The 42,320-nt window shown below is 66.0% G+C and carries 41 protein-coding genes, 1 tRNA gene and 2 pseudogenes (1 of these 44 only partly in view); 16 read left to right on the top strand and 28 right to left on the bottom strand.

Annotation, left to right across the window (positions count from 1 at the left end; translation table 11 throughout):
- Positions 1 to 113: 113 nt before the first annotated feature.
- The 11 genes from fusA to truB form a co-directional block, all read right to left on the bottom strand.
- Positions 114 to 2,189: an elongation factor G gene (gene fusA, locus L0C59_RS01975; protein WP_243089505.1), complete on the bottom strand. Its 2,076-nt coding sequence runs from the start codon at positions 2,187 to 2,189 to the stop codon at positions 114 to 116.
- Between the two features lie 3 nt (positions 2,190 to 2,192).
- Entirely contained in the window at positions 2,193 to 2,663 is a 471-nt protein-coding gene (gene rpsG, locus L0C59_RS01970) for a 30S ribosomal protein S7 (protein ID WP_038058338.1), read from the bottom strand.
- A 7-nt stretch (positions 2,664 to 2,670) separates the two neighbouring features.
- Positions 2,671 to 3,084 carry a 30S ribosomal protein S12 gene (rpsL, locus tag L0C59_RS01965; RefSeq protein ID WP_019551715.1) on the bottom strand — a complete coding sequence of 138 codons (414 nt, stop codon included), beginning with the start codon at positions 3,082 to 3,084 and terminating at the stop codon, positions 2,671 to 2,673.
- A gap of 213 nt (positions 3,085 to 3,297) precedes the next feature.
- A tRNA-Thr gene (locus L0C59_RS01960) sits at positions 3,298 to 3,372 on the bottom strand.
- A gap of 40 nt (positions 3,373 to 3,412) precedes the next feature.
- The gene (locus L0C59_RS01955) at positions 3,413 to 4,534 is read right to left on the bottom strand and encodes an ABC transporter permease (protein WP_243089504.1); all 1,122 of its coding nucleotides are present in this window, start codon (positions 4,532 to 4,534) and stop codon (positions 3,413 to 3,415) included.
- An 18-nt stretch (positions 4,535 to 4,552) separates the two neighbouring features.
- A complete protein-coding gene (locus L0C59_RS01950; protein ID WP_243089503.1) occupies positions 4,553 to 4,981 on the bottom strand; it encodes a 3D domain-containing protein in 429 nt (142 codons plus the stop codon).
- A gap of 197 nt (positions 4,982 to 5,178) precedes the next feature.
- Entirely contained in the window at positions 5,179 to 5,985 is an 807-nt protein-coding gene (locus L0C59_RS01945) for a hypothetical protein (RefSeq protein ID WP_243089501.1), read from the bottom strand.
- Between the two features lie 63 nt (positions 5,986 to 6,048).
- Positions 6,049 to 7,614, bottom strand: a complete 1,566-nt coding sequence (locus L0C59_RS01940; RefSeq protein WP_243089500.1) for a DAK2 domain-containing protein — start codon at positions 7,612 to 7,614, stop codon at positions 6,049 to 6,051.
- Positions 7,607 to 7,948, bottom strand: a complete 342-nt coding sequence (locus tag L0C59_RS01935; RefSeq protein WP_243089498.1) for an Asp23/Gls24 family envelope stress response protein — start codon at positions 7,946 to 7,948, stop codon at positions 7,607 to 7,609. Before L0C59_RS01935 ends, L0C59_RS01940 begins: the two co-directional genes overlap by 8 nt.
- 1 nt (position 7,949) lies before the next feature.
- Positions 7,950 to 9,059, bottom strand: coding sequence for an alanine dehydrogenase (gene ald / locus L0C59_RS01930; protein WP_243089497.1), 1,110 nt, complete (start codon positions 9,057 to 9,059; stop codon positions 7,950 to 7,952).
- Position 9,060: 1 nt separating this feature from the next.
- The gene (gene truB, locus L0C59_RS01925; RefSeq protein ID WP_243089495.1) at positions 9,061 to 9,999 is read right to left on the bottom strand and encodes a tRNA pseudouridine(55) synthase TruB; all 939 of its coding nucleotides are present in this window, start codon (positions 9,997 to 9,999) and stop codon (positions 9,061 to 9,063) included.
- A 45-nt stretch (positions 10,000 to 10,044) separates the two neighbouring features.
- On the opposite strand from truB, the gene L0C59_RS01920 reads away from it, so the two are divergent.
- From L0C59_RS01920 to L0C59_RS01900, 5 genes and pseudogenes are all read left to right on the top strand, one after another.
- Positions 10,045 to 10,830: an enoyl-CoA hydratase/isomerase family protein gene (locus tag L0C59_RS01920; protein ID WP_243089493.1), complete on the top strand. Its 786-nt coding sequence runs from the start codon at positions 10,045 to 10,047 to the stop codon at positions 10,828 to 10,830.
- A 2-nt stretch (positions 10,831 to 10,832) separates the two neighbouring features.
- Entirely contained in the window at positions 10,833 to 11,543 is a 711-nt protein-coding gene (locus tag L0C59_RS01915) for a pseudouridine synthase (RefSeq protein ID WP_243089491.1), read from the top strand.
- Between the two features lie 5 nt (positions 11,544 to 11,548).
- Positions 11,549 to 12,081 (top strand): annotated as a pseudogene (gene hpt / locus L0C59_RS01910) (hypoxanthine phosphoribosyltransferase).
- On the top strand, positions 12,078 to 12,746 hold the full coding sequence (locus tag L0C59_RS01905; protein WP_243089490.1) for a queuosine precursor transporter: 669 nt from the start codon (positions 12,078 to 12,080) through the stop codon (positions 12,744 to 12,746). Before hpt ends, L0C59_RS01905 begins: the two are co-directional and overlap by 4 nt.
- Positions 12,747 to 12,757: 11 nt before the next feature.
- Positions 12,758 to 13,984: an adenylosuccinate synthase gene (locus L0C59_RS01900; protein ID WP_243089489.1), complete on the top strand. Its 1,227-nt coding sequence runs from the start codon at positions 12,758 to 12,760 to the stop codon at positions 13,982 to 13,984.
- Between the two features lie 73 nt (positions 13,985 to 14,057).
- On the opposite strand, the gene trpD is transcribed toward L0C59_RS01900, so the two are convergent.
- From trpD to L0C59_RS01865, 7 genes are all read right to left on the bottom strand, one after another.
- Positions 14,058 to 15,047: an anthranilate phosphoribosyltransferase gene (gene trpD / locus L0C59_RS01895; protein WP_243089487.1), complete on the bottom strand. Its 990-nt coding sequence runs from the start codon at positions 15,045 to 15,047 to the stop codon at positions 14,058 to 14,060.
- Positions 15,035 to 15,688: an anthranilate synthase component II gene (locus L0C59_RS01890; protein ID WP_243089484.1), complete on the bottom strand. Its 654-nt coding sequence runs from the start codon at positions 15,686 to 15,688 to the stop codon at positions 15,035 to 15,037. The genes trpD and L0C59_RS01890 overlap by 13 nt, the downstream gene beginning before the upstream one ends.
- Positions 15,685 to 17,073 carry an anthranilate synthase component I gene (gene trpE, locus L0C59_RS01885; RefSeq protein ID WP_243089483.1) on the bottom strand — a complete coding sequence of 463 codons (1,389 nt, stop codon included), beginning with the start codon at positions 17,071 to 17,073 and terminating at the stop codon, positions 15,685 to 15,687. The genes L0C59_RS01890 and trpE overlap by 4 nt, the downstream gene beginning before the upstream one ends.
- Positions 17,074 to 17,233: 160 nt before the next feature.
- The gene (gene pruA, locus L0C59_RS01880) at positions 17,234 to 18,784 is read right to left on the bottom strand and encodes an L-glutamate gamma-semialdehyde dehydrogenase (protein WP_243089482.1); all 1,551 of its coding nucleotides are present in this window, start codon (positions 18,782 to 18,784) and stop codon (positions 17,234 to 17,236) included.
- A gap of 12 nt (positions 18,785 to 18,796) precedes the next feature.
- On the bottom strand, positions 18,797 to 19,720 hold the full coding sequence (locus L0C59_RS01875; protein WP_243089481.1) for a proline dehydrogenase: 924 nt from the start codon (positions 19,718 to 19,720) through the stop codon (positions 18,797 to 18,799).
- Positions 19,717 to 20,379 carry a GntR family transcriptional regulator gene (locus L0C59_RS01870; RefSeq protein WP_243089480.1) on the bottom strand — a complete coding sequence of 221 codons (663 nt, stop codon included), beginning with the start codon at positions 20,377 to 20,379 and terminating at the stop codon, positions 19,717 to 19,719. The genes L0C59_RS01875 and L0C59_RS01870 overlap by 4 nt, the downstream gene beginning before the upstream one ends.
- 73 nt (positions 20,380 to 20,452) lie before the next feature.
- Positions 20,453 to 21,394 carry a transcriptional regulator gene (locus L0C59_RS01865; RefSeq protein WP_243089479.1) on the bottom strand — a complete coding sequence of 314 codons (942 nt, stop codon included), beginning with the start codon at positions 21,392 to 21,394 and terminating at the stop codon, positions 20,453 to 20,455.
- Between the two features lie 116 nt (positions 21,395 to 21,510).
- On the opposite strand from L0C59_RS01865, the gene L0C59_RS01860 reads away from it, so the two are divergent.
- Both L0C59_RS01860 and L0C59_RS01855 read left to right on the top strand, forming a co-directional pair.
- Entirely contained in the window at positions 21,511 to 22,698 is a 1,188-nt protein-coding gene (locus L0C59_RS01860; RefSeq protein WP_243089478.1) for a glycine C-acetyltransferase, read from the top strand.
- A 5-nt stretch (positions 22,699 to 22,703) separates the two neighbouring features.
- Positions 22,704 to 23,936 (top strand): TaqI-like C-terminal specificity domain-containing protein, encoded by a 1,233-nt coding sequence (locus L0C59_RS01855; RefSeq protein ID WP_243089477.1) that lies wholly within the window; start codon positions 22,704 to 22,706, stop codon positions 23,934 to 23,936.
- Here L0C59_RS01855 and L0C59_RS01850 read toward each other — a convergent pair.
- Positions 23,933 to 24,319, bottom strand: coding sequence for a hypothetical protein (locus L0C59_RS01850; RefSeq protein WP_243089476.1), 387 nt, complete (start codon positions 24,317 to 24,319; stop codon positions 23,933 to 23,935). The two genes, L0C59_RS01855 and L0C59_RS01850, sit on opposite strands and share 4 nt — an antisense overlap.
- A 139-nt stretch (positions 24,320 to 24,458) precedes the next feature.
- Here L0C59_RS01850 and L0C59_RS01845 point away from each other — a divergent pair, with 139 nt between their 5' ends.
- The 7 genes from L0C59_RS01845 (at position 24,459) to L0C59_RS01815 (ending at position 33,512) form a co-directional block, all read left to right on the top strand.
- Positions 24,459 to 26,366 carry a DNA topoisomerase subunit B gene (locus L0C59_RS01845; protein WP_243089474.1) on the top strand — a complete coding sequence of 636 codons (1,908 nt, stop codon included), beginning with the start codon at positions 24,459 to 24,461 and terminating at the stop codon, positions 26,364 to 26,366.
- 453 nt (positions 26,367 to 26,819) lie between these two features.
- Entirely contained in the window at positions 26,820 to 27,230 is a 411-nt protein-coding gene (locus L0C59_RS01840; protein ID WP_243089471.1) for a hypothetical protein, read from the top strand.
- Positions 27,231 to 27,281: 51 nt separating this feature from the next.
- A complete protein-coding gene (locus L0C59_RS01835) occupies positions 27,282 to 28,292 on the top strand; it encodes an LptF/LptG family permease (protein WP_243089469.1) in 1,011 nt (336 codons plus the stop codon).
- A complete protein-coding gene (locus L0C59_RS01830) occupies positions 28,289 to 29,332 on the top strand; it encodes an LptF/LptG family permease (RefSeq protein ID WP_243089468.1) in 1,044 nt (347 codons plus the stop codon). The genes L0C59_RS01835 and L0C59_RS01830 overlap by 4 nt, the downstream gene beginning before the upstream one ends.
- Positions 29,329 to 31,821 carry an LPS-assembly protein LptD gene (locus L0C59_RS01825; RefSeq protein ID WP_243089467.1) on the top strand — a complete coding sequence of 831 codons (2,493 nt, stop codon included), beginning with the start codon at positions 29,329 to 29,331 and terminating at the stop codon, positions 31,819 to 31,821. Before L0C59_RS01830 ends, L0C59_RS01825 begins: the two co-directional genes overlap by 4 nt.
- Positions 31,818 to 32,825 carry a hypothetical protein gene (locus L0C59_RS01820; RefSeq protein WP_243089466.1) on the top strand — a complete coding sequence of 336 codons (1,008 nt, stop codon included), beginning with the start codon at positions 31,818 to 31,820 and terminating at the stop codon, positions 32,823 to 32,825. The genes L0C59_RS01825 and L0C59_RS01820 overlap by 4 nt, the downstream gene beginning before the upstream one ends.
- A gap of 3 nt (positions 32,826 to 32,828) precedes the next feature.
- Complete coding sequence (locus tag L0C59_RS01815) at positions 32,829 to 33,512, top strand: SDR family oxidoreductase (RefSeq protein ID WP_243089465.1); 684 nt, start codon at positions 32,829 to 32,831, stop codon at positions 33,510 to 33,512.
- Here the strand turns inward: L0C59_RS01815 and L0C59_RS01810 are convergent.
- The 8 genes and pseudogenes from L0C59_RS01810 to trmB form a co-directional block, all read right to left on the bottom strand.
- Positions 33,466 to 33,768: a VanZ family protein gene (locus L0C59_RS01810; protein ID WP_243089464.1), complete on the bottom strand. Its 303-nt coding sequence runs from the start codon at positions 33,766 to 33,768 to the stop codon at positions 33,466 to 33,468. The genes L0C59_RS01815 and L0C59_RS01810 overlap by 47 nt on opposite strands.
- Positions 33,769 to 33,811: 43 nt before the next feature.
- A complete protein-coding gene (mce, locus tag L0C59_RS01805) occupies positions 33,812 to 34,213 on the bottom strand; it encodes a methylmalonyl-CoA epimerase (RefSeq protein WP_243089462.1) in 402 nt (133 codons plus the stop codon).
- Between the two features lie 9 nt (positions 34,214 to 34,222).
- On the bottom strand, positions 34,223 to 35,164 hold the full coding sequence (locus tag L0C59_RS01800; protein WP_243089461.1) for a 4Fe-4S binding protein: 942 nt from the start codon (positions 35,162 to 35,164) through the stop codon (positions 34,223 to 34,225).
- Positions 35,165 to 36,229 carry a bifunctional 3-deoxy-7-phosphoheptulonate synthase/chorismate mutase gene (locus tag L0C59_RS01795; protein ID WP_243089459.1) on the bottom strand — a complete coding sequence of 355 codons (1,065 nt, stop codon included), beginning with the start codon at positions 36,227 to 36,229 and terminating at the stop codon, positions 35,165 to 35,167.
- 33 nt (positions 36,230 to 36,262) lie between these two features.
- The gene (gene tatC / locus L0C59_RS01790) at positions 36,263 to 37,006 is read right to left on the bottom strand and encodes a twin-arginine translocase subunit TatC (protein ID WP_243089457.1); all 744 of its coding nucleotides are present in this window, start codon (positions 37,004 to 37,006) and stop codon (positions 36,263 to 36,265) included.
- Between the two features lie 110 nt (positions 37,007 to 37,116).
- A pseudogene (locus tag L0C59_RS01785) lies at positions 37,117 to 37,326 on the bottom strand (TatA/E family twin arginine-targeting protein translocase); the annotation flags it as partial.
- Between the two features lie 94 nt (positions 37,327 to 37,420).
- A complete protein-coding gene (gene glmU / locus L0C59_RS01780) occupies positions 37,421 to 38,782 on the bottom strand; it encodes a bifunctional UDP-N-acetylglucosamine diphosphorylase/glucosamine-1-phosphate N-acetyltransferase GlmU (protein ID WP_243089455.1) in 1,362 nt (453 codons plus the stop codon).
- Positions 38,783 to 38,799: 17 nt separating this feature from the next.
- Entirely contained in the window at positions 38,800 to 39,735 is a 936-nt protein-coding gene (gene trmB / locus L0C59_RS01775) for a tRNA (guanosine(46)-N7)-methyltransferase TrmB (protein ID WP_243089453.1), read from the bottom strand.
- A gap of 72 nt (positions 39,736 to 39,807) precedes the next feature.
- Between trmB and L0C59_RS01770 the strand changes: the two genes are divergently transcribed.
- Both L0C59_RS01770 and L0C59_RS01765 read left to right on the top strand, forming a co-directional pair.
- Positions 39,808 to 40,413 (top strand): DUF4388 domain-containing protein, encoded by a 606-nt coding sequence (locus L0C59_RS01770; RefSeq protein ID WP_243089452.1) that lies wholly within the window; start codon positions 39,808 to 39,810, stop codon positions 40,411 to 40,413.
- Positions 40,410 to 41,384 carry an HD-GYP domain-containing protein gene (locus tag L0C59_RS01765; protein WP_243089449.1) on the top strand — a complete coding sequence of 325 codons (975 nt, stop codon included), beginning with the start codon at positions 40,410 to 40,412 and terminating at the stop codon, positions 41,382 to 41,384. Before L0C59_RS01770 ends, L0C59_RS01765 begins: the two co-directional genes overlap by 4 nt.
- Here L0C59_RS01765 and L0C59_RS01760 read toward each other — a convergent pair.
- Positions 41,381 to 42,320, bottom strand: partial view of a menaquinone biosynthesis decarboxylase gene (locus tag L0C59_RS01760; protein ID WP_243089523.1) — the 3' portion only. Its footprint extends 848 nt past the window's final position; 940 of the gene's 1,788 nt are visible here — the last part of the coding sequence; the start codon falls outside the window, past its right edge — the gene reads right to left on this strand; its stop codon occupies positions 41,381 to 41,383. The two genes, L0C59_RS01765 and L0C59_RS01760, sit on opposite strands and share 4 nt — an antisense overlap.

Raw genomic sequence — 42,320 nt, 5'->3', positions numbered from 1 at the left:
TGCCCAATCGTCCCCACGTTCACGTGAGGCTTCGTACGGATAAACTCGCCCTTGGCCATCCTCGCTCTCCTTTCCGTATGCGGGGCAGGCCCGCAGGCCCACCCCCTGCATTCCTACTGACCCTTGATGAGCTTTTCCTGCACCTGCTTGGGGACTTCCTGGTAGTGGTCGAAGAACATGACGAAGGAGCCCCGGCCCTGCGTCTTGGAGCGCAGATCAGTGGCGTAGCCGAACATCTCCGCCAGGGGCACATAGGCCCGGATCACCTGGGCGTTACCCCTGGGCTCCATGCCCAGGATCTGGCCCCGGCGGGAGTTCAGGTCGCCGATCACGTCGCCCATGTACTCCTCAGGGGTGGTGACCTCCACCCGCATGATGGGCTCGAGGATCACGGGATCCCCCTTCTGCACCGCCTCCTTGATGGCCATGGAACCCGCGATCTTGAAGGCCATCTCGCTGGAGTCCACCTCGTGGTAGGAGCCGTCGTAGAGGGTAACCTTCACGTCCACCACGGGGAAGCCGATCAGGGGACCCGACTGCATGGCCTCCTCGATGCCCTTCTGCACGGCAGGGATGTACTCCTTGGGGATCACCCCGCCCACGATGGCGTTGACGAACTCAAAGCCCGAGCCTCGAGGCAGGGGCTCGGCCTTGATCTTCACGTGGCCGTACTGGCCGCGGCCACCGGTCTGGCGGATGAACTTGCCCTCCACGTCCACCGGGCGGGTGATGGTTTCCCGGTAGGCCACCTGGGGCTTGCCCACGTTGGCGTCCACCTTGAACTCCCGCTTCAGGCGGTCCACGATGATCTCCAGGTGGAGCTCCCCCATCCCGCTGATGATGGTCTGCCCGGTCTCGGGGTGGGTGGAAACGCGGAAGGTGGGGTCCTCCTCCGCCAGGCGGGCTAAGGCCTGGGAAAGCTTGTCCTGGTCCGCCTTGGTCTTGGGCTCAATGGCCACGTCAATGACGGGTTCGGGGACTTCAATGGACTCCAGGACGACGCGAGGCGCATCCTCACCCACCAAGGTGTCCCCGGTGATGGTTTCCTTAAGGCCCACCACCGCCCCCAGGTCGCCCGCCTTGAGCTCCTCCACCTCCTCCCGGTGGTTGGCGTGCATCCTTAGGAGCCGGGCCACCCGCTCCTTGCGGCCCTTGGTGGTGTTGTACACGTAGGAGCCGGAGGTGAGGGTGCCGGAGTAAACCCGGATGAAGGTGAGGCGGCCAACGTAGGGGTCGGCCATGATCTTGAAGGCCAAGGCCGCCAGGGGACCCTCGGGGTCGGGGTGGATCTCCACCTCGTTCCCCTCGGGCGTGGTGCCCTTGATGGGGGGGATGTCCAAGGGGGAAGGGAGGTAGTCCACCACCGCATCCAGAAGGAGCTGTACACCCTTGTTTTTAAGGGCAGAACCCAGGAACACGGGGGTGATCTGGATGTCAATGGTGCCCTTGCGGATGGCCGCCACCAGCTCCTCCTCGGTGGGCTCCTCGCCCTCGAGGTACTTGAGCATCACGTTTTCGTCGAAGTCGGCGGCCACCTCGATGAGCTTCTCGTGGTACTCCCGGGCCTGGGGCAGGTATTCCTCGGGGATGGGAACCTCGCGGATGTCGGTGCCCAGATCGTTGCCATAGGTGTAGGCCTTCATCCGGAGCACGTCGATGATCCCCGAGAAGGTGTCCTCCCGGCCGATGGGAAGCTGCATCACCACCGGCCTGGCCCCCAGGCGCTCCTGCATGGTGCGGATCACCAGCCAAAGGTCGGCCCCCGTCTTGTCCATCTTGTTGGCAAAGGCAATGCGGGGAACCTTGTACTTCTCCGCCTGGCGCCAAACCGTCTCCGACTGGGGTTCCACCCCCTGGCTGGAGTCGAAGACCACGATGGCCCCGTCCAAGACCCGCATGGAGCGCTCCACCTCGATGGTGAAGTCCACGTGGCCCGGGGTGTCGATGATGTTGATGCGGTGGTCCTTCCAAAAGCAGGTGGTCACGGCGGCGGTGATGGTGATGCCCCGTTCCCGCTCCTGCTCCATGAAGTCCATGGTGGCCGCACCCTCGTGCACCTCACCGATCTTGTGGATCTTGCCGGTGTAGTAGAGGATGCGCTCGGTGGTGGTGGTCTTACCGGCATCGATATGGGCGGCGATGCCGATGTTGCGGAGCCTCTTTAGGTCGTACTCTACCTTAACCGCCATGGCTTACCACCGGTAGTGGGCGTAGGCGCGGTTGGCCTCGGCCATGCGCTCCACGTCCTCTTTCTTCTTTATCGCTCCGCCCTTGCCCTCGGCTGCGTCCATGAGCTCATGGGCGATGCGCACGGCAGCCCCCCGCTCGGAACGCGCATTGGCCGCCTGGACCAGCCAGCGCAGGGCCAAGGACTGCTGCCTTCTGGGGGAGACCTCCATGGGCACCTGGTAGTTGGCCCCACCCACGCGGCGGGAACGCACCTCCATCCGGGGCTTCACGTTCTCCACCGCCTGCTTAAAGACCTTTAAGGGCTCCTGCCCGGTCTTTTCCTGGATGATGCGGCAGGCATCGTAGAAGATGCGGGCGGCCAGGTTCTTCTTGCCATCCCGCATGATCTTGTTGATGAAGGCCGACACCACCACATCCCCGTAGACCAGGTCGGGTTGGAGTTGGCGTACCTCTGCTCTTCTTCTCCGTGCCATAGTTCACCTACTTCTTCTTGGCCGGAGCCGCGCCCTTGGTCTCCTTGGGCTTCTTGGTCCCGTACTTGGAGCGGCTCTTCTTGCGGTCCTTCACCCCTTGGGTGTCGTAGACCCCACGCACGATGTGGTAGCGCACACCCGGCAGGTCCTTCACACGGCCACCCCGGATGAGGACCACGGAGTGCTCCTGCAGGTTGTGCCCCTCGCCAGGGATGTAGGCGGTTACCTCGTACCCCGAGGTAAGGCGCACCTTGGCCACCTTACGCAAGGCGGAGTTGGGCTTCTTGGGGGTTACGGTGCGCACCACGGTGCACACTCCCCGGCGGAAAGGCGACCCCTTCAAGGCCGGAACCTTGCTCTTCTTCTGGACCTTCTCGCGGCCCTTTCTGACCAGCTGGTTGATCGTCGGCAGTGCCACCACTCCCTTCTTCTTGGACTTGCCCCCGTGTTCTCAAGATCCACCCGGGGGAAGGCCCTTCCCCCGACGTTCGCCCACACAGGGCAGCACCCTCAGGACCAGGGGCTGGCCCTGAGGGCCCTCAACTTGACTAGTGTACAGGGCAAGGGGCATTTTGGCAAGCGCGGCAAAGGAAAACCCCGCCAGCCGGCGGGGCTTAAAGGGATGGGCTTGGCCTGGAGCCGGTGGCCGGATTCGAACCGGCGACCTACCGCTTACGAGGCGGTTGCTCTACCGCTGAGCTACACCGGCCCGCCCTAAAGAGTCTAGGGCAGGAGGCTCCTTTTGGCAACTACCTCAGCACCACCCCGGGCTGGACCCTTAGGGCGCGGAAGAGGGGCAAAAGGGCGGAGAGGAAGGTGGCGAAAAGGCTTGCGCCGCTCACCTGAAGGAAGTCGGAAAGGCGCATCTCCACGGGCAGGTGGGTGAGGAAGTAAAGCTCCCCGGGAAGGTCCACCGGGCGGAGGGATAGGTAGAGGCAAAGGAGATAACCCAAGATATTTCCCAAAAGAACCCCACCAAAGCCCAGGAAGGCCCCTTCCAGGGCGAAGACCATCCCCACGGTGAGCTTCGAGGCCCCCATGGCCCGAAGAAGGGCGATCTCCGGGGTCTTCTCCACCACCTTGAGCACCAGGAGGTTGGCCACCCCAAGGGCGGCCACCGCCACGATCAGAAAGATCAGGATGCCCAAAACCCGCTTCTGCAGGGAAAGCTGCTCCAAAAGGGTGCGCTGGGTATCCTGCCAGGCCTGGGGGAAGAAGCGGGTACCCGCCAGTTCCCCACCCAGCTCCTTGGCCCGCCAGGGGTCCTTGAGGCGCACCTGGTACCCTTGAGCCCTTATCCCGGAAAGCCTTTCCACCGTCCTTAGGTCCACAAAGGCGTAGGCGGAATCCAGGAGATAGTTACCGGTACGAAAAGCCCCCAAAACCTTAAGCTCCACCCGCTCCTGGGTGGCGGACATGGCGTAAAGCCTATCCCCCACAAAGGCCCCCAAAGACTGCTGCAGGGCCGAGCCCAGGTAGATACCCCCGGGCTCCAGCCTTAGGCCCAGCTCCGGGTAAAGGGCCTCCCCGCCCTCGCCCAGGCCCACCAGGGTGGCGAAGTCCACCCCCGGGCCCCTGGCGCCCTCCGCCGGGCGGGTTAAAAGGGCCTTAGTGGCGGCAAAGGGGGCGTAGGCCTCCACCCCGGGATGGTCCCGCCCGGGAAAAGGAGGCAGCTCCTCGCTCTGGCTGAAGAGGACCAGGTGGGGGTAGGCCTTCAGGGTAGCCCGCACCAGGCCGCTGACAAAACCGTTGGTGAGGGAGAGGGCGGTGAGGAGGACCGCCACCCCCACCCCTACCCCCAGCAGGGCCAGCCCCGTCTGCAGGGGCCTTCGCCTGAGGTGAGCCAGAGCCAGGAAAAGGGCAAAGCGCACGCCCTTAGGATACGGGCTCTAACGCCTGGGGTACTCCACCACCTCGAGGCTTACCACCCTGCGGCCAAAGCGCAAGGCCGTGGCCCGGTCGGGAAGCCAAACATCCACCTTTTCCCGCATCCTGGGGTGCATCACGTCGGCCACCACAAAGATGCGGTCCCGGAAAAGGTAGTCAAACTGCCCCCGGCCGCGGCCGTACACGGAACCCAGGTCCTTAAGGCGCACCTTGGTGCCGAAGGGCAGGACCTTGAGAAGGTCCGGGCTCACCGCCAGGACCCCCAGGCGGGTGCGCATGCCCGTGGCGGTGATGAAGGGAGTGGAGTCGGTCTCCCGCACGCTGGAGGTGTAGGCGGTGGCCTCGAGGACCATGGTCTTTCGACCCCCCGTCTGGGCCCAGGCCCCGGCAACGGCCAGGGCGGAAAGGAGCACGATCAGCAAACCCCGCATAGCGCCCCTGAGTATGCGGGTCAAACCTGGAGGTTTCTGAGAACCATGAAGGGGGGGCCTCATCCAGGCCGCCCCCTAGCAGAGATGGAATGGTTACAACAACTCAGGAACCCCGCAGGAAAGGGAGAACTTTAGGGTGCTTTGCATTAGAAATTCCTTAAGCCCCTTTACCCCAAGCTAAGCCCCGTCAAAGAAGCCTAGGGGCAGGGGTTGGAGGAGATCTCCAGCCGATAACGGCCGCTATTTTCCTCGTCAAAACCCGCCCGGGCCTGGCCCCTATCCCGCACCACCAGCAGGGTGGTGGGGGAGATGTCGGCGCAGTTCACCACCGGGTCCAGGACCAAGGGGCTCGGGTCTTGGGGCGAGAAGTAGAGGAGGGCCACCAGGTCCAGGGGGCCGGAATAGGTGAAGCGGAGGTAGCCTGTGGCGGTGGAAACGTCGTACCGGTCAAACTCCCCCACGAACTCAATGGCCCCCTGCCGGCTCCCAGAGGCGAAGGCCTCCCCGTTCCCCGCGGGATTGGGGATAAAGGGCTCGGCGTAAAGGGTTACCTGATCCGGGCTTAAGGCGTAGTTTTCCACCCGAAGGTAAAAGACCTGGCCCCCCTGCCCCTTGAAGTTCAGGCGGTACCCGGGGTCAGAGGTGATCTGGGGTCGGAGGGAAAGGGGGGCAAGCTCCTGCCGGGCGGCGAAATAGTGGCGGGCCACGCTCACCGCCTGCACCACTCCCCTATCGTCCAAAAGCACCAGGCGAAGCCGGGCCCTCCCTTGAAGGTCGGCGGAAACCGCGCTCACCCTCACCGCACCGCCCTGGGCAAGGGGGATGCGATAGACCCTCACCCCAGGGCGAAGCTCTCCCCCGCTCTCCTGGGCTTCTGGCAAGGGAGCGATCACCCAACCCCCCACGGGCAACTCCCCGCTCACGGGCGGGGTAGCCTGGAGATTGCAAGCTCCGAGGGCGAGGACCGCCAAGCCCAGAACCACCCCTCTGGTTATCCACCCCATAAAACCTCCCTTTCCCTCAGTATAGCCTGGGAAAGGGGGGAGGGGGCTTAGGTTTCCTTTAGCCTATTCCAGGACCCCCAGGTAGGCGTAAAGGTCGGGCCCCCCGGGGAGGATCTCCACCACAAGCCCCGGGAACCCCCTGGCCACCTCCTCAGCCTTTTCCTTGGAAGCGTTGGGGCCCAGGAATAGGGTGAGGACATCCTTGCCCTCCCCGGCCAGACGGATAAGGCCCTCCAGCACCTCCTCGGGGGTTTCCCCCATGAGGACCAGCCTGCCATCCAAAAGCCCGATGGGCTTATCCTTTAACACCTTGACCCCATCCACCTCGGCGTCCCGGCTGGCCCAGGTGACCTCGAGGGTCACCGCCCCCTTCATGGCCTCCTCCATCTCGGGCAAAAGCTCCTCCACCTCCCCCTCGGGCAGGTAGCGCACCGCCGCCGCTAGGCCCTGGCCCAGGGTGCGGGTTTGGAGCACGTGCACCTCTTTGCCCAGCCCCTTGGCCAGCTCCGCCGCCTTCTCCGCTGCCAGGAAGACGTTGGGGTTGTTGGGGAGGAGGATCACCCTGGGGCTCGCCACGCTCCTGATGGCGGCCAGCAGGTCCTCCACGCTGGGGTTTTGCGTCTGCCCTCCCGCCACCACCCGGGCCCCCAGGCTGCGGAAGGCCCGGGTGGGGCCGTGCCCCAGGGCCACCGCCACCAGGCCCGTGGGAGGGGGAGCCTCCTCCCCCGCTCCCACCATGGCCAGGATCTCCGTGTGCTGCTCGGTCATGTCCTCCACCTTGGTGCGCACCATGCGGCCAAAGCGGGCCACGGTGGCCAGGAGGCCATCGGGGTCGTCGGTGTGGATGTGCCCCTTCACATACCCCTCGGCCCCCACCACCAAGAGGGAGTCCCCAAAAGGCGCCACTGCCTCCCGGATCCTCTCAATGGGGACCTCCACCCCCTCCATGAGGAACTCCGTGCAGTAGCCAAACTCCTCGGTGGCGAAGGCGGTCTGGGCGTAGCGTTCCACCTTGGGGGGCTCGGGCAGGGGCAGCCCCAGGAGGTATCCCCGGATGCCCTCCAAAAAGCGCACATACCCCGCACCCCCGGCGTCCACCACCCCCGCTTGCTTCAGCACGGGAAGGAGGTCCGGGGTCCTCTCCAGGGCCTTTTGGGCAGCCCTAAGGGCATTTTCCAGGGTCTCCTCGAGGGTCTCCCCCTGGCCTCCCTCCCCAGCCGCCCGGGCCACGGTGAGGATGGTGCCCTCCACCGGCTTCATCACCGCCTTGTACCCGGTTTCCGCCCCCAGGCGCAGGGCCTCGGCCAGGGTGGAGGCATCCAGCCGCTCCCTCTTGCGCAGGGCCTCGCTGAAGCCCTTCAGGATCTGGGAAAGGATCACCCCGCTGTTCCCCCGGGCCCCCAAAAGGCTCCCGTAGGCGATGGCCCAGGCCACCTCCGGCATCCTGGAGGTGTCGGCCAGATCCAGCTCCCGCCGGGCGGACTGGAGGGTGAGGTGCATGTTGGTACCCGTGTCCCCGTCGGGGACGGGGTAGACGTTGAGGGCGTTGATCTCCTCCACAAACACGGAAAACCAGTCGGTGGCGTAGCGGAAGGCCTCGGCCACCTCCCCGGGGCTAAGGCTAGCCACGCCCCACCCCCACCACGTGCACCCGCACCTGGGAAAGCTCCACCCCCGCGAGCTTTTTGGCGGCAAAGGCCACCCGCTCCGCCAGGGACTCCACCACCGTGGGGATGCGGGTTCCCACCGCCACCACCACGTAGAGGTCCACGGCGTACTTGCCGGGGCTGGCCGGGTCCTGGCGCACCACCACGCCCTCGCTGGCCTCCTGCCGCCCCAGAATGCGCACCACCTGGTCCTTCAGCCCTGCCGGGGCCATCCCCACCACCCCCGGCACCTCATGGGCCGCCAGGGCCAACAAGGAGGCCAAGGCCCCCTCGGTCACCGTTACCCGTCCCTGCATCCTACCTCCTTAGGGCCTCCTCTGGGGGAGTATAGGGTAGGCCAAAGGCCTCCGCCACCCCGGGGTGGGTGAGGAGCCCCTTGTGGGTGTTCAAGCCCTTGAGAAGGGCACCATCCTCCAAGAGGGCCTCTAGGCCCTTCTCCGCCAGCTTCAAGACGTAGGGCAGGGTCTGGTTGGTGAGGGCAAAGGTGCTGGTCCTGGGCACCGCTCCCGGCATGTTGGCCACCCCATAGTGCACCACCCCCTCCACCACGTAAGTGGGCTCGGCGTGGGTGGTGGGGCGGATGGTTTCCACGCATCCCCCTTGGTCCACGGCCACATCCACGATCACCGAGCCCTCCTTCATGAGGGGAAGCATATCCCGGGTAACCAGCTTGGGGGCCTTGGCCCCCGGCACCAAAACCGCCCCAATGAGTAGGTCGGCGTGCTGGATACTCTTCTTGATGTTGGCCTCGGTGGCGGTGAGGGTGACCACCCTGCCCGCGAAGATATCATCCAGGTACTGGAGGCGCCTGTGGTTCACATCCAGGATGGTCACCTGGGCTCCCATGCCCAAGGCGATCTTGGCGGCGTTGGTGCCCACGGTGCCACCCCCCAGGATGACCACGCTGGCCGGGGCTACCCCGGGAACCCCGCCCAGAAGAACCCCCCGGCCCCCATGGGGCTTCTCCAGGAACTGAGCCCCCACCTGGGGGGCCATGCGCCCCGCCACCTCGCTCATGGGAACCAGGAGGGGCAAGGAACCATCGGGAAGTTGCACGGTTTCATAGGCGATACCCGTGACCCCGCTTTGCAGCATGGCCTCCGTGAGGGTACGATCCGCAGCCAGGTGCAAGTAGGTGAAGAGGATAAGCCCGGGGCGCAAAAAGGGGTACTCATCGGGAAGGGGTTCCTTTACCTTTACCACTATCTCCGCCCCCCAGGCCTCTTCCCGGCTCACCAGCTCGGCCCCCGCCCGCTCGTACTCGGCGTCGGATAGGCCGGAACCCACACCCGCACCCCGCTCCACCAAAACGGTATGTCCCCTTTTGACCAGGCTCTCCACCCCACCCGGGGTCATGGCCACGCGGTTCTCCAGGGTCTTGATCTCCTTGGGTACGCCGATCACCATACTACGCCTCCTTTACGAAGACACGCCTTATCTTGAGCTTGAAGCCGTCACCCTCAGCGATGGCCAGAAGCCTTCTTCGGGAATCCACCAAGGCCACATACCCCAAGGCGGGGATGGGCAAGGGAACCCCCTCCAGCACGCGCCGGGCCTCGGTGTGGGATAGCTCCACCACGGGAAAGGGCAGGACATCGGTTTCGGGGATGGCCTTTTCCGGGGAGAGTTCGGAAAGCTTCACCGCCCGCTCCAGCCCCACCTTGCCGATGCGGGTGCGCACGAGCCCGGAAAGGAAGGCCTTGGTCTTGAGCCTTTCCCCCAGGTCCCGGGCAAAGGCCCGCACATAGGTGCCCGGGCCCACCACCAGGCGGATCACCGCCGTGGGGTAGGGGCCCAAGGGCCTGGGAAGCTCCACCTTGCGCCCGCCCTTTTCCGCAAGCCGCCAGCCCTTGGCCGAGGGAGCGATGGGATGGGGTATGGGCTCGGGATCCAAGGCGAGGAGCTCCACCTCCAGGTACCTCACCGGCCTTGGGCCAAGCTCCAAGGGCTTCCCCTCCCGAGCGGCCTCGTAGGCCCTTTTCCCCCCCACCTTGATGGCGGAATACAGGGGGGGCACCTGCTCCCTAAGCCTCAAAAAGGAAGGGAGAACGCTTTCCAAGTCCTTGCGGTCAAAGCGCACCGGCGCTTCCTCGCTCACCGGCCCTTCCGCATCCAAGGTGGGGGTGGTGGCCCCGAAGGAAACCCAGGCGATGTACTCCTTGTCCTCCCCCGAGAGGAAGGGGACCAGCTTGGTGCTCTCCTCGGAAACCAAAAGGAGGAGGCCTGTGGCCAAGGGGTCCAGGGTTCCGGTATGCCCCACCCGGCGGGTAGAGAGAAGGCGCCTCGCCTCCTCCACCGCATCGTGGGAGGTGAGGTGGAGGGGCTTGTCCACCGCATAGAGGGCCATGCCTAAGGGATTGTATCACCACCCGGCAGGGGGAAGAATGGAGGCATGGACCTGGAAGCCCGTTACCCCAGCCTCGCCTTCGCCTGGCCCCGGCCCGGGGTGCTGGAGATCGCCTTGGGGGGGGAAAAACTCAACGCCCTGGGCCCCGAGGCCCACCGGGATTTGGCCCGGGTCTTTCGGGAGCTGAGGGAACTCGAGGAGGTCAAGGCCGTGCTTTTAAGGGGCCAGGGCGGGGTCTTCTCCGCGGGGGGTTCCTTTGCCCTGATCGAGGAGATGCGCTCCTCCCACCGGGCCCTGATGCGGGTCTTTTGGGAGGCAAGGGAGCTGGTGCTCGGGCCCATGGACTTCCCCAGGCCGGTGGTGGCCGCGGTGGAGGGGGTGGCGGTGGGAGCGGGGCTGGCCTTGGCCCTGGCCAGCGACGTGGTGGTGGCGGGCAAGCGGGCCAGGCTTCTGGACGGACACCTCAGGCTGGGGGTGGCGGCCGGGGACCATGCCGTCCTCCTGTGGCCCCTCCTGGTGGGCATGGCCAAGGCCAAGTACCACCTTCTCCTGGGCGAACCCCTCACCGGGGAGGAGGCGGAGCGGCTGGGCCTGGTGGCCTTGGCGGTGGAGGACGAGAGGGTGTACGAAAAGGCCCTCGAGGTGGCCACGCGCCTGGCCGAAGGCCCCAAGGAGGCCCTAAGCCTCACCAAGCACGCCCTGAACAGCTGGTTCCGCACCTTCGTGCCCCACTTTGAGGTGTCCTTGGCCCTGGAGTTTTTGGGGTTCCAGGGGGAAGAGCTGGAAGAGGGCTTAAGGGCGCTTAAGGAAAAGCGGAAACCCCAGTTCTAGCCATGGAGAAACCCTTGCGCCTGCAAGCCTTCCTGGCCCGCACGGGCGTGGGAAGCCGCAGGAAGGCAGAGGAGCTGATCCGCCAGGGCCGGGTGCGGGTGAACGGGAGGGTGGCCGTCTTGGGGCAAAGGGTGAACCCCGGGGATGTGGTGGAGGTGGACGGGAAGCCGGTGGAACCCCCCCGGGAAAGGATCGTCCTGGCCCTCCACAAGCCCAGGGGCTACACCACCACCCGCCACGACCCCCACGCCCAAAAGACGGTCTTCCACCTCTTGCCCGATATCCCCGGCCTCCACCCCATAGGCCGGCTGGACCGGGACTCGGAAGGGCTCCTCCTCCTCACCAACGACGGCCACCTGACCCTCCGCCTCACCCACCCCCGTTACGGGGTCAAGAAGGTCTACCGGGTCTACACGGAACGGGGCACCCTCCCCCCGGCCATCTGCCAGCGGCTTGTAGAGGGAGTGGACCTCGAGGACGGCCCGGCCCGGGCCCTGGCTTGCCGTCCCGCCCCGGGCGGCGCCCTCCTCACCCTGGCGGAAGGCCGGAAGCGGGAGGTGCGCAGGATGCTAAAGGCCGTGGGCTACCCGGTAAATAGGCTCATTAGGCTCCAGGTGGGCCCCATCCGCCTGGGCCACCTGCCCCCGGGAAGGTGGCGGCAGCTTTCGCAGGAGGAGGTGGAATCCCTGTTGCGGGAAACCCCTGTAGAATAAGGGCCATGTTCACCGCGGGGAACGGACCCGTGCAGATCCCAGCCGAAGCCCTGGCGAAGCGGGTAAGGGAGCTGGGCGCCCAAATCGCCCAGGACTACCAGGGGAAGACCCCCCACCTCATCTGCGTGCTGAACGGGGCCTTCATCTTCATGGCCGACCTGGTGAGGGCCATCCCCCTGCCCCTCACCCTGGACTTCATCTCCATCAGCTCCTACGGGAACGCCTACCGCTCCTCCGGCGAGGTGGAGCTTTTGAAGGACCTCCGCCTGCCCATCCACGGCCGGGATGTGATCGTGGTAGAGGACATCGTGGACACCGGGCTCACCCTCTCCTACCTCCTGGATTACCTCGAGGCCCGCAAGCCCGCCTCGGTACGGGTGGCCGCCCTCCTCTCCAAGCCCAGCCGGCGCCAGGTGGAGGTGCCCATCCACTACCTGGGATTATCGAGGACGCCTACGTCTACGGCTACGGCCTGGACCGGGCCCAGTTTGACCGCAATCTGCCCTTCATCACCTCTATCCGCCCGGAGGAAGAATGAGGTACCTGGACCTGATCGCTGTTCTCTTCGCCGTCGTTCTCTTGGTCTCCAATGTGGCCTCCACCAAGCTGGTGGTGTTGGGGCCCCTCACCTTTGACGGGGGTACCCTGCTTTTCCCCTTGGCCTACATCTTCGGGGACGTGCTCACCGAGGTCTACGGCTATCGGCGTAGCCGCCGGGTTATTTGGCTTGGCTTTTTCGCCCTCCTCCTGGCCACCCTCACCTTCCAGGGGGTAGCCGCCCTCCCCGCTCCAGGGGATGGGGAAAGCCAACGCTTCGCCCAAGCCTTTGGCCTCCTTCTGGGCCTCACCCCCAGGATCGTTTTGGGAAGCCTCCTGGCCTACCTCGTGGGGGAGTTCGCCAACGCCTATGTCCTGGCCAAGCTTAAGGTGAAGACGGAAGGACGCTTCTTCTGGCTGAGGGCCCTCACCTCCACCCTGGTGGGCCAGGGGCTGGACACGGGCATCTTCCTCCTGGTGGCCTTCTACGGGGTCTTCCCCAAGGAGGTGCTTTGGGCGGTCTTCCTCTCCAACTACGCCTTCAAGGTGGGGGTGGAGGCCCTCATGCTCCCCATCACCTACAAGGCGGTGGGCTTCCTTAAGCGGGCGGAGGGGCTTGACGTCTACGACCGGGACACGGACTTCAATCCCTTCCGCTTGGCGTAAGCTTTAAGGGGATGCCGGGAGTCGCCATCATAGGAGCCCAGTGGGGGGACGAGGGAAAGGGCAAGGTGGTGGATGCCCTTGCCCAGGAGGCCGATTACGTGATCCGCTACCAAGGGGGGGCCAACGCCGGCCACACGGTGGTGGCGGAGGGCCGGGTCTTCAAGCTGAACCTTCTGCCCTCGGGGGTCATCCACCCCCACGCGGTGAACATCCTGGGGGACGGGATGGTCATAGACCCCTTCCGCTTCCAGGAGGAGCTTGTAGCCCTGAGAAAAGAGGGTTTCCATCCCCAGGTGCTGGTTTCAGAACGGGCCCACCTGGTGCTTCCCCACCACAAGCACGTGGAGAGCCGCCACAACTTCGTGGGCACCACCGGCCGGGGCATCGGCCCCGCCTACTCCGACCGGGCCAGGAGGGTGGGGATCCGGGCTGGGGACCTCCTAAAGGAGGAGGTGTTGAGGGAGCGGGTCCGCCGCCTCCTCTTGGAAAAGCCCAACTCCACCCGGGAAGCGGGCTGGGACACGGAGGAGAAGGCCCTGGCCGACCTCTATCGGATGCGGGAGATCCTGGCCCCCTTTGTGGCGGACACGGGAAGCCTATTGCGGGAGGCCCTGAAGCGGGGCAAGCGCCTCCTCTTTGAGGGGGCTCAGGCCACCCTTTTGGACCTCAACTACGGCACCTACCCTTACGTGACCAGCTCCCACCCCACGGTGGGAGGCATCCTGGTGGGCACAGGGCTAAACCACAAGGCCATCACCAAGGTCTACGGGGTGGCCAAGGCCTACGCCACCCGGGTGGGGGAGGGTCCTTTCCCCACGGAGCTGGGCGGGGACCTGGCCCATCACCTAAGGGAAAGGGGCGGGGAGTACGGGACCACCACGGGCAGGCCCCGGCGGGTGGGCTGGCTGGACCTGGTGGCCCTCAAGTATGCCTGCGAGGTAAACGGCTTTGACGGTCTAGCCATCACCAAGCTGGATGTGCTCTCCGGGCTGGACAGGATCAGGGTGGCGGTGGAATACCTGGACGGGGCCCGGCCCGGGGAGGCCAGCCCCGAGGCGGTGCGCTACCTGGACCTCGAGGGCTGGGGGGACCTCTCTGGGGTGCGAAGCCGGGAGGAACTTCCCGCCTCCTTAAGGCGCTACCTGGAGCTCATAGAGGAATACACCGGGGTGCCCGTGGTCCTCTTCTCCACCAGCCCCAGGCGGGAGGACACCTTCGGGGCGGTGAGCTGGGTCTAAGGCCACCCAACCTAGGCTTGGCCGTTTGGGCTATCGCCAAGCCGAGGGGCCACACCCTTCGCGCCTGGGCGCATCAACCCTGCAGGAAGGCCACGTACCGCTCCAAAAGCCCGTAGGCCTCCCCGGAGGCCAGGACCTCCTGGGCCAGGCGCACCCCCTCCCGCAAGCTGGCCACCTTCCCCGCCGCGTAGAAGCCCGCCCCCGCCGCCAGGGCCACCCCTTGGGCATGAGGGCCCCTCTCCTCCCCCTTTAGGATCCTTATGGCCAGATGGGCGTTCTCCTCCGGGGAGCCACCCCTTAGGGCCTCGAGGGGGAAAGGCTCCAGCCCCACCTCCTCAGGGGCGAGGGTATAAGCCCCTTTTCCCACCTCCACCACCTGGTTTTCCCCCAGGATGAGCTCGTCCGCCCCCTGGCCGTGGACCACCAACCCCTTGGCCCCCAGGTGGCCCAGGGCCTCGGCCATGGGGAAAAGCCACCGCGGGCTAAAAACCCCGAGCACGTACCGGTCCGCCCCCGCAGGGTTGGTGAGGGGGCCCAGCAGGTTGAACACGGTGCGGATGCCCAGCTCGGCCCTCACGGGGGCCACGTGGCGCATGGCGGGGTGGAAGAGGCGGGCAAAGAGAAAGCCAAAGCCCAGCTCCTCAATGGCCTCGCCCACCCGCTCCGGGGGGGCCTCCAGGTTGACCCCTAGGGCCTCGAGGAGGTCCGCCGAGCCCGCCTTGGAGCTTGCCGCCCGGTTCCCATGCTTGGCCACCGCCACCCCTCCCGCCGCCGCCACCAGGGCCCCTAGGGTGGAGAGGTTCAATAGCCCCTGGTGGTCCCCCCCGGTGCCCACGATGTCCAGAAGGGGCCTGCGGCTTACGGGGATACGCCGGGCTGCTTCCCGCATGGCCCGGGCCATGGCGGCGATCTCCGAAGGGGTCTCCCCCCTCAGGGCCATGGCGGTGAGCACCCCCGCCACCTTCACCGGGGAAAGCTCCCCGGCCATCATGGCCCCCATGAGGCCATGGGCCTCCTCCTCGGTGAGCACCTCGCCCAAAAGCGCCTTCTTCACGGCCTCCATGGATCCTCCAAAAAGTTCTTAAGGATGATCTTACCCGCTTCCGTGAGATAGCTTTCCGGGTGGAACTGCACCCCGTGGGTGGGATACTGGCGGTGGCGAAAGCCCATCACCGTCCTCTTCCCCACCTCCCCCCTAGCCAACCTAGCCCCTTCGGGGCCCTTATCCCCCCTAGCCAACCTAGCCCCTTCGGGGCCCTTTTCCTCCACCCAGGCGTTCACCAAGAGCTCCTCCGGCACCTCCTCCACCACCAGGGAGTGGTAGCGGGTGGCGGGGAAGGGGTTGGGAAGACCCCGGAAGAGGCCCGTGCCGTCGTGGTGGATCTCGCTCACCTTGCCGTGCATGATCACCGGGGCCGGCACCACCTTGCCCCCGAAGGCCATGCCGATGGCCTGGTGCCCCAGGCAGACCCCCAGGATGGGATAGCGGGGGGCGTAGCGGCTGATCAAGGGCAGGGAAAGACCCGCCTCCAAGGGGGTGCAAGGACCCGGGCTGATGAGGATGCGGTCGGGATCCAGGGCCTCCACGTCCTCGAGGGCAAACTGGTCGTTCCGCCAGACCACGGGGCGTGCCCCAAGCTCTCCCAGGTACTGCACCAGGTTGTAGGTGAAGCTATCGTAGTTGTCCACCACCAAAACCCTCATAGCCCCTCCTCCGCCATCTCCACCGCCTTCAAAAGGGCCTTCGCCTTGTTCCAGCACTCCTCGTACTCCCTTTCCGGCACCGAGTCCGCCACGATGCCCGCCCCCGCCTGCACGTGCATCCACCCGCCCCCGATCACGAAGGTGCGCAGGGTCAAGGCCACGTCCATAGCCCCGTCGTAGGCCAGGTACCCGAAGCTTCCCCCATAGGGCCCCCGGCGGTGCGGCTCCAGCTCCTCGATGATCTCCATGGCCCGGATCTTGGGGGCTCCCGAAACCGTACCCATGGGGAGGACGCTGGCTAAGGCATCCAAGGGGGTCTTCCCCTCCGCCAACAGCCCTTCCACCGTGGACACCAGGTGCATCACGTGGGAGTAGTACTCCACGTGCATGGGCTCCAGGACCCGCACCGTGCCGAAGGCGGAAACCCGGCCGATGTCGTTGCGGGAGAGGTCCAGGAGCATCACGTGCTCGGCCCTTTCCTTCTCGTCCTTTAGCAGCTCCTCTGAAAGCCTTCTATCCTCCTCCTCGTCCTTCCCCCGGGGCCGGGTGCCGGCGATGGGCCTGGTGACCACCCTGCGGCCATCGGAACGGAGAAGGCTTTCGGGGCTCGCCGAGACCAAGACCACCTCCCCCAGGTCCAGGTAGCCCATGTACGGGCTTGGGTTCACGCTCCTAAGGGCCCGGTAAAGGGCAAAGGGGTGCACGGTAAGGGGGGAGGAAAGCCGTAAGGAGAGGACCACCTGGAAGATATCCCCGGCGCGGATGTACTCCAAAGCCCTTTCCACCGCCCTTAGGTACTCCTCCCGGCTCATGTCGGGCTCAAAGCGGGCCCTTCCCCCCGGCCGCTCCCCGGGCACGCCGGGAAGCGGGCCTTTCAGTTTCCTTTCCGCCCATTGGAGGCGGACCTCGGCCTCCTCGAGGTCCCACCCCGGGGCCACCAGGTGCAGGAGGTTTTTCAGGTGGTCAAAGACCGCCACCACCTCGGGCTCCACGAAGAGGAGGTCGGGGAGGCCCAGGTCGTCGGGCTTGAGGGAGGGAAGGCGCTCGTAGTAGCGGACGAGGTCGTAGGCGGCGTACCCCACCACCCCCCCGAAGAAGGGGGGCAGGTCGGGGTGGCGCTCTAAAGGAGCATGAACCGCCTCGTAGAGGGTGCGCAAGGGGTCTTGGGTCTCCACCCGTTCCCCGTCCACCGTGAAGACCCCGTCCTTCAGGCGGAAGGTGCGCCTCGCCCCCACCCCGATGATGGAGAAGCGGCTTTGCCTTCCCCGCTCCACCGACTCCAGAAGAAAGCTCACCGGGGCCTTCTCGGAGAGCTTCAGGTAAGCGGTCACAGGGGTTTCCAGGTCCGCCAAGAGGGTTTTGCGAAAAGGCCTTATGGTCTCCATGCCCCTCCTTGCAAAAACCCCGGGGCCTAGCCCCGGGGAAACACGCCCACCCGCCCCCCGGGACCTAGCCGGGCCACCAAAGGGCGGGAAGCGGGCTCATGTTCCCAGGATAGCCCAAGCCTCCCCTGGCGTCCAGGGGGAGCCGGGCATCAAGGCGGCATCAGAACCTCTCGGCCACCGTCTTCATCTGCAGGAAGTGGAGAAGGTAGTCGGGCCCCCCGGCCTTGGTGTCGGTGCCGGAAAGGTTGAAGCCGCCGAAGGGCTGGACGCCCACCAAGGCCCCGGTGATCTTGCGGTTGAAGTACAGGTTCCCCACGTGGAACTCCCGCCGGGCCCGCTCCAGGTGCTCCCGCTTGCGGGAGTAAACCCCACCCGTGAGGCCATAGACGGTGTTGTTGGCCACCTCGAGGGCCTCCCCGAAGTCCTTCACCCGGATCACGGAAAGCACGGGGCCGAAGATCTCCTCCTGGGCGATCCTGGCCGTGGGGGGTACCTCGGTGAAGATGGTGGGGGCGATGAAGTAGCCCTCCCCTTCCAGGCGCTCCCCCCCGAGGACCAGCTGGCCTTCCCCCTTGCCGATCTCGATGTAGGAAAGGACCTTTTTCTCCTGGGCCCGGCTGGCCACGGGGCCCAGGTCGGGGTTCTCCTCGGCGGGGCCCACCACCAGGCCCTCGGCCCGCCGCAAGACCCTTTCCATCAAGGGTTCAAAGGCCTTCTCCGTGACGATGAGCCGGCTTGCCGCCGAGCACTTCTGCCCCTGGAAGCCGTAGGCGGAGATGAGGATGCCCTCCGTGGCCGCATCAAAGTCCGCGGTCTCATCCACGATGATGGCGTCCTTCCCGCCCAGCTCCAGGAAGACCCGCTTGATCCACCGCTGGCCCGGGGCCAGCCTGGCCGCCCTCTCGTGGATCCCAAGCCCCACCTCGAGGCTCCCAGTGAAGTTGATGAACCGGGTCCTGGGATGCTCCACCAGGTAGGCTCCCACCTCGCTGCCCTTGCCGGGCAGGAAGTTCACCACCCCCGGAGGGAAGCCCGCCTCGTGAAGGATCTCAAAGACCTTGGCGGCGATGACCACCGTGTCCTCCGCGGGCTTGGCCACCACGGTGTTCCCCACCGCCACGGGCCCAGCCAGCATCCCGGTGAAGATGGCGATGGGAAAGTTCCAGGGGGCGATGACCACCCCAGCCCCCAAGGGAATGTAAAAGCTTTCGTTATCCTCCCCGGGGTAGGGCACCACCTCCACGGAGGGGTACTTGTACTTGAGGGCCTGGTGGGCATAGTACTCCAGGAAGTCGATGGCCTCGGCCACCTCGGCGCTGGCCTCGAGCCAGTTCTTGCCGATCTCGTAGACCAAGGTGGCCTCCAGCTCCCGCCGCCTCCTTTTCATGAGGGCGGCCGCCTTCAGGAGGAGGCGGCTGCGGTCCTCTTGGGGCCAGTCCTTCCAGGTCCTAAAGGCCCTCCAGGCGGCCTCCAGGGCGGCTTCCGCCTCGGAAGGCCCCGCCTTGGCGGTGCTCCCCACCACCTCGCTGGGGGCCGAGGGGTTTAGGGACTGGATCTTCTCCTGGGTATCCACCCAGGCCCCATCGATGTAGAGGCCATAGTGGCGGCCGAACTCGGCCCTGACCCGCCTTAAGGCCTCCCGCATCTCCCGCTTGGCCTCCTCCGTCTGGAAGGTCTCTATGGGCTGGTTGCGGAAAGGTTCCACCGTCATGCCGTACCTCCTTTAGCCCCCTAAGAGGCTTCTCAGCACCAAAAACAGGTTTTCTGGCCGTTCCGCGATGCGCCGGCTTAGGTAGGGGTACCAGTGGGTGCCGTAGGGCACGTAGGCCCGCACGGTGTACCCCTCCTGGGCCAGGCGCCTTTGCTCCTCGGGGCGCACCCCAAAGAGGAGCTGGAACTCAAAGCGGTCCTTGGGGATGCCCATGGCCTCCGTGTAGCGCTTCACCTCGGCGATGAGCCGGGGATCGTGGGTGGCAAAGGCCACGTAAAGCCCCTCCTTCAGGGAAAGCTTCCCCAGGTGCAAGAACTCGGCGTCTATAAGGCGCTTATCCTGGAAGGCCACCTCCTTGGGCTCCCGGTAGGCCCCCTTCACCAGACGCAGGTTGGGCCGGTAGGGCAAGAGCTCCCAGAAATCCTTTTCCGTGCGGAACAGGTAGCTTTGCAAAACCACCCCCACCCCGCTGAAGCCCTCCTCCCGCAAGGCCTTGTAGAGGCGCAAGGTGGCCTCCACCCGGGGGGAGTCCTCCATGTCGATGCGGATGAAGACTCCCTTGGGCTCCGCCTCCTCGAGGATTCCCCGAAGAAGCTCCAGGGCCAGGGCCTCGGAAAGGTCCAGCCCAAGCTGGGTAAGCTTTAAGGACACGTACTTGGGCCAGGGGCGCCCGGCCACCGCCCGGATGAGCTCCAGGATCCCCTTCTGGAAAGCGCGGGCCTCCTCCTCGCTCCTCACCATTTCGCCCAGGAGGTCCAAGATGGCGTGGACCCCCTGGGCCTCGAGCCTTTCCGCTGCCAAAAGGGCTTCCTCCAGGGTCTCCCCCGCCACGTAGCGCCGCACCAGGCTTCTGGCCCGGGTCTTGATGAGGGCCTCCACCGCGGGGTTTCCCGCCACGGAGAGCACCGCCTGACGGTAGAACAAATCCAGATTCATACCCCTCCTTTCCTAAGCCTGGCCACCACCAGGTCGCGGAAGCGGTACACGTGGGCCTCCACCGCCCCTTTGGCCCCTTGGGGGTCCCGCCTCTTTAGGGCCTCGAGGATAGCCTGGTGCTCCCTGCGGGTGGCCTCCTCTTGGGACAGGGTGGGCAGGGCGCTCCGGGCCAGGGCTAGGCTGGAAAGGAGGTCCTCGTAGAGGCGGTAAAGGGTCTTGTTCCCGGAAAGCCGCACCAGGGCCCGGTGGAACTCCAGGTCCCGGCGCATCTGCTCGGGGTAGTCCTCAGGAGGGGCTTCGTCGATGGCCCTAAGGTGGGCCTCGAGGTCAGCAAGCTCCCAAGGGGTGGCCCTAAGGGCCGCCTCCCGGGCCGCCTCCCCCTCCAGAAGGGCCCGCACCCCGTAGACCTCCTCCACCTCCTCCGGGCTGAAGATCCGCACCCTGGCCCCCCGGCCCGGCACCAGCTCCACCAGGCCCTCCTCGGCAAGGCGCATGAGGGCTTCCCGCACGGGGGTGCGGGAAACCCCGAGCTCCTGGGCTAAGAGGGGCTCGGAAAGCCTTTCCCCCGGGGCAAACCTTCCGGAGAGGAGCAGGTCTTTGAGGTGCCGGTACACGGCCTCCCGCACCTGGTTGGGCCGGCGGAAGCCTAACGTCTGCATCCTGTATACAGGATGGGCCACCGTCGGCGGAAAGTCAAGCCATCCCCCCGTAGGGACCTTCCAAAGCCGCCTCTCAACCCCTTCCTCCTCCGCCCTGCCCCGTTGCCAGGTAAAAGCCCTTGAGCCACCCCCCAAGCCGCTTCCACCAGGGCCCAAACTGGGCCTCGTAGGAACGGGCCGCCTCCAGAGGAGCAGGTTCTACTCCCAGCTCCAGGGCCAGAAAGTAGCGGTGGTCCATCACCCACAGGTAGAGATCGGCCTCGGTTCGGCCAGAGAAGTCCTTCAACAGACCCAGCTGGCGGATGGCCTCTACCGTGGGTCGGTAAAGGTTCCGGTACCAGTCCTTCACCGCTTCCTCCCAAGGAACCTCTCGCCCCTCCTCCAAACCCTTGAAGTATCGCCGAGTGGCGATGTGGTCTAGAAGAAGGTCGTAGCGGCCCAGAGTGGTAAAGCGGATTTCGAAGAACTCCTCCGGGGGAATGAGCTCCTTTAGGCGTGTTTTTATCAGGAAATCGGCATACTCGGCCTTGAGGATAAGGTCTTTCACAGTATCCCCAGGTTCCACCGGCACCGGTACCCCCAGGGCGATCACGTAAGCATCGATGAACTTCTGGCCCGTGGCCTTGGCCAAGGCCACCCGGTGGTGGCCGTCCTTGACGAAGTAGGCTTCCCCCACCTGGTACACCTCAATAGGGGGAAACTCCACCCCTGAAAGCTGGAGCGCCCTAAGGCGCTTCCAGCGCTCCAGGGTGTGGGGGGTTCGCGGAAGGAAGTGGCGGTGGAAATCCTCGTAGCGGTCCACCGAACCCACCACCCTATCCACCTGGATGGATCGAAGCCCAAGGTGATGCTCCTCCCTGGGCCGCAGGGCCAGGGCCTTGTGGAAGGGGAGGAGGGTGTCGGGTTCCCCTTTAAACCGGTGAACCAGCTCCAGAAGCCTGGCCCGCCGCTCCAGGCGCTCCGCCTCGTATTCCACCTGCCAGGATTCCCTCGGTATGGATCGGTCCACGGTCATGGAAGCGCTCCCACCTCCCTACTTAGGTTAGTCCCTCGGGGTCAGGAGAAGGTAAGAGACACCCGGAAGTCCCGGTGCAGCTTGCCAGGAACCCGCCCCCGGGGTTAGATAGGGTCATGAGCCTGTCCTTGCGTGCCCGCGTGGAAAGCGAGCTGGAAAGGTTAAGGCAGGAGGGGTTGTACATACGCCCCAGGGTCCTCGAGGCTCCCCAGGAACCCGTAACCCGGGTGGAGGGACGGGAGGTGGTGAACCTGGCCTCCAACAACTACCTGGGCTTTGCCAACCACCCCTACCTGAAGGAGAAAGCCCGCCAGTACCTGGAGCGGTGGGGGGCGGGAAGTGGAGCCGTGCGCACCATTGCCGGCACCTTCACCTACCACCTGGAGCTGGAAGAGGCCCTGGCCCGCTTCAAGGGCACGGAAAGCGCCTTGGTCCTGCAGTCGGGTTTCACCGCCAACCAGGGGGTTCTGGGCGCCTTGCTCCAGGAGGGGGACCTGGTCTTCTCCGACGAGCTGAACCACGCCAGCATCATCGACGGCCTCCGCCTCACCAAGGCCACCCGCCTGGTGTTTCGCCACGCCGATGTGGCGCATCTGGAGGAACTCCTGAAGGCCCACGACACCGAAGGCCTTAAGCTCATCGTCACCGACGGGGTCTTCTCCATGGACGGGGACATCGCCCCCTTGGACCGCATCGTGCCCCTGGCCAAGAAGTACGGGGCGGTGGTCTACGTGGACGATGCCCACGGAAGCGGCGTCCTGGGGGAAAAGGGCAAGGGCACGGTGCACCACTTTGGCTTCCACCAGGACCCCGACGTGATCCAGGTGGCCACCCTCTCCAAGGCCTGGGCAGTGGTGGGGGGGTACGCCGCCGGGGCGTCGGCGCTCAAGGACCTCCTCATCAACAAAGCCCGGCCTCTCCTCTTCTCCACCAGCCACCCCCCGGCGGTGGTGGGGGCCCTTTTGGGGGCCTTGGAGCTCATCCAAAAGGAACCGGAACGGGTGGAAAGGCTCTGGGAGAACACCCGCTACTTCAAGGGGGAGCTTGCCCGCCTGGGCTACGACACCTTGGGAAGCCAGACCCCCATCACCCCCGTGCTCTTCGGGGAGGCCCCCTTGGCCTTTGAGGCGAGCCGCCTCCTCCTGAAAGAGGGAGTTTTCGCCGTGGGTATCGGCTTTCCTACGGTACCCAGGGGAAAGGCCCGTATCCGCAACATCGTCACCGCCGCCCACACTAAGGAGATGCTGGACAAGGCCCTCGAGGCCTACGAGAAAGTGGGCCGGAAGCTCGGGGTGATCCCTTGATCGCCATGCCCACAAGCCCCCGCACCCTGGGCCGCGTTTCCACCCCCGGGCCCCTGGTGGACTTCATGGTCTCCCTGGCGGAGGCCCCCAAGGGGGGAAAGGTCCTGGAGCCCGCCTGCGCCCACGCCCCCTTCCTGCGGGCCTTCCGGGAGGCCCACGGCACCGGCTACCGCTTCCACGCCCTCGAGGTGGACCCCCTGGTCTTTGACCCTCCCCCCTGGGCGGAGGCCCACCTGGAGGACTTCCTCCTCTGGGAACCCGGCACCGCCTTCCACCTCATCCTGGGCAACCCACCCTACGGGGCCCTGGGGGCGGGAGCCCGCTTCTCCCCCGAAAGGCGGAGGCTCTACCGCGAGCGCTTCGCCACCTGGCACGGGCGGTACAACCTCTACGGGGCCTTCCTGGAGAAGGGGGTGCGCCTCCTCGAGGCCGGCGGGATGCTGGTCTATGTGGTCCCCGCGGGCTGGATGGTCCTGGAGGAGTTCCGCAAGCTCAGGGCCTTCCTTTCCCGGGAAGGGGAGACGGAGGTCTACTACCTGGGCCGGGCCTTCCCCGGGGTCAAGGTGGTGGCCGCGGTGGTCCGCTTCAGGAAGGGGGGGAGGGGCCTGCGGCTTTATGACGCCGAGGGCCTCCGCTTTGGGGCCCCTCCCCCAAATGGACCGCTCCAGCCCGCCCTTCTCCTGGAGGACCCCGCCTGGCGGGGGGAGCCCATCCGCTTCCCCCACCCCCAGGCCCTGGAGATGGAGCGGAAGGGGGTGCCCCTGGGGGCGCTTTTCCACATCCACTTCGCCGCCCGTAGCCCCCAGGTCCGGGCCCACCCCCTCACCCGCACCGCCCCAGGCCCCGGCCTGGTCCCCGTGCTCACGGGGAGGAACCTGAGGCCGGGGGAGATCGACTACGAGACCCCCTACTCCGGCCTCTACTTCCCCAAGGAGGCCGTGGGGCTCCTGAAGCCCTTCTACGCCACCCCCCACCTGGTGGTGGCCAACACCCGCCACTACCGGGTGGTGGCCGCCTGGGATGGAAGGGCTTACCCCTGGCGGGAGGAGTTCCACCTCCTGCCCAAGGCGGGGGTAGGGGTGGACGGGGACGCCTTGGTGGCCCACCTGAACAGCCCCGAGGTCCAGGCCTACTACCGGGGGCTTTACCGGGAGATGGTGCCCCACCTCACCCGCTGGATGCTGGAGAGGGTTCCCTTGCCCAAGGATATGGCCCCGGACCCAAATCCCTTTGCCTAGCGCCCGGTGAGGTACACGCGCAGGACAAGCCCCACGGCGAAGAGAAGGCCCAAGGCCACAAAGAGCTCTGGGCGCTTAGGGGGGTCCTTCAGGCCCCGGTAGAACCACCCTCCCGGCTCGAGGCCCCCCAGATAGTGAAGCCCTGCCGCAAGAAGGAGACCATAGAGGAGGTGCAGGCCATCCTTCGGCCTGAGGCCGGCCAGGAAAAGGGCAAACCCCAGGGCCACCTGCAGGATAGCCACCCAAGCCACCCCCCGCAGGGCCCGAAAGAAGCCCCCAGGCAGGGGCCGGAAAAACCCCCGCAAGCCCCCCAAGGCCAGGGCGGGGACCGCCAGGAGGAGGAGAAACCCCAAGGAGGCATGCAGGAAAAGCAAAACCGGCATAGGGCCATGATAAGGCACCCTCGAGGGGGAGGATCCCGGGCCTTATTGGCAAAGACACCAATCACTTCCCCGGAAACACGCGCCCTCTTAGCCCATCCTTAAGGGAAAAGCCGCGTTTCCTTTGTGGTATACTAAGGGGGTGAGTTACGACGCTTCCGCCATCAAGGTGCTCAAAGGCCTAGAGGGGGTACGCCACCGCCCCGCCATGTACATCGGAGGTACGGGGGCAGAGGGGTACCACCACCTCTTCAAGGAAATCCTGGACAACGCCGTGGACGAGGCCCTAGCGGGCTACGCCACGGAGATCCTCACCACCTTGAACCCCGACGGCTCCCTCACCGTGGAGGACAACGGCCGGGGCATCCCCGTGGACCTGATGCCCCATGAGGGTAAGCCCGCGGTGGAGGTCATCTACACCACCCTGCACTCTGGGGGCAAGTTTGACAGCAGCGCCTACAAGGTCTCAGGGGGCCTACACGGGGTAGGGGCCAGCGTGGTGAACGCCCTTTCCGAGTGGACGGTGGTGGAGGTCTTCCGGGAAGGGAAGCACCACCGGATCGCCTTCAGCCGGGGCGAGGTCACCGAACCCTTGGCCGTGGTGGGGCCCGCCCCCAAGGGCAAGACCGGCACCCGGGTCACCTTCAAGCCCGATCCCCTCATTTTCGGGAACCAGGCCTTTGACCCCAGCAAGATCCGGACCCGCCTGCGGGAGGTGAGCTACCTGGTGGCGGGGCTTAAGCTGGTCTTCAAGGACCTCATCCACGGGCGGGAGGACGTCTTCCTGGACAAAGGAGGGGTGGCCTCCTTCGCCAAGGCCTTGGCGGAAGAGGAGGAGCTTCTTTACGAAAAGCCCTTCCTCCTTAAGGGGCAGGAGGGGGAGGTGGAGGTGGAGGTGGGCCTCATCCACACCAAGGGGTACACCACCGAGATCCTCACCTACGCCAACATGATCCCCACCCGGGACGGGGGCACCCACCTCACCGGCTTTAAGAACGCCTACAGCCGGGCCCTGAACCAGTACGCCAAGAAGGCGGGCCTCAACAAGGAAAAGGGCCCCCAGCCCACCGGGGATGACCTTCTGGAGGGGCTTTACGCCGTGGTGAGCGTGAAGCTACCCCAGCCCCAGTTTGAGGGCCAGACTAAGGGGAAGCTTCTCAACCCCGAGGCGGGGAGCGCCGTAAGCCAGGTGGTCTACGAAAAGTTTTCCGAGGTCCTCGAGGAGAACCCCCGCATCGCCAAGACCATCTACGAGAAGGCCCTGCGGGCCGCCCAGGCCCGGGAGGCTGCCCGGAAGGCCCGGGAGCTGGTGCGCCGGCAAAACCCCCTGGAGTCCGACGACCTTCCCGGGAAACTGGCCGACTGCCAAACGGAAAACCCGGAGGAGGCGGAGCTTTTCATCGTGGAGGGGGATTCAGCCGGGGGAAGCGCCAAGCAGGGCCGCGACCGGCGCTTCCAGGCCATCCTGCCCCTTAGGGGCAAGATTCTCAACGTGGAAAAGGCAGGGCTCTCCAAAGCCCTGAAAAACGCCGAGGTGCGGGCCATGGTGGCGGCCATTGGGGTGGGGATCGGGGGTACGGGCGAGGAAGCCCACTTTGACCTCGAGGGCCTCCGCTACCACAAGATCATCATCATGACCGACGCCGACGTGGACGGAAGCCACATCCGCACCCTCCTCCTCACCTTCTTCTACCGCTACATGCGGCCCCTGATCGAAAGGGGGCACGTGTATATCGCCCAGCCGCCCCTTTACCGCCTGCAGGTGGGGAAGAAGGTGGAGTACCTTTACTCCGACGAGGAGCTTGCCGCCCGCCTAAAGGAGCTGGAGGGGAAAAGCTACGAGGTCCAGCGCTTTAAGGGCCTGGGGGAGATGAATCCCGAGCAGCTTTGGGAGACCACCATGAACCCGGAGAAGCGGGTTTTGAAGAGGGTGGAGCTCCAGGACGCCCTCGAGGCCAGCGAGCTCTTTGAGAAGCTCATGGGGCAGGAAGTAGCCCCCAGGCGGGAGTTCATCGAGGAGCACGCCCGCTACGCGGAGCTGGACATCTAACGGCCCTTGGCTTTCCGCTTTGGGCCGGGGCATCACCTTAAAGAGCGCCCTGGCCAACGTCCCCCGCTGGATTGCGGTTCCTTTGGGAAAGGAGCCCCAAAGGGGAGGCCCCTGAGGGCCACCGCCTCTTCCACGAACGGCAGGCCACCCAGGTGGCCTTGGTGCCCTAAAAGCAAAACCGCCGCCCGCAGGCGGCTTCTTCCTCTGACTTCCCCATTATACCACGGTTTACCGGTATGTAAAGGGGTATGCAGAAAAACCCGTCCCCAAGGGGCAGGGAGCCCCCCAGCCCTCCCCATGAACCCGGCTGACCCCGGGGACTGAGGAATCCTCGGGAATAGGCTGGACTCCATCTATTTCTCTGGCAACCAAAACCAGGACAATGTAACCTCCGTCCTGGCGCCCTTTAGGAACCGGGCTAATCTGGGAAGCAAGGAAAAGGGAGGTGAAGCCATGGCCCGGTATCTGGTGGTGGCCCATCGCACGGCCAAAAGCCCCGAGCTGGCCAGGAAGCTGGCTGAGCTTCGGGGCCAAGACCCCGGGGCCCGCTTTGTCCTTCTGGTACCCGCCGTCCCCCCGGCGGGATGGGTCTACGAGGAGGGCGAGATCCAAAGGCTTGCCAAGGAGGAGGCAGAGGCCGCCAAGGCGGCCCTCGAGGCCCAGGGGATCGCCATGGAGGAGGCCAAGCCCGGGGACGTCTCCCCCATCCTGGCCCTGGAGGAGGAGCTTATGGCCCATCCCGGGGCGTACCAGGCCATCGTCCTGGCCACCTTGCCCCCGGGGCTTTCCCGCTGGCTCCGCCTGGACGTGCACAGCCGGGCGGAGCGCTTCGGCCTGCCGGTGATCCACGTGGTTGCCCACTAAGCTTTCGCCTCCCACGCTTGTTTCTCATCCTGGCCCCGTATACTCGGCCTGGTGCTGGGCCGGTATGTCCTTAAGGAGGTCCTGGTCCCCTACCTGGTGGGGGTCCTGCTTTTCGTGGCCCTCCTCACCTTTGACCTCCTCTCCAGCCTCTCCGGGGTGCTCCTCAGCCGGGGAGCTGGCGTGGAGGCCATCGCCAAGCTCATCCTCTACCGCCTGCCCTGGACCCTAAGCCTGGCCCTTCCCTTGGGCCTGGTCTTTGCCATCCTGGTGGGCCTGGCCCGCCTCATCCGAGGGTCGGAGCTGAAGGCCGCCTACGCCGCGGGCGTACCCCCTTGGGCCCTTTTGAAACCCCTGGCGCTTTTGGCCCTTCTGGTGAGCCTCTTCAACCTCCTCAACCTGGCCGAGCTTCGCCCCCGGGCCCTCGAGGCCTACGACCAGCACCTGGCCCGGCTCCTCTACGGGGAAGGAGGCCTAAGCGGGGTGTTGCGCAAGCAGCTCTACGCGGTGGAGGGCCTTGGGGTCTACTATGCGGAGGAGGTGCGGCCCGAGGTGGGGCAAAACCGCCTCCACGGCATCCGGGTGGTGGACGAACAGGGCCTTATCTATAGCGGCCAGGAAGGGGTCTGGGACCAGGAGGGGTGGCACTTCCGCGGCTACGTCCTGGAGGGGGAAGGGCCCAAGCCCTTTGCCGGCACCCTTCCCTTCCCCGCCCAGTTCCGCCCCAAGGAAAGCCTGGGCTCCCGCGATCCCTACGACTCCACCACCCTGCGGGAGCTTTGGGAAAGGAGCCGGGTAGAGCCCGGCGCCCGCTTCGCCTTCCATCGCCGGCTGGCGGATGCCTTTGGGGGCTTCCTCCTGGGCTTGGTGGCGGCCGCCTTGGGCCTTTCCTTCCGGGAGGCCGCCTGGGCCTTCTTGAGCATCGTCCTCCTCATCTTCGGCTACTACGTGCTCTGGACCCTGAGCGCCCAGCTTGCCCGCTACGACGTGAACCCTCTCCTGGCCTTCCTCCCCAATGCCTTCTTCGCTGCCTTGGCCCTTTACCTCACCTGGAGGCTGAGGTGAAGACCCTGGACCGCTACCTCCTGCGCGAGGTCCTGGCCCATTTCGGCCTGGGGCTTGCGGCCATCGTCCTCCTCTTCCTGGCCGGGGCGGTCTACGAGGTGCTGGCCCCCCTGGTGGCCAAGGGCGCGGATCCCTACACCCTTCTCCTCTACCTCCTCTACCGCACCCCCGAGGCCCTGGTGCGGGGGGCTCCCGTGGCCTACCTTTTCGCCCTGCTCTTCCTCCTCTCCCGCCTGGGCGAGGACTCGGAGCTGAAAGCCCTTCTCGCCTTGGGTATCCGGCGGGAGCGGGTCCTGCTCCCCCTCTTGACCCTGGGGGCCCTTCTGGCCCTTTTGGGCTTCCTTCTGGGAGAAAGCCTGGTGCCCAAAGCCCTGGCCCAGGGGCAGGACCTCCTTCGCAGGCAGGTGCTGGAACGGCCCAGGACCCTTCTCACGCCAGGCACCACCTTTCAGGACGCCAGGGGCAGGGTGGTCTACGTGGGGGAGGTGGCCCGGGAGAGGATCGGAAAGCTTAGAATCCTTTCGCAGGAGGAGGTGATCCTGACGGGGGAGGGGAGGTTCCAAGGAGGGGTTTTGCAGGTGGGAGAGGGCCTAAGGGTCACCTACGAGGGGGATAGGCCCAGGACCCTGACCCGCTTTCAAGAGGGGGAACTGGTCCTCAGAGACCTCACCTTTGAGCCCTGGCAGAACCCGGCCAACCGCATGACCCTGAAGGAGCTTAAAGCGGAGGTGAAAAGGCTTAGGGAAAGCGGGGTGAAGGCGGGCCTCGAGGCCACCACCTACTACCGCCGCTTTGCCGAGCCCGCGGCCAGCCTCATCTTTGCCCTCTTCGCCACGGGGCTCGCCTTCTACCTGCTAGGGGGGTCCCGGAGCCTGGGGCTTGTAGGGGTGGCGGTCCTCACCTTCCTCTACTACGCCACCTGGAGCGTGGGGCGGATCATGGGGGAGCAGAACGCCTTGGATCCCATCCTGGCCGCCTGGGGGCCCAACCTGTTCTTTGGCCTCATGGGCCTCCTCCTCTTCCTGGGGGGGCGGAGGTGAACCGGCTCGGGCTTGGCGTTATCCTCGGGGTGCTGTTCCTCTTCTCCCAGGCCCTGGCCCAGGAGAAGGTGTTGAGGATCCTGGAGGCGGACAAACTGGAGCTGAGGCAGGAAGAGGGGGAGGAGGTCTATGTGCTCACGGGCAACCCCGTGCGCCTGGAGCGGGATGGGGAGGCCCTGGAGGCGGGAAGGGCCACCTACTTCCGCACCCGGAAGCTCCTCCTCCTCTCGGAAGGGGTGCGCTACCGGGACCGGGAGGGAAGGCTTGTGGAGGCGGAGGAGCTCCAGCTAGACCTCTCTGACGAAAGCTTTGACGCCCTCCAGGTGCGCCTAGAAGCCAAGGACCTCCTGCTCACCGGCCCCCTGTGCCAGCGGGTGGCAGGGGCCATCCTCCTGGAACGGGGCTACGCCACCCCTTGCGCCCCTTGCGGTCAGGAGGTGCCCGACTACGCCTTCCGCGCCCAGGAGATCGTGCTGTATCCAGGGGACCGGGTGGTGGCCCGGGGGGTGGTGGTTTTGGTGCAGGAGAAGCCTGTTTTGGAGCTCCCCGTCCTCCTCCTATTCCTCTCCGAGCGCCGGCCCCGGTGGGAGGTGGGCCAGGACGAAGGGGGCTTTTACCTGAAGGCCGCCCTGCCCTACGTGGCCGGGTTCGGCCTGGGGTTCACCCTCCTTTCCTACTACCAGGGCCGGGGCTACGGCTTCGGCTTTGACCACCAGGGCACCGGGGAGGCCAAGGAGCGCTACTTTTTCCTCCACACTCCCCCGGACACCTTCCAGTACCGGGGGGAGTACGCCTTAAAGCGGCGGGAGCTTTCCCTCAGCGCCCTGGTGGAGCGGGACGATACCCGGGAAAAGCTGACCCGCTTCCGCCTCGAGGCCCTTTCCCCCGGCAGCCCCACGCCCCAGGACTGGCGCTACGCCTTGAGGATGGAGGGCTTCTTGGACCATGACCCCGCCACCCCGCCCCCCCGCACCCTCCAGCGCCTGCCCGAGGTGGAGGCCCAAAGCCCCGTGCTCCGGGAAGGCCCCTTTGGCCTGCAGGCCGGCTTCATCCTGGGCCGGTACCTGGCGGAGACCAACCCCCTAAACCGCTCCGCCCGGGCCCTCGGGCCCTATGCCGAGGCGGGAAGGGCCCTCCTTTCCCACAGCGAAAGCCTTTCCCTCTCCCCCTGGCCCGGGGCCACCCTCCGGGCAGAAAACCGTTTCCGGGGGTTTTACTACACCACGCAAAACCCCGATGGGGAGCACGAGCGCCAGGTGGACTGGACCACCTCCGCCAGCCTGCGGCAAAGCCTGGGCGGGTTCAGCGTGGAGGTGGGCTATGCCCGGAGCGTCCAAGAGGGGGAAACCCCCTTCCGCTTTGACGCCCTGCCGCAAAGGCGGAGCCACCAGGCCACCCTGGCCCTGGGGTTTCAGGAAAGACCCCTGAGCCTGAGCCTCAAAGGGGGCAAGGACCTGGAGGGAGGAAGGTACCTCCCCTTGGAGGCCCAGGCCGCCCTACAAGACCCAGGGTTTAGCCTGAGCCTTTACCACAAGCGGGGCCTGGAGGGGGAAGGCCCCTTGGAAACCCGCCTCGAGGGGGGCCTCACCCCCTACCCCTTCTCCCTCAGGGCCAGCCTCCGCTTTGACCATCCTAAGGCCCTCTTTGACCCCCTCCTCCTGCAGGCAGGCTACGCCCTCCCCGGGGGAAGCCTCAACCTCGCCCACCGCCACGACCTGAACGGCAAAGGGGCCCTCACCACCGATCTCACCTACGCCCTGCGGGAGGGAGTTGCCGCCTACACCCTTAGGGCCCAGCGGGACTGGCAGGCGGACACCCTAGCCCTGCAAGGCCAGGCCATCCTTGGCCCGGAAAGCCTCTCTCTACGGGCCAGCCTGGACCCCAAGGCCCTTGGTTATGCCCTGGACTACCGCTTCGGGGTCGCCCCAGGCCCCCTGGTGGACCTGGAGCTTTCCGGGCGGTACCAGGAGGGCTTCCGGGCCACCAACCTGCGCCTGGGCTTGACCCAGGCCCTTCCCGAGGTGGGCTTCCGCCTAAACGCCAACCTCCACCTGCCTGAGGTGGAGGACAAGGACACCTACTTAAAGGACGCCACCTTTAGCGGGGGAGTGGAGCTTTGGGGACCTCGCCCCGCGGACGAAGCGGGGGAAGGCGCCATCCCTGGGCTTTCCCTTTCGGGAAGCCTCAGCTATACGCGCCAACCCCAACGGCCCGAGGGCTACGCCCTATCCTTACGCAACTTCGGACCCACCTTCACCTTCTTGGGCCGGGAGAACACCAAGCTCCACCTGGCGGCCCTGCTCACGCAAAACCTTCCGGGAAAACCCCTAAAGCCCCGCTTCATCCTGGTCCTGGACCGGTGTTGCTGGGCCATGCGCTTCACCCTGGACGCCGCCAAGGGAAGCGTGGGCCTGGCCTTCCTCTACGGGGGGCAGGCGGCGGGGCTTCTCCTTTCCGAGGAGGGGGTGAGGCAGGGAGGCGGACCATGAGGCGGATTTGGCCCTTTTACCCGGTCATAGGGGTGCTGGCCTTTTTCCTGGGCGCCTGCACGGGAAGCCAGGAACCTCCCCTTCCCGCCCTGGTGGCCATGGGAGGGGAGGGGGAGGTGCGCTTTTACCGGGCCCAGGGGCTTCAAGGGGGCACCGCCACCCCCGTGGGCGCCTGGACCACCCCGGGCCTTCAGGACCTGGCCTATAGCCAGGCCTTCGGGAGGCTCTACCTCCTTTTCCCCGACCGCCTCGAGGCCTACCCCACCCAAGGCTTCACGGAAGACGCCGTCCCCCAACCCTCCCCCACCCAGGCGGCCTTCCCCAGCGGGGTGGACTGCGCCGAGGGGTACCTGCGGCTTGGGCAAAACCGGCTTCTCGCCCACTGCCCAAGGGCAGGAAGGGCCTTCCTCTGGAACCTGGACGCCTCAGGGGACCTCGAGGAGGCCGACCTCACCGGCCTTCCCCCGGGGGTACGCCTGGCCCTTTTCCCCCAAGGAGGGGAGGAGCTTCTGGCCTACATAACCCAGCAGGCCCTGGGCTACCGCCCCGTCCAGAACCCTTCGGGTACTCCCAGCCTGGAAAAGCCCTTGGACCCCCAGGCGAGCCAAGGCCCTTACGACTTAAGGCTGGACCGCCCTCAAGGACGCCTGCTGGGCCTTGCCGCCACCTTGGCCGAGGTGCGGCTTTACACCCTGGAAGGGGATTCCTTGTCCAGCCGCAAGGTCCTGGGGGACTTTCCCCAAGAAAGCCGCCTGGCCCTGGACCCCGTGGGGGGGGTGGTGGTCTACGGCCGGGGGTTCCAGGTGCTCTTGCCCAGGGAATCCCCGGTGCAGCAGGAGTACCGCACCTACGCCGCCGGGCTGGTGGGCCAGGACGGTTACCTTTACCTGGTACAGGGGCAAACCCTGGAAGTCTACGATCTGGTGCCCTCCCCGCCTCTCTTCCTCCGCAACCAAGGTTTGGGCTTTAGCCCCACTTCCCTGGCCTTCATCCCGGTAGAATGAGGCATGCTCCAGGGTAAAGCCTTCTTGGTCACGGGGGCTGGCGGAGCCTTGGCCCGGGCGGTGATCCCTGCCCTTCATCGGGCCGGGGCCCGGCTTTTCCTCTCCGACCCCCGGGAGGAACGCATGGCGGAACGGGCCCGGGCCTACGGGGCCAGGACCTTCGTGGCCGACCTCACCCGGCTCGAGGAGGCCGAGGCCTTGGCCCGCTTTGTGGAGCGGGAGGCGCCCCTTTTTGGGGTGGTGCACACCGTGGGGGGGTTTGCCGCCGGGCGCTTCCTGGACTCGGACCCTGGGCTTTACGACTGGCTTCTGGACCTGAACCTGCGCACCACCTTCAACCTCCTCAGGGCCACCCTGCCCTACCTAGAGACTCGAGGCCAAGGGTTTTTCGCCGCCATCGCCGCCGGACCCGCCTGGACGGGGATAGGCCCGGGAAAAGCCCTTTACACCATGGCCAAGACCGCCCTGGGCAGCCTGGTCCGCTCCCTCCAAGGGGAGGTGCAGGGGGTGCGCTTCCTTCTCCTCTACCCCATGGGCACCCTGGACACCGAGGCCAACCGGAAGGCCATGCCGGAGGCCGATCCCAGCCGCTGGATCGCCCCTGAGCTCATCGCCGAGGCCATCCTCCTGGCCGCCTCCGCTAAGGGGGGAAGGCTTTTGGAGCTCCCCATCTACCCCCCCACCTAGCCCCCAGGTAAGCCCCCAGGAAGTCCGCCACCAGGTCCCAGCCGAAGGCCTCCCGCCCCGGGACGAGGCTCTGGTGCGCCTCGTCCACCACCCCGTAGAGGGCCGCCAGGAAAAAGGCGGGGCGGAAATCCCCAAGGGCCATCCCCAGGAGGAAGCCCAAAAGCCCATAGGCGGCGAAATGGGCCCCCTTGTCCCAGGGATGGGGCAAGCCCATCCCGGTGGCGGGCTGGTCCGAAAGCCACCAAAGTAGCCCCATCTCCCCCAAGGCGAGGAGGGCCGGCACCCAGCGGAACCCTGGCCTACGCACCCTCCGTCTCCACCAGTTCCCAAAGCACCCCAAGGCCAAAGCTGGGGTGGAGGAAGGCCACCCGGTGCCCGCCAAAACCCGGACGGGGGACCTCGTCGATGAGCCTGGCCCCTGCCGCCTTCAGCCGGGCCAGCTCCTCCTCAATCCGGGAGGTGGCGAAGGCCAGATGGTGAAGCCCAGGGCCCCGCTTGGCCAGGAAGCGCCCCACCGGGGTATCCGGCCCCAAAGGGGCGAGGAGCTCCAAAAGGGTCTCCCCCTTCCCCCGGAGCATGGCCACCCGCACCCCCTGGGAGGCCACCTCCCCTTCCGCCACCACGCCGAAGCCCAAAAGCCCATACCGGGCCTTGGCCTCCTCCAAGCTCTCCACCGCAATGCCCACGTGGTGCAGCCGCATGGGAGGATTCTATAGGTCGTACCAGGGGGGCTTTCCCCGGTAAAGCTCAAGTTCCTGGAGTATCTCCTCCTTACCCGCCGCCTCGAGGCGGATCACCTGGGGCGGGCAGCTTTCCACACAAGCCCCGCATCCCGTGCAGGCTTCCACCTTCAGCCTTAAGGCGTACTCCTCCCCCTCCCGCACCCTATAGACCGCCTCCGTGGGGCAGACGTTGGTGCAGACCGGGCAAAGGGTGCACCCCTCCTCCACCCGGATCCTGGGCCAGCGCACCTCAGAAGCCCGCCCGGCGGCAAGAAGGCGTAGGCGAAGCTCCGCCGGCAGGCCCTTCTCCTCCGGTTCCGCGGCCAGGGGAGGCTCGGGCACCAGGTCGGCGGCGGTGCGCTTGGCGCTTCCCATAAGGGCCTGGAAGAGCTCCCTACGGCCCACCTTCTCCCCGGGAAGCTCCCCCTGCACCACCTGCACCTCCACGGGGTGGTAGCGCTGGGCCTCCTCCACCATCGCCTCCAAGTGCTCGGGCACGAAAGGCCCCCCGATCCTACAGCTAGCGCACTCCCCCCGGGCCAGAACAACCCTACCAAAGCGGCTTCCCGCCTCCGCCAAAAGCCCTGGGGTCAGGCGGCCCAGGCACAAGACCTCCTCCCCCTTGCCCTCCGCCTTGGAGCAACGGATCTGCCCCTTGCCGCGGATCAAGGCCTCCTGGATACCCCCCAAGGGATACTCCAGGGCCACCCCCGGGCAGACCCCCGTGCACAGGCCACACCCGGTGCAGAGCACCTCGTCCAGCTCCACCCGGAAGCTTTCCAGGCGCACCGCCCCCTTGGGACAGGCCTGGTAGCAACGGTCGCACCCCCCCACGCTGTTCTTGTAGAGGAGGCAACGGGTTTCCGTGTACCTAGGCCTGGGGTCCGTGGCCTTGAGGAAGGCGTTCAGAAGGTTATCCAAAAAGCCCATTCACGCCCCTAGGAGGTCCTCTATGGCCTTTAGGAAGGCCTCAAACTGCCCGAGGTCCATCTGCTGTTGGTTATCGGAAAGGGCCACCTTGGGGTTAGGGTGGACCTCCACGTGCACCCCATCCGCCCCCACCGCCAAGGCCGCCCGGGCCAGGGGAGCCAGGAGGTCCGTGCGTCCGGCGGCATGGGTCACGTCCACCACCACCGGCAGGTGGGTTTCCTGCTTGGCCAAAGCCACGGCGGAAAGGTCCAGGGTGTTTCGCGTCCAACGCTCAAAGGTGCGGATGCCCCTTTCCGCCAGGATCACCTGCTCGTTGCCCTGGCTCAGGATGTACTCGGCGGCGTAGAACCACTCCTCCATGGTGGCGGAAAGCCCCCTCTTGAGAAGGACGGGCTTGCCCGAGCGGCCCACCTCCTTGAGGAGGGGGAAGTTCTGCATGTTCCGGGCCCCGATCTGGAGGATATCCGCGTACTCCGCCACCACCTCCACGTCCCGGGTGTCCATGACCTCGGTGACGAAGACCATGCCGAAGGCCTCCGCCGCCTTGCGGCCGAGCCTTAGCCCCTCCACCCCCAGGCCCTGGAAGCCATAGGGGCTGGTCCGGGGCTTGAAGGCCCCGCCCCTTAAGACCCTGACCCCTTTGGCGGAAAGGAAGCGGGCGGTTTCCATTATCTGCTCCTCGGACTCGATGGAGCAGGGTCCAGCGATGAGGAGGGGCTTCTCCCCAAAGGTCACGGGCCCCACCCGCACCCGGGTGGGCTCGGGCTTGTGCTTGCGGGAGTAGAGGAACTTCTTCTGGTCCTCCCGCTCCTCGAGGTCCAGGCTGGCCTTGAAGATCTCCTTAAAAAGCTTGCGGATGATTTCCGGGGGGAAGGGACCGGGGTTTTCCGCGGTCAAGTAGGCCAGCATCTCCTCCTCCCGCTTGGGGTCGTAGTGGGGTAGGCCAAGCTCGGTCTGGATGCGGCCGATCTCCTGCACCAGCCTTCCCCGTTCGGAGAGGAGGCGCAGGATCTCCCGGTTAACCCGGTCCACCTCCTTGCGCAGGGCCAGGATGCGCTCGTCCATGGGCTATTCTATGGGGCAAAGCCCCGAGAGGTGTCAAGCGGCTTCTTCCTTGGGCCTAGCCCGCTCCGCCACCCTGGCCACCAGCACGGAGACCCAGTAGAGGACCAGAAGGGGCCCGGTGACGATGGCCAAGGACACCACGTCCACCGTGGGGGTGATGAGGGCCGCCAGGGTGAGGAGGAGGACCACGGCGATCCGCCAATTGCGGGCCAAGAAAGCGGAGGAAAGGATCCCCAGGCGGGCCAGCAGATAGCTCACCACCGGCATCTCAAAGACCAGGCCCATGACCCCCATCATCATGAGGACCTGGCCCATGTAACGGCCGATGGAGATCTGCGGGGTGATGACCTCGCCCAGAAAGCCCAAGAGAAAGGGGATGGCGAAGGGCAGGAAGCCATAGTAGGCGAAAAGGGCTCCCGCGGCAAAGCTAAACCCCGCCCCCAGCAAGAAGGGCGCCGCCAGGCGCTTCTCGTGCTCGTAAAGCCCAGGGGCGATGAAGGCCCAGACCTGGTAGACGATGAAGGGCAGGGCCAACACCAGTCCCCCGAAGGCCGCCACCTTCAAGGAAACCAAGAAGGGCTCGGTGATGTCCAAGACGATGAGGTTCACCTGGATGCTGTTCTGCTTGGCCGCCAGGTCCAAGGGACGCTTCAGCCACTCCAGAAGCTGGACCCTGAAGCTCCAGGCCACCCCCGTGCCCACCACCCAGGCCAACAGGGACCAGAGGATGCGGGTCCGGAGCTCCTCGAGGTGTTCAACCAGGGGTGCTTCCTTCAAGCCTTGCGCTCCTCTTGCGCTTCGCTAACCTCCGGGGCCTTGCTGGGAGCCTCAGAAACGGGCTTGGGCTTTAGCTCCTCCCTAGCCAGCCTAGCCCCTTCGGGGCCCTTATCTTCCCTAGCCAACCTAGCCCCTTCGGGGCCCTTATCTTCCCGCACGTCCACGCTCTTCTCCAGCTCCTCGCGGATCTCCTGAGCCCCCCGCTTGAACTCCCGGATGCTCTGGCCCAAGGAACGGCCAAGCTCGGGGAGCTTCTTGGGCCCGAAGATGAGGAGGGCCACCACCAGGATCACCAGGATTTCCGGCATGCCCAGGTTCATATTTCCTAGTTTACCACCTGGCCTGAAATGAGGGTGAAGCCTTTCTTATCCTTCCCCACCCCGGCCTTGGGAAAGCGGTGGCACCGGGCTGGGATCAGCCCTCCTCCCGTTTCCTGCGGGCATAGCCCAATAGGTTCCGCTGCCGCTCCCGGGCGATGGCCAAGGCATCCTCGGGCACATCGTGGGTGACCACGCTTCCCGCCCCCACCATGGCCCCATCCCCCACCCGCACCGGGGCCACCAACACGCTGTTGGAACCGATGAAGGCTCCCTTGCCGATGAAGGTCTTGTGCTTGCGCTTCCCATCGTAGTTGGCGGTGATGACCCCCGCCCCGATGTTGGTGCCCTCCCCCACCTCCGCATCCCCCAGATAGGCCAGATGCCCCGCCTTGACCCCCGGGTGGAGGAGGCTATTCTTCACCTCCACGAAGTTGCCCACGTGGGCCCCTTCCCCAAGGACTGCCCCCGGGCGTAGCCGGGCGAAGGGGCCGGCGTCGGCCCCCCTGCCGATCACCGCCCCCTGGGCCACGGTGTGGGCCAGGACCCGGGCCCCGGGTTCCAGGAGGGTGTCCTCGAGGACCGCATAGGGCCCCACCTCCGCCCCCTCGCCGACCCGGGTTTGCCCCTTAAGCACCACCCCCGGCCAGAGGGTCACGTCGGGGGCCAGTTCCACGCTGGCCTCCAGGTAGATGCTCTCGGGAAGGATCATGCGCACCCCCCTTCGCATCCACTCCCGGCGCAAGGCATGGAGGAGCACCCCTTCCACCCGGGAAAGCTCCTCCCGGGTGTTCACCCCAAGGGCCTCCTCCGCCACCCCCTTCACCGCCGCCACCTTCCGCCCCTTTGCCCGGTAGATGGCGATGAGGTCCGGAAGGTAGTACTCCCGGGCGGCGTTTTCGTTTCCCACCTCCCTTAGGGCCTGGAAGAGGAGGCCGTCAAAGGCATAGGCCCCGGCGTTCACCTCCCGGATGGCCTTGATCTCAGGGGAGGCATCCTTTTCCTCCACGCTGCCCAAGACCTCCTCCCCCCGGCGCAGGATGCGGCCGTAGCCGGTGGGGTCAGAAAGCTCCACGGTGAGGAGGGCCATCCCTGCCCCCTCCTGCACCCTTTCCAGAAGGGCCCTTAGGGTTTCCGGGCGCAGCAGGGGGGTGTCCCCCTGGGTGACCAGGATGGGGCCGGGGAAGCCTTGCAAGAGGGGCTCCGCCTGCAAAAGGGCGTGGGCGGTGCCGAGCTGCTCCCTTTGCACCGCCACCTCCACCGGATAGGGCTTTAGGGCTTCCGTCACCTGCTCGGCCCCATGCCCCACCACCACCACCAGCCTCTGGGGTTCCAGGGCCAGGGCGGTTTCCACCGCATAGGCCAGCATGGGCTTGCCGAGAAGGGGATGGAGCACCTTGGGCAGGCGGGACTTCATGCGGGTCCCCTGCCCGGCGGCCAGGATCACGTGGGCGTGCATAGGGCTATTTTAGGGGGCTAGGTATGGTCCTGGACAACCTTTAGGCCCCTCCTCCCCAGCTCCCGCACCAAGGCCCGCACCGCCTCCTTCACCCCCTCGGTGATGAGGGGGCTACCAAAGCGGCTCACCCCCGCATAAATTCCGTGGGAACTCCTCCGCACCTCTAAAAGCAGGTCCTGGGTGAGGTCCTCCTCCTCCACATGGGTGAGCACGTAAAACCCCTCCTCCCCCCGGGCCACCTCCAGAAAGACCGCCACCCCCCCGGGGATGGGAAGGGGCACCCTGGCAAGGGCCAGGTCCTTGGGCAGTTCCCCCTTTAACAGCGCATGGGCCACCTCATACCTCCTCGTGGGCGGCCAAGGCGTGGGATCCTCGGCCACCTTGGTGAAGACCGCATGGAAAAAGGTGCGGCCTGCCTCCCGCCACTTGAGGGCGTACTTGGTGCGGAGATGGGCCTCGGGAGGGTCCTTCACCTCCACCCGGTAAAGCCCGGTTCGTTCCGCCTCCGCCAGGGCAAAGTGGAAGTACTCCTCGTGATCCGTGGTGAGGAGGAGGTCCCCACCTGCCAGAAGCCGGGTGGAAAGCCTGCGGAAAAAGCCCTCCTGCAAAAGCCTTCTTTCCTGGTGCCGCTTTTTGGGCCAGGGATCGGGGAAGTTGACGATCACCCGCTTCAGGCTTCCAGGCGGCACCAGGTTCCGTAGGGCGAAGGGACCTTGTCCGTGGTAAAGGCGCACGTTCCCAATGCCCTCGCGCTTCAGGCGCCTATAGGCCCTAAGGACACTGGCCGCCGAGACCTCGGCCCCCAGGATGAGCCAGTCCGGCTGGGCCTTGGCAAGCTCCGCGGTGAAGCGCCCGTCGCCAAAGCCCACCTCGAGGACCAAGGGCCCTTCCCGGCCAAAGAGGTCCCCTACCCGAGGAGGCCAAAGGGGAAGAAGAGCGGGTCGCACCAGCACAAGGGGGGATTATACGGCCTTTTCAAACCCCTTTCCCAGGGGAGCCCTAGGGTGAAACCAGGAGGTTGGGTTATGGCCCTATTTGGAAGCCTTGATGCACTGCCCCTCGAGGAGCTCCTCCAGCTCCTCGCCCAAAAGGAAGGGGCCCTGGAGATTTGGAACCTAAAGGATATTCCCGCCACCACCATTTACCTGAAGCCAGGCTACATCCGCTCGGTGGATCAGGGCGGTAGGCCCCTGGAAGCCTTGAGTGCCAAGGCCACCCTGCAGGCCTTGCTTAGGGCCCGCAGGGGGAGCTTTGAGTTCCTCCCCGGGGCCAAGCCCAAACACAAGGTGCGCCTGAACTGGCCCGTGGAAAAGGTTCTGCTAAGCACTGTCACCCTCCAGGACGAGCTGGAGCGCTATCGTCCATACTTCCCTCCTCCCAAGGCAATCCTCAAGGCTTCCCATATAGCCAAGAAGCACCTACCGGAGGAAAGCTTTCTGGCTAGATCGCTTCCCTACCTGGAAAAAGGGGTGTCTGCGGAAGGCCTCTCCAAAGCCCTTGGCCTGCCCCTAGACCTGGTGCGCTTCCAGCTCTTTCGCTTGGAGCGAAAAGGGCTGGTGCAACGCACGGGACAGATGGACCACGGCCGCCCAGCGCTTTTGGGCCACCTGCTCAGGGGGGTGAGGCCATGAAACACTCCCAGTCCCCCTTCGCAAAGAAAGTTTTGTTGGTGGACGACGAACCCGTCCAGCGCCTCCTCCTCATGCGGGCCCTGGAGCCCCTAAGGGTGGAGGTCCAGGAGGCCAGAAATGGGCAGGAGGCCCTGGACCTCCTAAGGGACGGGCTTCCCCACGTGGTGCTCACCGACCTGCACATGCCCATCATGGATGGCCTCGAGCTCACCCGCAAGGTAAAGGCCCTGGACCCCTTGCTTCCCGTCATCCTCCTCACCGCCGATGGGGACCGGGAAGTGCGCCTTAGGGGCATAGAGGCCGGGGCCGACGACTTCCTAAACCGCCCCGTGGACCTGGCAGAGCTCAGGCTCCGGGTGAAAGGCCACTTGGAGCGTCGGAAACTGCAAGAGAAGCTGGAGGACCTGGAGAGGACCCTTCTCGCCCTGGTGAGGGCGGTGGAAGCCAAGGACGCCTACACCGCAGGCCACGGGGAACGGGTGGCCCAGTACGCCCTTTGGACCGCGGAGGAGCTCGGGGCAAAGCCTGAGGAGCTGGAGGACCTCCACATGGGCGCGCTCCTTCACGACGTGGGTAAGATCGCCATCCCCGACCACATCCTGCGGGGAGACTATCCCTTAACGGAAAACGAGTGGCGCTTTATCCGGGAACACCCCGTGAAGGGGGACGAGATCATCCGGCCCCTTCGGGCCTACGCCCGCCTAAAACCCTATGTCCGCTGGCACCACGAGAAACTGGACGGCTCCGGCTACCCCGATGGCCTTACCGATATACCCCTTCTGGTGCAAGCGGTAACCGTCGCCGACATCTACGATGCCCTGACCAGCGTGCGCACTTACCGCAAACCCACACGGCCCGAGGAGGCCTTGGGGGTCCTCGAGGAGGAAGTTAAAAAGGGCAGGCTCCACCGGGAGGTGGTGCGGGCCATGCGAAGCGGCCTCCTCCGCAACCGGGCCCTGCGCACCGCCTAAAGGCCGTACTCTTCCCAACGGGAGTCCACCAGGGCCTTGATACGGGCATCCATGCGGATGCGCTCGGGCCAGGTGCGGGCAAAGCCCTCCTGGGGTAGCTTGCGGGTGCCGTCCAGCACCAAGACGGGTCCTTCTGCCCCCTCCATCACCCGGGCATCCCGCTCCGGGTCGATGTTGTTGAGCACCGCCCAAAGGAGCTCCTCGGGGGTGAGCAGGGTGTCGTGGTCCGCCAGGAGGAGAAGGCGGATGCCGGCGCTTTGCGGGGTCTTAAGGAGCCTTTCCGCCAGGGCCATGGCCTGGCCTGGCCTCTCCTTGCGCAAGGCCACCCCCCAGATCCCCGGCCACTGCCTTTGGGCCAGGGCCTCCGGGTCTTGGGGAAGCTCCCCGTGGACCCTGGGGACAAAGGGCACCTCCCCTCCCTCCTCGGGAAGCTTGCGGGTACCGTCCACCAAAAGCTTCCCCCCAAAGGCGAAGCCCCTCGAGCTATGGTCCAGCACATCCATAGGCCCCCGAAGGATAAGGGTATCCCGCCCGGGCAAGGCATGCTGGAGGGCTTCCAAAAGGGTTTGAAACCCTGGCTTCACGGGAACATCCCCGTCCACAGCCACGATGACCTTGGCGAACATCATCTGCCCAAGCCCCAGCATCCCGTAGGCCACCTTGTAGGCCTGGCCGGGATAGGCCTTGCGCAGGGCCACGTTCACCCAGTTGTGGGCCACCCCTTCCGGGGGCATGTGGTAGTCCACCACCTCGGGGAGGATGAGGCGCAAGGGCGGGAGGAAAAGGCGCTCGGAAGCCTCGATGAGGTAAGCATCCTCCATGGGAGGTACCCCCACGATGGTGGTGGGGTAGATGGCCCTTTTCCGGTGGGTGATGGCGGTCACGTGGAAGCGGGGATAGAGGTCCACGGGGGTGTAGAAGCCCGTGTGGTCCCCA

It is taken from the genome of Thermus neutrinimicus (assembly GCF_022760955.1).
GTDB classification, from domain to species: domain Bacteria; phylum Deinococcota; class Deinococci; order Deinococcales; family Thermaceae; genus Thermus; species Thermus neutrinimicus.
This window is presented reverse-complemented; position numbering and strand designations above follow the sequence as displayed.

Coding starts and splice junctions, on each gene's coding strand:
- fusA (WP_243089505.1), bottom strand. CDS start 2,189: ATGGCGGTTAAGGTAGAGTACGACCTAAAGAGGCTCCGCAACATCGGC.
- rpsG (WP_038058338.1), bottom strand. CDS start 2,663: ATGGCACGGAGAAGAAGAGCAGAGGTACGCCAACTCCAACCCGACCTG.
- L0C59_RS01950 (WP_243089503.1), bottom strand. CDS start 4,981: ATGCGGGGTTTGCTGATCGTGCTCCTTTCCGCCCTGGCCGTTGCCGGG.
- L0C59_RS01945 (WP_243089501.1), bottom strand. CDS start 5,985: ATGGGGTGGATAACCAGAGGGGTGGTTCTGGGCTTGGCGGTCCTCGCC.
- L0C59_RS01935 (WP_243089498.1), bottom strand. CDS start 7,948: ATGCAGGGACGGGTAACGGTGACCGAGGGGGCCTTGGCCTCCTTGTTG.
- ald (WP_243089497.1), bottom strand. CDS start 9,059: ATGGTGATCGGCGTACCCAAGGAGATCAAGACCCTGGAGAACCGCGTG.
- truB (WP_243089495.1), bottom strand. CDS start 9,999: ATGGCCCTCTATGCGGTGGACAAGCCCCTCCACCTCACCTCCCACGAT.
- L0C59_RS01920 (WP_243089493.1), top strand. CDS start 10,045: ATGGACCTGGAAGCCCGTTACCCCAGCCTCGCCTTCGCCTGGCCCCGG.
- L0C59_RS01915 (WP_243089491.1), top strand. CDS start 10,833: ATGGAGAAACCCTTGCGCCTGCAAGCCTTCCTGGCCCGCACGGGCGTG.
- L0C59_RS01905 (WP_243089490.1), top strand. CDS start 12,078: ATGAGGTACCTGGACCTGATCGCTGTTCTCTTCGCCGTCGTTCTCTTG.
- L0C59_RS01900 (WP_243089489.1), top strand. CDS start 12,758: ATGCCGGGAGTCGCCATCATAGGAGCCCAGTGGGGGGACGAGGGAAAG.
- trpD (WP_243089487.1), bottom strand. CDS start 15,047: ATGGAGGCCGTGAAGAAGGCGCTTTTGGGCGAGGTGCTCACCGAGGAG.
- L0C59_RS01890 (WP_243089484.1), bottom strand. CDS start 15,688: ATGAGGGTTTTGGTGGTGGACAACTACGATAGCTTCACCTACAACCTG.
- trpE (WP_243089483.1), bottom strand. CDS start 17,073: ATGGAGACCATAAGGCCTTTTCGCAAAACCCTCTTGGCGGACCTGGAA.
- pruA (WP_243089482.1), bottom strand. CDS start 18,784: ATGACGGTGGAACCTTTCCGCAACCAGCCCATAGAGACCTTCCAGACG.
- L0C59_RS01875 (WP_243089481.1), bottom strand. CDS start 19,720: ATGAATCTGGATTTGTTCTACCGTCAGGCGGTGCTCTCCGTGGCGGGA.
- L0C59_RS01870 (WP_243089480.1), bottom strand. CDS start 20,379: ATGCAGACGTTAGGCTTCCGCCGGCCCAACCAGGTGCGGGAGGCCGTG.
- L0C59_RS01865 (WP_243089479.1), bottom strand. CDS start 21,394: ATGACCGTGGACCGATCCATACCGAGGGAATCCTGGCAGGTGGAATAC.
- L0C59_RS01860 (WP_243089478.1), top strand. CDS start 21,511: ATGAGCCTGTCCTTGCGTGCCCGCGTGGAAAGCGAGCTGGAAAGGTTA.
- L0C59_RS01855 (WP_243089477.1), top strand. CDS start 22,704: ATGCCCACAAGCCCCCGCACCCTGGGCCGCGTTTCCACCCCCGGGCCC.
- L0C59_RS01850 (WP_243089476.1), bottom strand. CDS start 24,319: ATGCCGGTTTTGCTTTTCCTGCATGCCTCCTTGGGGTTTCTCCTCCTC.
- L0C59_RS01840 (WP_243089471.1), top strand. CDS start 26,820: ATGGCCCGGTATCTGGTGGTGGCCCATCGCACGGCCAAAAGCCCCGAG.
- L0C59_RS01820 (WP_243089466.1), top strand. CDS start 31,818: ATGAGGCGGATTTGGCCCTTTTACCCGGTCATAGGGGTGCTGGCCTTT.
- L0C59_RS01815 (WP_243089465.1), top strand. CDS start 32,829: ATGCTCCAGGGTAAAGCCTTCTTGGTCACGGGGGCTGGCGGAGCCTTG.
- L0C59_RS01810 (WP_243089464.1), bottom strand. CDS start 33,768: ATGGGGCTACTTTGGTGGCTTTCGGACCAGCCCGCCACCGGGATGGGC.
- mce (WP_243089462.1), bottom strand. CDS start 34,213: ATGCGGCTGCACCACGTGGGCATTGCGGTGGAGAGCTTGGAGGAGGCC.
- L0C59_RS01800 (WP_243089461.1), bottom strand. CDS start 35,164: ATGGGCTTTTTGGATAACCTTCTGAACGCCTTCCTCAAGGCCACGGAC.
- L0C59_RS01795 (WP_243089459.1), bottom strand. CDS start 36,229: ATGGACGAGCGCATCCTGGCCCTGCGCAAGGAGGTGGACCGGGTTAAC.
- glmU (WP_243089455.1), bottom strand. CDS start 38,782: ATGCACGCCCACGTGATCCTGGCCGCCGGGCAGGGGACCCGCATGAAG.
- L0C59_RS01770 (WP_243089452.1), top strand. CDS start 39,808: ATGGCCCTATTTGGAAGCCTTGATGCACTGCCCCTCGAGGAGCTCCTC.
- L0C59_RS01765 (WP_243089449.1), top strand. CDS start 40,410: ATGAAACACTCCCAGTCCCCCTTCGCAAAGAAAGTTTTGTTGGTGGAC.